Below are 57671 nucleotides of genomic sequence, written 5' to 3'. Positions count from 1 at the left end.
GGTGGAATGCCCAGCGGCCGTTTGTCGGCACGCTGACGATGGAGTCGCCGACGGATGCCGATGAGGAGGTCGCGTCATGGATCGCCGCGGGAACACCGCCGATCTACTTGGGGTTTGGCAGTATGCCGGTCGGATCTCCCGCCGAGATGCTCGCTGTGATCGGCAAGGTCTGCGCACAGTTGGGCGAACGCGCGTTGGTGGGTGCTGGCTGGAGTGACTTCGCCGGCGTCCCCCATTTCGACCACGTCAAGGTGGTGGGCGCGATTAATTTCGCGACGATTTTTCCGGCCTGCCGCGCAGTCGTGCATCACGGTGGCGCGGGCACCACGGCCGCGGGCCTGCGGGCCGGAGTTCCCCAGTTGATCCTCTGGACGTTGCCTGATCAACTAACCCACCGGGGAGCCGCGGTCAAACGGCTGAAAGTGGGTACCGCCCGGCGCTTTTCGGCCACTACCGAGAAATCGCTTCTCGCGGACCTGCGCACGATCCTGGCGCCGCAATACCTCACCCGGGCTCGCGAGATCGCCACGCGGATGAACAAACCCGCTGAAGGCGTCGCTGCCGCTGCCGATTGTGTGGAAGATTTCGCCCGCCTCAACCGGGTTGGCTCAGTCCAGCCCCACCGGACCACAGAATGATCCGCGCCCGCCAACAGTTTCATGGCGGCCGCAGACCGCGTTCTACTCCACCAGGGCCGTCACTGGCCTGTGATCGCTTGGCCCGGAAGCTAATTCGGGCTGCTCGCCGATCCAGTCAAGCAAGGCACCCAGACCGTCCTTGAGCGCCCACTTTGGCCGCCAGTCGAGATCCTTCTTTGCCAGCTCGATGTCGCACCGGGCGGCACGCACGTCACCGTCGCGGAATTTCGCCACGACGACAGGTTCGGGGCCATCGCAGATGGCGGCTATCGTGCGGCCCAGCTCGTGGATGGTCGTCGGGATACCCGAGCCGATGTCGGCGTAGCGTGCTCCGGTCGCAGGTCTCTCGATCGCGGCGAACAGAGCCTCGACGACATCCTCTATATAGACGAAGTCGCGCACGATCCGTCCGTCTTCGTAGATCTCCAGCGCCTGCTGCTGCCGCGCCAATCGTGCGAAAAGAGCGACTATGCCGGTATATGAATTTGTCAGCGACTGGCCCGGTCCGTAGACATTCTGCAGCCGCAGCACGCTGAGCTGGGTGTCATGGGCGGCCGCCCAGGCGGCCAGGATGTGCTCTTGGGCCAGCTTGGTCGCTGCGTAAATGTTGGTCGGCCGGGGCTCCGTTCGGCCCGCACAGCTTGGCAGCGGCACCGCAGGATCGTCTGTGGGCCCCCGCGGATCCCAGATACCGGCCGCCAGCTGAGCGTGGCCGCGAGGCCGCGGGTAGAAGATCTGAGAGCCGCATTGCCAGGCGCCCTCGCCGTAGACGGCTCGTGACGACGCCAGGACGAACTGCTCGGGCGCGTGTGCTGAGCGGCTCAGGGCGTCGAGAAGTTGGGTCGTTCCCACGACGTTCACCGCACCATGGCGAGTTGCCTCGGAAAGCGACTGCGCCGTTCCGGTCTCGGCCGCCAAATGGACGATCTGGGACGGTCGGAACAGCCGCAGCACGGCGTCCCAGTCGGGCGCATGGGTCACATCACCGGTGAACAACCGCACGGGTGGCGGCAGGTCGATCGCTGCATGCCCGCCGTGCACCTGCGGGTGCAGGATGTCCATGACAGCGACTTCATAGCCGGCTTGGACGAGACGGCGCGCGAGCGCAGACCCAATGAATCCGGCTCCGCCACTGATGAGTACGGATCTTGACAAATTCCGAGGCCTTCCGATTCGGAGTGCGGTTCGAGTGGATCATATGGGGGACTGCGACACCAACGCCCGGCAGCTGTCAACTTGGGGCGAGCGTTCGGTCGATTAGCGCCCCCATCGCGGGCGCGAGAGCCCGCGCGTGTTCATTCGTCAGGTGATTCCTGTCGAAGTACACGATGGTGTTTCCGACGATGACCGGGCAGCGGTCAATTGTGCAGAAAAGCTCAGTGAGGTCGGCATATTGTGCGCCGCCGGCTTTGGTGGCGGCGCGCTCCGCTGCAATGCCGGCTTGGTTCACTGCCATCGACCGCGACAGCGAGCAGGCCGTCGCGTCGTCGAGGTGGTCGGACAGGCAGATCGGCACCACCGTGCTCGGCTGCGGTGTTGGTCCGAGTACCAGCACGGCGGCGCCGATGCCGCGCAATTGCTGCACGAGTCGGGTCAGGCCGTCGGACCATGCCTGGTCGTATGACTTGGGCAGGTAGCCCTGGCCGCCGCCGTAGCCGCGGTACATGCTCACCACGACGAGTCGCGGATGCTCGGCGCGCAACCGGGCCATGATCTCACCGCGCCACTGCTCGCAGCGTTGAACGCGTTCCAACAGGTGACCGAGGAAGTTGGTGATAGGTGTGCTCATCGGTGGGCACGCCCCCTTGGCCAGGGTCTCCAGCCGCCAGTGCCGTTGCTCGGCGATCTGCTGGAACGCCGGGGTCCACATCGTGGCATGCGAGTCACCGAGCAGCGCCACCGTCGTCAGCGAGGCGGTATCGCCCGTTGCGCATTCGGGCTGTCCGACTTCCCCGACATTGCGTAGGCAGCCACTGAGGAATACAGACCTGAACTCGGCGGCAGCCTGGGCAAGCGGGGGATCGAGATTCGACGGTACGGCCTTCAGGTTCGCGGACGCCGCGACCGCGGCCTGCGCTTGCGCGAACGCGTCCTGCACGGCCGCGTCGTAGGCGTCGATGGTGGAGCCCGCGGGAGGAGGCGACACCGTGATGCTCAGCGGCTTGGCTGGCGCGCCGCGGCCAACCGGGCTAGGCACCCAGTCCATCAGCGCCAAGCCCACACAGACCGCGACCGCGGTGGCGATACCGCCTAGCGCGAGACTGGCGAGGGCGGAGCGGCGTATCGGGGCGGCGAACCGCAGGGGATTCTCTATGCACCGCAATGTGAGCATTGCGAGGCCGCCTGAGATGAGTGCGGTCGCCAGCCTCTCGACTAGCCCCAGCGGATGTCCCAGCAGTGGCGCTGCGAGCAGCAGCACCGGCCAGTGCCACAGGTACCACGAGTAGGAGATCCGGCCGATCGCGCGCATCGGCGCCGTTCCGAGCAGGCGGCCGCATCCCTGGACGGGTCCGGCGCAGCCGGCCCCGATCACCAGCATCGCGCCCACCACGGGTACCAGAGCGGCGGTACCCGGATAGGGTGTGCCCCCGCTCAAGAGGGTGCAGGCCAACAGGACTATCCCCAGCCCTGCCCACCCGACGATCGCGGCAGCTCGTGGCGGGAATCGGCGCCAGTGGCCAACGGTGAGGGCAACGAGCCCTCCTGCGGCCAGCTGCCAGGCTCTAGTGGGTAATGAGAAGAACGCCACGGCAGGCGCCACGAAGGTGGCGACCAGCGATAGCGCGAAGGACAGTGCTGCGACCAGAGTGAGGACCACCAGATAGGTGGTTTGCTTGGCGGGGGTGTAGGCCTTGGTACGCCAGCGTACCAGCCGGACGAGCCATGTCGTGCCGATGATCAACGCCGGCCATATCAGGTAGAACTGCTCCTCGACGCCCAACGACCAATAGTGCTGGAACGGCGACGGCGGCAGCACCGGGGCGAAGTAGTCGACACCGTCGTGAGCGAACCGGTAATTGCTGACATACAAAGCGCTGTAGATACCGTCGTCGAGGACGCTGTGCGCCTGCAATGGGGGCAAGAGCGCCGCCGAGCCGACCGCGGTGACCACTCCGACCACAGCCGAGGCCGGTAGCAGCCTGCGAGCTCGGGCTCCGTAGAAGCGGCTCAGCTTCACCCTGCCGGCGGAGTTCACCTCGCGCCAAAGCAGCCCGGTGATCAGGAAGCCCGAGATAACGAAGAACACGTCGACGCCGACGTATCCACCAGTCACCCCAGGCAGGCCAGCATGGAAGAGGACAACTGCCGCCACCGCCACGGCACGCAGGCCCTCGATGTCCGGGCGAAACCGCGTCTGTTCCGCGCGTTGGCTCTGCACCGCTTCGAAAGGTCTAACGCTGTCGGCTCGGCGCAAGGTCACCAACTTAGGAAGAAGAGGATGTGTCCTTCGAGTCGGGGAATTATCACACACCTGTTCAATAGATTGGGTATGTTGGCGAATCATTACGTCATCACCGTCGGCTCGGGAGCCGCTGGCTCGTTGGGCTGTCAACGAGCCGACGGAGGGCAGCCTGAAGGTTGTCCTGTTCGAGGTGGGAACCCGGAGATCACCAATGACTGTCCTGGGAACGCGGAGGTCCGCGGAATTGTGGGGCGCATCAAATCGACGTTTCAGCGTCGGCAGGCTCAGGCGCGATGCCGGCCCAGAAGGACCGAGCCTGGGCAAGAACCTGGAGGTCAACCGGTGAGCGTAGTCGATCGTCCGAGAGTGGAAAGACCAGACGTGGATCGGACGAACCTTCATCGAGTATGGAAAGCGATTCTCGTCGGCATCGCGCTTCTGCTGGCTACGGCATGTTATTTCGCGCCGGTACTCCTCGTCGTTTTTGGCGTGCTCCTACTGTTACTCCTCTGTGCGCGTCTCGCTTATCGGGATCGCGACCGCTACATTCCGTGCTTGTATGCTCGGGACACGAAGGTATATGACGACGCATATCGCGCATTTATTAGTCGCACGCTCGCGGACATTCGTGGATGTAAGATTCGACGCCACCCGCTGTTGTGGGAGGCATCGCGACTCGTAAGATCAAGCCACCAGGATTCCGATGAACTACTTCTTGATCTAGGCGTCTGGCTCGGCTGGTCGACTAGGTTGATGTCTGATGCTTCTGGCCGCCAAGTGTACGGCTTCGATACCTTCGAGGGCCTTGTTGAAGACTGGCAAGTCGACGACCAGATCGTCTTCAAGCGTGGAACCTTTGCACTATCAGAACCGCTAGCGCAACGTGCTATGCGTGATACTGGTGTGAGCCTGCACGACGGGATACCTGCGGCGCTCGGCCGCAAGGTCCAGTTCATCAAGGGAAGCACCTACGAGACGCTGGCCCCGTTCCTGGCCGACCGACCAGCCGTCCCGATAAGGCTTTTCCACATGGATTTGGATACCTATGAGAGTTGCCTGCATGCGCTAGAAACCTGTAAGGACCGCTTTATCGAAGGATCCGTCCTTGTCTTCGACGAATACCTCGTCACTAACGCCGAAATGCGGGCGTTCTTTGAGTTCCAGAGTAAGTACGAGCTGGAATGGCGGTACCGGGCGTGGGGCCTCGAAATCATGCAGATGAATCTCGAGATGGTTGTTGCGCGTTGGAAGCGGGTGACGTATTACATGCTTTGGATCGCAGCGTATTGGTCGGCGGGCGACGGTAGCTATGTCTGGCAATTCTTCCGCGCGCGGTTCTGGCGGTTCTGGTTGGGCGCACCGTTAGGCGATATCCTTTTCGTGCTCGGTGCCGTCGGACAACGGAAGTCGGTTAGCCTCGAAATTACCGGTCTAGGTCTGCTGGACCCGACCCTTTCCCTTGATCAGAACAACTGATGAAGCGCAGTTCCTTGGTTATGCGGCGCGAGATCTGTCGAACCCGGGTCAGGTACAAGGACGCTAGCTGCCTTTAGCCGACAACGCCGGGACTCTGACCGGCGCCCGACCCTAGCCAAGCTATGCGAAAAAACCGAGGTTAGCAATCGATCTCTGCGGTCAGATCGAATTCGGCGAAGGTACGCGATATGATCTCCCGCAGCTCATCTTGAGTATTTGACCGACCGAGAACATAGGCGGAGATTCTGATAAAGATCTTCCCGCGGCCGCGCCCCGAACCGACAAACAGTTGCCCACCTATGTGCTCAAGTGTGCTTTTCTTGATATCGGGCTCGAGGCCTCTCATGTTCACATAATCGGCATCGGTGCCGTCGGGCCGGTTCGCCGCCGGCGGCAGGTCACCGAGGTTGGAGACAGTAACCGGAAGGCTGGCACCACCCGCCGCCATCCCTGCCAGCCTCCTGTTCACCCACCTCGGTATCATCACCGCCAGTGGGAATGTCGCCAAAAACTCATCGTCTGGGCTGTTCATCGCTGCGAGGATTGCTTGCGTGATCTTGACATGCGTCTCGCCGAGGTCCGTCGCCGCGTGCGTCGGGTCAACCGTGACGTCGACCACCGTGAGCGCATTGCCGCGGGTATCGCCTTGGGTCCGTAGCGACACGGGAAATCGTAGGGAGACTGTTCCGTCGTCGTGAACGCGCCCCACCCTCACCGCGAGTCTGCACGCGACTCCTGCTACAAGCGAGTTACTGCTTGCGCCGAGGCTTTTCGCGCGAGCATCCCATTCCGCCAGGTCGATGTATGCGGTCAGGGTGGGCACCTGCACTGCCTGATTGCTGCTGGCTGACCTCGGGGGCGGTGGCGCCGCTTTCATCGACGATGCGAATTCTTTGCGGTCGGGCCAGGCTTTTCGAGCCACGGCGACCAACGCGTGCGCTATGTCGGGCAGGTCTTTGACGGTTTGCCGAAGATCCTCACGCAACGCCCGCCCGAGGGCGCGCGATCCCGCAGGCGGATAGCCCAGATTGTGCGTCCTGCCCTCGGCGGCATCGGCGATCGCCTGGCCCAACCCGACCCCGTCGACGACCGTATGCGAAACGACCAGACTTACCGCGGCCCCGCCGTCCTCGAGGGGAAGCACCCCAAGATGCCAGCCGGGACCCAACTCCGGATCAATGGGCAGGCGCGTTCGTTCGTCGGCCCAGGCGCTCACTTCGGCGCGCCGCCGCGGCGTTGCGGTGATATCAATGTCCTCGGACGCCTGTGCCATGACCCAGTGATCACGCGCGAACGCTATCGGGGAGCGTTCGATCCTGCGTCCCAACAACCCGCATCCAAGGTTGCGGTGAAAGCGCCGTAACCCATCAAGATCGACACCACGGTCATATATCCAAGTAACCTGAGTCAGCGTGTCGTTAATCGCGCGCGTCGCGCGAAATACTGCTTGATCTACATGTGTGAGCGTATTGTCTACCGGCACATCGCTGCGCGTACTGACCTCAGCCGCCGGGACCGTGGGTGCAGCTGCGTCGGTTAGTAGGTTAGCTAGGTGGGTAGCCAGCGTTGCGGGGGTGGAGTGGTCGAAGGGCAGGGTTGCGGGCAGGGTTAGGCCGGTGCGTTGGTTGAGGGTGTTGCGTAGTTCTAGTGCGGTCAGTGAGTCGATGCCGAGGTCTTTGAACGGGTGGTCGGGATCGAGGGCGTCCCGGTCCGGGTGGGCTAAGACCGTGGCGGTGGCGCTGGCCACCATCGTAGTCAAGATTTGAAGTTGTTGTTCGGGGGTTTGACCGGCCAGCATTTCCCGAAGTCGGGATGCGCTCGCGATCAATGTGGTGCCGTTCGTCGTCTCGGTGGCATCCGCGCGCGCTGCCAACTCGGCGAGCAGGGGGTGTGAGCGACGAGCGGTGAACGCGGGTAGCAACCGCTCCCACGACACGTCAGCGATTGTGATAAGTGTGTCGTTTACCTCGATGGCCTGTTGCAGCCCGGCCAGCGCCGCATTAGGCGGGATTTGGTTGATTCCGATTCGTCGGAAATAGTCGAGGATCTCGGGTGGCATGTTGCACGTCTCGTTTGCCCAAAGCCCAAAGGCCGCCGCCACCACCGAGCATCCGTTGCTGCGCAATCGAGTTGCTAGCGCATCGATATGGGCGTTGGCGGCCGCATACGCGCCTTGTTGGATGCCGCCCCAGGTCGCTGCTGCGGAGGAGAACAAGATGAAGGTATCCGGCGGTTCGTCGTCGAGCAGTTCTACGAGGTTGTTGGCCCCTGCCGCCTTCGCGGCATAAGTATTGCCGAATTCTTCAGCAGTTGTGTCGGATATGGTGCCCCATCCGATTGCTGCCGCCGCGTGAACGACGGTCCGAATCGGTCCGTGTGTACTGCGGATGTCGGCAAGAACAGCCGCCAAAGCCGACCGATCCGTCACATCGACAGACACCGCTGTCATGGTCGCCCCGCGTGCGCGGAGTTCCTTTTCCAGTTCGACCGACTGAGGATGCTCAGCGGCGTTGCGGGTCAGCAGGACAAGGTGTTTCGCGCCCGCTTCGGCCAGCCAGCCGACCACGTGCTTGCCCAAGCGCCCCGTTGCACCGGTGACTACAGCCGTTCCCGATGGTTTCCAGCTATGTGCCCGTTCCAGACGCTCCGACGGCAACGGCGACTCGACCAAGCGACGCGCGCTCACACCGCTCCGGCGTATTGCGAGCTGGTCTTCCACTTGCGGGCAAGTCAGGATCGCGTGCAGGTGCTCGATACCGGTCGGTGTCGCGCTGAGCGGAAGATCGATCAGACCGCCCCACTGATCGGGGTTCTCAAGACATACGGACTGTCCCAGCCCCCATACAGCGGACTGACTCGGACTCGCGGGACCGTCCTCGGTGGATACAGAAGCGGCGCCCCGGGTGACAACCCACAAAGGTATATCGAGACCGGAATCGCAATGAGCTTGTGCGACAAGAAGAGTCGCAGACAAACCGACCGATTCCCCAGAAGCTTGGCGCACGCGCTCATCGGTCGCCAGGAAGGAAACAATGCCGTCACAATGAGCCCGCGCAGCAGCGCTCGTCAAAGCGTCGGACAACGAGTTTCTTTCGAGTGAACTCGGATCGACAGTCAGCACCTGTAGGGCACCCGCGTAGCGTGCTGTCAACCCGGTGATCCATGGATCATCCGCTTGGTCGGGGGAGGTCAAAGCCAGCCAACGACGACGGGTCGGCGGGAACGTATTCGGGGCAATTGCTCGCCATTCGATTCGGTAGCGCAACTTGTTCGCCGCCGACCGCACGCCGAGATCGCTGCGCCACGCACGCAAGGCGCGCACAACAGCTGCCAGTGATGCCCCGCTCTCCGCATCGGTTAGCCCCAACAGCTCCGCGACCGTGTCTACCGCGTCATCGTCGACTGCTTTCCACAGCGCACCGTCAGGAGGGCCGCTGAGTTCGGCGGCGGGGGCAGGGGCCAGCCAGTAGCGGCGATGCTCGAAGGGATAGGTGGGCAGCGGCACAGTGTGGGCGTCGGGATAAAGGGCTGACCACGCCGGGGTGTGGCCGTGGTTGTGTAGCTGCGCCAGGGCGGTGGCCAGGCTCTCTTGGTTGGGCCGGTTACGGTGCAAGGTGGTGATCACCGTTGACTGGGTCCGCCCGACGGCCTGGGCCACGGTGTCGGTGATCGCTGGGGCGAGTACCGGGTGCGCCGAAAGCTCGACAAAAGCGTGCTCACCCTGTCTGAGCAGCCAAGCAACACAGTCATGGAAGCGGACCGGCTCCCGCAGGTGTTTGGTCCAGTAGCGGCTGGAAGTGAGCTGTTCGGATGTCGCGGGTTGTCCGGTGAGGTTGGAGAGGATCGGCACCGAGGGCGAGGCGAAAGTCAGCCCGGCGGCGATGGCCTCAAACTCGGGTAAGGCTGTGTCCATCAGCGACGAATGGAAGGCGTGGCTGACCGACAAGGAGCGGACTCGCAGCCCACGCGCGGCGCAGTGGTCGCGTAGTGGCTCGAGCTCGTCGGGATCCCCGGAGACGACAACAGCGGTGGGCCCGTTGACGGCAGCGATAGCTATCTTGGGGTGATTCTTGAGCAGGGTCTGCACGTCGCTCTCCGTGGCTTGGATGGCCAGCATCGCGCCGGGCGGACAAGCTTGCATCAGCCGACCACGGGCGGTCACCAACACAGCGGCGTCGGCAAGGGAGAACACACCGGCGATATACGCGGCGGTGAGTTCTCCGATGGAATGTCCTAACAGATAGTCGGGGGTGATGCCGGCTTCGACGAACACGTCATGCATGGCCACGCCCATCGCGAAGACCACCGGCTGTGTATAGGCGGTCTGGTGGACGAGCTCGCCAACAGCACTGTCCGGCTCAGCGAACATAACCTCGCGCAGCGAAACATCCAGGTGGGCGTCGAAAGCCTCACATATCTCGTCGACAGTGCTCGCGAAAGTACGGTGATGGCGGTAAAGGTCAACGCCCATGCCGGGGTATTGGGATCCCTGGCCGGGCAACACGAAAACGGTTCTGCCGAGCGACTTGTGGGCAGGACTGTGGTGGCGGGTCAACCGAGCGTGAGGCAAATCTGCGGCCAACGCATCTAGGGCCTCCAGCAGGTCTTGGCGGGGATTGTGGCTGTGGGATTGTGCGGTAATCACTGCCCGGTAGGGGTGGTGGGTGCGGGTTGTGGCCAGGCTGTAGGCGACATCGGTGAGGTCGAGGTCGGGGTGGCGGGTCAGGTGTTGGTGCAGTCGGTCGGCCTGTGCGCATAACGCGGTGGGGGTGCGCGCGGATATCGGCCACAGTGCCATTCCTGGCAGCGCGAACTCGACATCGTCGCGAGCGTGCCCGGTCGCGGTTTCGGGGGGCGGTGTGGGGGCTTGTTGCAGGATCAGATGTGCGTTGGTGCCACTGATGCCGAAGGAGGAAACCGCGGCAGTGCGGGGGTGGTCGGTGCGCGGCCAGGGCACCGGTTCTGTGAGGAGTTGGACGGTGCCGGCGGACCAGTCGATGTGGGGGTTGGGGGGGTTGGCGTTGAGCGTGCGGGGGATGGTGTCGTGGTTAAGGGCTTCGACCATTTTGATAATGCCAGCGGCGCCGGCTGCGGCTTGGGTGTGGCCGATGTTCGATTTAATCGATCCCAGCCGTACGGGGTGCTCTGCGCTGCGGACGGCGCCGTAGGTTGCGATCAGTGCGCCGGCCTCGATCGGGTCGCCCAGGGTGGTGCCCGTTCCGTGGGCTTCGATGACGTCTACCTGGTCGAGGCGGATGCCGGCGTTGGCGACGGCTTGGGTGATGACGCGTTGTTGTGCGGGCCCGTTGGGGGCGGTCAACCCGTTGGAGGCGCCGTCTTGGTTAATCGCGGAGCCGGCGATGACCGCCAACACCGGGTGGTGGTTGCGCTGCGCGTCGCTGAGCCGTTCCAGCACCAGCACCGCGGCCCCTTCACCGAACCCCGTGCCGTCGGCGTCGGCGGAGAACGCTTTACAGCGTCCATCAACGGCTAATCCGTGTTGGCGGGCGAACTCGGTGAAGATCGATGGCGTGCTCATCACCGTGACGCCACCGGCCAGCGCCAGACTGGATTCGTTGTTGCGCAGGGATTGGCACGCCAAATGCGCAGCAACCAGCGAGGACGAGCAGGCCGTGTCGACGGTGATGGCCGGGCCCTGCAAACCCAATTCATAAGCGACACGTCCGGACGCCACACTGGCGGACAATCCGGTCAGGGCGTAACCCTCTGCGCCGTCGGAACCGCCAACGCCATATTCCTGGGGCCATGTTCCGACGAACACCCCGGTCTCCGAGCCCGCCATCGCGGCCGGGTTGATGCGGGCGTTTTCCAGGGCTTCCCAGCACACTTCGAGTAGCAGCCTCTGTTGAGGATCCATCGCCACGGCCTCGCGCGGCGAGATCCCGAAGAACTCCGCGTCGAATTCGGCCGCCTCTGCCAAAAACCCGCCGGCGCGGGTGTAGGTCTTGCCCACCGCATCGGGGTCGGGGTCGAACAACTCCGCCAGGTTCCAGCCGCGGTCGGCCGGGAACCCGCCGATCGCGTCGGTGCCACTGGCCACCAGATCCCACAACGCCGCCGGCGAATCTACCCCGCCCGGGAACCGGCACGCCATCCCCACCACCGCCACCGGCTCCAACGCACGCGCCCGAAGTTGCCTCAAATCCTCATTCTCGATAAGGGCAGCCCGGAGGGCGTCGGTCAATCTGTCTAGTTGACTTTGCATGGATTTTTTTCTATTCCTGTTTATCTATGCTCCGAGTTTCTCAACGCGACAGCGATCAGATCATCTACGCCCATATTGGCTATGCGGGATTTGTTCTCTTGATGATCAGGGTCGCCAGAGTCGTTCGATGCGAGTTTCCTGAGGAGCTCTAATATGTCAGCTTCTTCCAGTCGGTTTGGCGGAATAGACGTAAGCAATTCTTGAATCTGTCGGACGTAGCTGTTAGTTGTCGATGCCGGGGCGGTCGCGCTGAGTTGGTTGGTGAGGTGGTGGGCTAGCGCGGTGGGGGTGGGATGGTCGAATGCCAGGGTTGCGGGCAGGGTCAATCCAGTGTGTCGGTTAAGGCTGTTTCGTAGTTCCAGGGCGGTTAGCGAGTCGATGCCGAGGTCTTTGAACGGGCGGTCGGGATCGAGGGCGCCCGGGTCGGGGTGGGCCAACACCGCAGCGGTGCTGGCGGTGACCATCGCGGTGAGGGTGTCAAGCCGTTGTTGGGGGGTTTGGGCGGCCAGTGTGGCGGCGAGCGTACGAGGACTGGCGTTGGCGGCTTGCGGCCGGCTGGTAACCAGGCCGGAAAGCATCGGGTTCAAACGGCTGTGGCGGGCCAGGCGGTTCAATACGCCGGCGTTGAACGGGCTTGCCAGCAGATTGGGCTGTTGGCTGATGAGCGTGGCGTCGAAGAGGGCCAGGCCGTGCTCATTGGTAATAGGAATTAGCCCGGTGCTGGCCAGGCGGGTCACATCAGCCGCGCCGAGGTGGGCGGTCATGCCGGACGGGGTTTGCCAGTAGCTCCAGGCCACGCTGGTGGCCTGGCGTTGGGTGTGGTGGCGGTGGCGGGCCAGCGCGTCCAGGAATGCGTTGGCGGCGGCGTAGTTGGCCTGCCCGGTGCTGCCCAATATTCCCGCGGTTGAAGAGAACAAGACGAACGCAGCTAGGTCGTGGTCGGCGGTGAGGCGATGCAGGTGCCAGGCGGCGTCGGCTTTGGCGGCCAAGACCGCATCGAGTTGTTCGGGGCTTAGATCGGTCACCAAGGCGTCATCCAGGATGCCGGCGGCGTGGATCACTGCGGTCAACGGGTGCTCGGCGGCGATGGCGTCAAGCGCGGCCGCCAGGTCGGCGCGGTTGCTGGTGTCGCAGGCGGTGATGGCGACTTGGGCGCCCAGCCGTTCGATACGTTGTCGTATTTGGTCGGCCCCGGGAGCGTTGGGTCCGCTGCGCGATAAAAGGAGCACATTTTTGATGGCGTAGCCGGTAACGAGGTGTTCGGCGACGAGCGCGCCCAGCATCCCGGTGCCACCCGTGATGAGGACCGTGCCCTCGGGATCCAGCCTCGCGGGGGGGAGCAGGACGATCTTTCCGGTGTGGCGGGCCTGGCTCATGTCGCGGAAGGCTTGGGGGGCGTTTAGCAGGCCGTAGCTTGTGGTGGGCAGCGGCTTGAGAGCGCCGGCGCCGAACATCTCGATCAACGCAGTCCACACCGGCTGCAGCGATTCCGCCGGCGCGCTGGACAAGTCAAAGGCCCGGTAGTTAATTCCGGGATGGGCCGCGGTGACGTCGCCGGCCTCGCGAATGTCGGTCTTGCCGATCTCGATGAAACTGCCCCCGCGGGGCAGCAGTTGCAGCGAGGCGTCGACGAACTCTCCGCGAAGGCTGTTGAGCACGACGTCAAAGCCTCGCCCATCGGTAGCTTTCTTGAAGGTGTCAACGAAATCCAGGGTGCGCGACGAGGCGATGTGCCCGGGGTCGAGGCCCAGATCGGTGAGCACGTGGTGTTTGTTCGGGTGGGCGGTGGCGAAAACGTCGGCACCGAGGTGGCGGGCGATCTGGATGGCGGCCTGACCGACACCTCCAGTGCCGGCGTGGATGAGCACCCGCTGCCCGGCTGAGAGCCCGGCAATCTCGACCAAAGCGGTATAAGCGGTCAAAAACGCGACTGGAGCGGATGCGGCCTGGGTAAACGACCAGCCGGCGGGAATGGCTACCACCATGCGCTCATCGGTGACCCCGGTGGGCGCGAACGCGTTGTGCGGGAACAAGCCCATCACTGACTCACCGGGACGCAGCGATGTCCCGGGTGCGGCCTCCAGGACGATCCCCGCGGCTTCGCCACCTAGGCCTTCGTCTGTGATGGCGCCTAACGCCACGACCACATCGTGAAAGTTCAGCCCGGCGGCACGTATCTGGACGCGAATCTGCCCCGGCGCCAGCGTCGCAGGGAGGTTGGTGGGGAGCAACGTCAGGTTGGCCAGGTCACCTTTACCCGCGGTGGCCAACCGCCATTCGGGGGCGTCCGGCGGGGTCAGGGTCGCGGTGCGGGCTAGGCGGGGAATGTGGGTGACACCGTTGCGCAGAGCCAATCGTGGCTCGCCGGCCGGTCCCGCCGAAGCGATGGCCAGCAGGTTGTCCTGGCTGGCGGCGGTGCCATCGGTGTCTACCAGGAGGATGCGATCAGGGTTTTCGTTCTGCGCCGTGTGCACCAGCGCCCAGACGGCGGCATGCGCCAGATCCGGAACGCCGTCATACGCGCCGACGCTGACCGCGTGACGGGTGACGATCAGCAGGTGGGTGTTGGCGGTGTCGGCCCGGGCCAGCCAACCCTGAAGCTGGGCCAAGGCGTGGCGGGTCAGGGTATGGACACCGTGCAGCGGATCCGCGTCGTCGGGTCGCGGTGGGGCCCAGATTACTAGGTCCGGGCATGGGGTCAAGGTCGCCAGGTCATTGTGGATCGTGCCATTGGACAGGCTTGACGGCAGCTGTTCGGGTGCCTCGGTGCACACCGCCCAAGCCGGCGGGTTTGCTGGTGGCAGAGGCGGATTGACGACCGGTGGCCAGGTCAGCTCGAACAAGCTGTCGGTGAGCCCGGCCATCGGGATCGGCCCGGCGATCTGCGCTGACACGGCGCGCAACGTCAACGCACCAATGGTGATCACCGGTGCGCCGGTGGGGTCGGTGGCGTGCAGCGTGAACGTGTCCTCGCCGGTCCGGGTCAGGCGGATTTGCAGCTGGGTGGCCGCGGCGGCATATAAGGTGATGCCGCTGAACTCGTAGGGCAGCCGCAGCGACGCCGAGGTAGCCTCGTTGCCGTCCAGCACCGAGGCCAACGGATGCAGAGCAGCGTCTAGGAGGGCGGGGTGAATGCCGTAGCCGGTGACATCGGTGCCCACGGGCAACGCCACCTCGGCATAGACGACATCGGGTCGGGCGGGGTCGGTGCCGATGCCGCGCACTGACCGGAAAAGGCTTCCGTAGCGGTACCCCTTCTCATCGAGCCGTTGGTAGAAGGCGTCCTGGTCGACGGCCTCTACAGCCGGCGCCGCGATGGGTGGGGGACCAGTGGTGGGCTGGCCGGCGCTCAGGGCGCCGCTGGCGTGCAGCGCCCACGCGACGGGATGCTGGCCAACGGTGCGCGAGTGCACGGTGAAGGGCCGCCGACCCAGTTCGTCGAGCGGATGCACCAGGATCTGCAGATCGGTCGGAGCCTGCTCCGACAGGATCAGCGCGGTGTGCAGGAACAGCTCGGCGATCACCGGGGCGTCGGCCAACTCGCCAGCCCGCAGGAGCACTTCGATGAATCCGGTCGCCGGGAACACGATGGTGTCGTTGACTCGATGGCCGGCCAGCCACTCCTGGGTGCTGGGTGACAGCCGCCCGGTGACCATGATCTGGTTTTCGTCAGCCAGCGTGGCGACCGTGCTAAGCAACGGGTGTTCGGCGCGGTCTAGGCCGGGGCCGGTGGCGTTGTCGGTGGTGGTGGGGGCTAGCCAGTAACGGCGGTGGTCAAACGGATAGGTGGGCAGCGGCACGGTGTGGGCATGTGGGTACAGCGCCGGCCAGGAGGGGCTGTGGCCGTGGGTGTGCAGTTGGGCCAGCGTGGTGGCGAGGCTGTCGTGGTCTGGGCGGTCGCGGTGCAGTGTGATGACGACCGCGGACTGGGTGCGCCCCGGGGTCGTGGCCAAGACGTCGGTCATTGCGGGCGCCAACACCGGGTGCGGGGACAGTTCCAGGAACGTGCATTCACCGGCGGCCAGGCGCGCGGCCACCCGGTCATGGAAGTGCACTGGTTGCCGTAGGTTGCGAAACCAGTAGTCGGCGTCCATGGTGGTGGTGTCGAGCGGGTCGGCCGAAAGGGCTTGTCCCACGGTGGAATACAGCGGGACGCGGGCCGGCATCGGAGTCAGGTCGGCCAACTCGGCGACGAGGCGTTCACGTAGCGGTTCGACTTGCGCGGAGTGCGAGGCGTAATCGACGGCGATCTGGCGGATCTGGATGCCGTCGCGATAGCAGGCCGCGGTGAACTGTTCCAGCGCGGCGGGCTCGCCGCTGATGATGGTGTGGGTGGGCCCGTTGATCGCTGAGATGCTCAACGCGGCTCCCCACGGCCGCAACAGCGGGTCGAGTTGCTCGGCGGCCAGCAGGACCGAGGCCATGGCCCCGGCACCACACAGCTCGCCCAATGCTTGGCTGCGCCGCGCCACAATCTGGGCCGCCTCGGGCAGGGAGAACACCCCGGCCAGGTAAGCCGCGGCGATCTCGCCTTGGGAGTGCCCGATCACCGCATCCGGGGTGATGTCGTAATGGCCGAGTACTTCGGCCAGCGACACCATCATGGTGAACAACACGGGCTGAATCACATCCACGCGCCCCAGCGCCGGGGCCCCCGGGTCCTGCAGTAGGACATCGTGCACCGACCAGCCCGTGAACGGGCGCAACGCCTCGTCGCAATCGTCCACCATGTCGGCGAAGACGCGGTGCTGTTCGTAGAGCTCACGACCCATGCCCGGGTATTGGCCGCCCTGGCCCGGCAAGACGAACACCGTCTTGCCGCGAAGGTGAGCCAGGTAATGGTGCTGGGTGAGCTGGGGATGTGGTTGGCCGGCACCCAGGGCGCGTAGCGCGTCGAGCAAGTCTGCGCGCGGATCGGCGCTATCCATGGATGCCATGATCACCGCCCGATACGGGTGATGGGTGCGGGTGGCGCCCAGGCTGTAGGCCAGATCGGTCAAATCCAAATCAGGATGACTGACCAGGTGGGCGTGCAATCGGTCAGCCTGCCCCCGCAACGCCGCCGGCGTGCGCGCCGAGACCGGCCACATCCGTACCCCAAAGTCCACACCGTCCTCGGTGGACTCAGTCGGTTCGGTCGCAGGGGCTTGTTGGACGATCACGTGCGCGTTGGTGCCGCTGATCCCGAACGACGACACCGCCGCGGTGCGCGGATGATCGGTGACCGGCCATCGCATCGCCTCGGTGAGCAGCCGAACCGTGCCCGCCGACCAATCGACATGCGGGCTGGGGGCATCCACGTTCAGCGTCGCGGGCAAAGTGCCGTGGTTGAGGGCTTCAATCATCTTGATCAGCCCCGCCAACCCGGCCGCGGCCTGAGTGTGCCCGATATTCGACTTGATCGACCCTAACCACAAAGGATGCGCCGCGTCGCGCGCCGCACCATAGGTCGCGATTAGCGCGCCGGCCTCGATCGGATCCCCCAGCATGGTGCCGGTGCCATGCGCCTCGACCACATCCACCTGATCCAGCCCCACCCCGGCGTTGGCGGCGGCCTGGGTGATGACCCGTTGCTGAGAGGGCCCATTGGGGGCGGTCAACCCGTTGGAGGCGCCGTCCTGGTTGATCGCCGATCCCGCGATCACCGCCACCACCGGATGACCATTACGTTGGGCGTCGCTGAGCCGCTCCAACACCAGCACCGCGACGCCTTCGCCCCAGCCGGTGCCATCGGCGTTGGCGGAGAAGGCTTTACAGCGCCCATCGGCGGCCAGCCCGCGCTGCCGGGCGAACTCGGTAAACACCGACGGCGTCGTCATCACCGTCACCCCACCCGCCAGAGCAAGCGTCGACTCGCCGTCACGCAGTGACTTGCACGCCCAATGAGTGGCCACCAGCGACGACGAACACGCGGTGTCGAGGGTGATGGCGGGTCCCTGCAGACCCAACGCGTAAGCCACCCGCCCGGAAGCCACACTGGTGGACGAACCGGTTAAGCCGTAGCCCTCCATACCGTCCGAACCGCCCACGCCGTATTGCTGTGACCACGCTCCGATGAACACCCCGGTCGCCGAGCACACCAAGCCGGCCGGGTCGATTCGGGCGTTTTCCAGGGCTTCCCAGCTCACCTCGAGCAGCAGTCGTTGTTGGGGGTCCATGGTTTGGGCCTCACGCGGCGAGATGCCGAAGAACTCCGCGTCGAATCCGGCCGCGTCCGCCAGAAAACTGCCGGAGCGGGTGTAGGTCTTGCCGAGCGCATCCGGATCCGGGTCGAACAACTCCGCCAGGTTCCAGCCCCGATCGCCCGGAAACCCGCCCACCGTGTCGGTGCCACTGGCCACCAGATCCCACAACGCTGCGGGCGAATCCGCCCCACCCGGGAACCGACACGCCATCCCCACCACCGCGATCGGCTCGTTTGACTCCGCCGGCGCCGCCGCCTCCGGCGCCGCCGCAACCGACCCGCTCAGTAGCCTGCCCAGGTGGGCAGCCAACATGTCCGGGGTAGGGAAGTCGAATGCCAGGGTGAGTGGCAATTCCAGATCGCTGACGGTTTTGAGCCGGTCGAGCAACTCGGTTGCCTTCACCGAGTCAAACCCCAAGTCCTTGAACGTGAGCTCGGGGTCGATGTCGTTGGGGCTGGGATGACCCAACACCGTTGCCGCCTGCGTGCACACCGTCTCCACCAGCAGGTGATGTTGTTGCTCGCGGAGAGTGCGAAGTCGCGGGGCCAATCCCGGGCGGGCCCCGGGGCCCGCACCGGTTTCATCAACTATTTGCTGCTCCGGCGCGCGGACTCGCCTGTCAATGCGGGTGAACTGATCATGCCGGTACAGCTGCACGCAATCCCTTCGCCTGACCTTGCCACTTGTGGTGAGGGGAATCGAACCGGGTTGCACCATAACGAGATCCAGCACATTCAATCCGTGCAACTTCGATACCGCCGAGATGACTTCACGCTTGACGACGTCCATCCTGTGCGCCGCGGCCGCTTCGGATTCGTCCCGCTTCTTTACTTCGACGATGGTGACCAGCTGCTCGACGCCGTCGTCGTCGGGAACCGCTATGGCCGCGCAGCGGTTTCGGGTGATCTCCTGAATCGTCGCTTCGATGTCGTCGGGAGAATGGTTGCGCCCGTAGACGATCAGCAAGTCCTTGATACGGCCGACGATGAACATCTCGCCTTCGGAGAAAAAGCCCAAATCCCCGGTCCGCAGCCACGGCCCTTCGGGCGTGTCGACAGACGGATCGACAAGCGTTGAGCCGAAGACGCGTTCAGTCTCTTCGGGTTTCTGCCAATAGCCAATGGCGACGTTGTCGCCGTGCACCCAGATCTCGCCGACCGTTCCCTCCGGACACTCGGTACTGGTCGCGGGGTCGACAATAAGCACCGTCGGCGACGGCGGCACAGCGTAACCGACGTGCTGTGTACCGTCTGTGCTTCCGCAGCGCTTCGCGTGGCCTGAGGTCAGGTTCTCGGGTTCGAAATACGCGGTGGTTGGTGGCTGACCCCGTTTGCCGGTCGCCACATACAGCACGGCCTCCGCGAGGCCATACGAGGGCAGTAATACCTCGGCGCGCAGGTTGAAACGCGCGAACCGCTCGGCGAAGCGTCGCAGCGTCGCGGGTTGCACGCGTTCGGCACCGTTGACGATGGTGTGCACGCCCCCGAAGTCAAGCCCGGCCAGGTCGTCATCGGATGTTTTGCGTGCCGCCAATTCGAAAGCAACGTTCGGCGCTGCCGTAAAGGCGCGAGTGTTGCTTGCCAGGAATTGCATCCACCGCGCCGGTCGCTGTAGGAAGGAGACTGGGCTTGTGAACACACAGCGATTCCCCCCCAAAATTGGCATGATGATTCCCAGCATCAAACCCATGTCGTGAAACAACGGCAGCCACGACACCATGGTGGTGTCCGGCGGGACAACCCCTCCTTGCTCCACGAAGATGGTGGCCGCGATCTGTTCATAATTGACCTGAATGTTCTTGTGGGAAACCATGACTCCCGCTGGCGTGCGGGTCGATCCTGAGGTGTACTGCAAATGCGCAATGCTCGGCGGGCTATCGACCTCGGCAGCGGACCCTTTCAGGCGATCCAGGTCCAGTAAATCAAGCTCAATCACCGATGGCTCTGATTCACCGGGCCTCAACTGGATGTGCTCGGCGATGTTGCCCGCGACAGAGGACGTGGTGAGAATGGCCGAAGGCGACGCATCACGCAGGACCGCACTAACACGCTCATCGGCGGCGCCACCCAGCGGCTCGGACAGTGGGACCGCGATCATACCGGCCTGTAACGCGCCCAGGAATGCAGCGACGTAGTTGAGTCCTTGCGGCGCCAATATCACAGCGCGGTCACCAGTTGACCCGCAAGATCTGAGCTCCTGTGCGACATTTAGCGTTCGTCGATACAGCTGCGACCACGTCAGGCTTTCGGCGACGCCCGCCCAGTCCTGGGCGTAATCGACATACGTGAACGCTGTCTCATCGGGCTGCGAACCGGCACGCTCCCGCAGCACAGCGGGCATCGAAGACTCAATCACGGCGTGAGGATACCGCTCGCGCAACTTCGGCGGGTATCTCCTCGAAAAACGACCTGACGTGACCGCATCGTTTCCAACAAATGGAGTCGCCGGATATACCGGACGGTTCAGTGAACGGAATTCCCGAGTTGGCAGCCGGTTGAAGAAAGTCCAGGGACGCTGCCGCGAGGGGTGCGGTTTTGTCGCCCGCTTACCTGATACGTCTGGTGGGGGATTGGGTTATGCTGCCGGGCGGCTGAGTCGGGCGTGCGGCCGTCGCTTCAGTCGCAAACCGCACGAGAAGTGAAGGACTAGGGCCTGCGATGAAATTTGTCCTTGCAAGCTGGGGAAGCCGCGGCGATGTCGAACCGAACCTCGCCGTTGGCCGCGAGCTGGTGAACCGGGGGCACGAAGTCTGCATGGCCGTCCCGCCCGACCTGGTTGGCTTCGCAGAGTCGGCCGGGGTCGCGGCAGTCGGCTTCGGCCCAGAAGCGCAGACCATTCTGGATGCGCACCGCGAGTACTGGACGTGCTTCTTTAGCCACCCCTGGAGGATCCGGGATCTGATCCGGTCGCGACTCGCAATTGCCGGACCTCTACTCCTGGGTTGGCAGGAGATGAGCACGACGCTCAGGTCGCTGGCAGACGGGGCCGACTTGATTTTCACCGGCATCAATTTCGAGGACGCTGCTGCCAACGTAGCGGAGTATTACGACATTCCGCTGGCTACTTTGCATTACTTCCCGCTGCGGCCCAACGGGCAGACCCTCCGATTCCTGCCTGCGCCGTTGGGCCGCTCGGCCGTGACGGCGTTCTGGTGGGTCTCTTGGCTTGCGACGAAGAAGGTCGAGGACGCTCAGCGCCGCGAACTGGGCTTAGCGAAGGCAACAGGATCCGCGCCGCGACGGATCACTGACCGCGGATCGCTCGAAATCCAGGCGTACGACGAGGCGTGTTTTCCCGGCCTTGCAGCCGAATGGGCGAAGTGGGGTGGTCAGCGGCCCTTCGTCGGCACGCTGACACTGGAATTGCAGACGGATGCCGATGAGGAGGTCGCGTCCTGGATCGCCGCAGGAACACCGCCGATCTTCTTCGGGTTCGGCAGCATTCCGGTCAAATCTCCGGCCGAAACAATCGCCATGATCTCTGCTGCCTGCGCCCGGCTGGGCGCGCGAGCATTGGTGGGCGCCGCCGGAACTGACTACCGGAATGTCCCGCACTTCGACCATGTCAAGGTGGTGGGCACGATGAATTATTCGACCGTCTTTCCCGCCTGTCGGGCCGTCGTCCACCACGGTGGCTCGAGCACGACGCCGATTGCCATGCGTGCGGGAGTTCCTCAGCTGATTTTCTTCTGGGACATGGTTCATGCGGTCTATGGAACTGCGGTGAAAAGGCTCAAGGTCGGCACCGCCCGACGTTTTTCGACCGCTAGCGAGGACTCGCTGGTCGCGGACCTGCGCACCATCCTCGCGCCGGAATACATCGCGCGCGCACGCGACCTCGCCACCAGGATCACAGAACCGGCCAAAAGCGCCTCGGTCGCCGCCGACCTTATAGAGAATTTCGCCCGCTTTCGGCGCGTTGGCTGACGGCTGATCGGACGTCGACGGCGCGGCCTACCGCGAGCCCAAACGCCGCAATCACACACCAATCGCTGCACGTTCAGCCGGCCGAACGCGATAAACGACGTCGCGCCTCTTCAGCGCACCAATTAGCAACGCGGGTGACCGCGGTCTCACTTACCTATTCGCGTGACAGGCGTCTCACCCAGCAAGTATGGTCTAGAACTTGTTATACCCATGTCGAGTAGATGGTCTGGAGACACGGTTGAGCATCAATCCCTTCGAAGACGGCGGGGGCTGCTTTTTCGTCTTGGTTAACGACGAGGAGCAACAGCAGATGATCGGCGGTCGAAAATGACAGATCTACGTGGATCACAGGGGACGGGTGACAGCTTCGCGATCGTCGGCTACGCGGTGCGCCTCCCCGGTGCGCCCGATGCCGACGCGTTCTGGGATGTGCTGAGCGAAGGCCGGGACGCGCTTTCGGAGGTGCCCGAGGACCGCTGGGACGTCGACGAGTTCTACGATCCGGATCCCGACGCGCCCGGAAAGATCGTCAGCCGCCGGGCCGGGTTCATCGAGGACGTGACCGGGTTCGACGCGCCGTTCTTCGGGCTGTCCAACCGGGAGACCATGCTGATCGACCCGCAGCACCGGATTCTGCTGGAGACGGCGTGGCAGGCGGTGGAGCATTCGGGAACCGCCCCGTCGGCCCTGGCGAACACCAAGACCGGTGTGTTCATGGGTCTGGGCACCCACGACTACCTGGGATTGATCTCCGAACAGCTGAGCTACGAGGAGATCGAGGCATACGTCGCGATCGGCACGTCATCCGCCGCGGGCGCGGGCCGGATCAGCTACGGGCTGGGCTTGCAGGGCCCGGCCGTGTCCGTCGACACCGCGTGCAGCTCGTCGCTGGTGGCCGTCCATCAGGCGTGCCAGGCGCTGCGCTTCGGGGAATGTGACCTCGCGCTGGCGGGTGGGGTGAACGTGCTGCTCAGCGCGAAGACCGCCATGACCTTCTCGCACGCGCACATGCTGGCGCCGGACGGGAAGTGCAAGACCTTCGACGCGGCCGCCGACGGCTATGTGCGCGGCGAGGGCTGCGGTGTCGTCGTCGTCAAACGCCTCGAGGACGCCATCCGGGACGGCGACCGGATCCGGGCCGTCATCCGCGGCAGCGCGGTCAACCAGGACGGCGCGTCGGGCGGATTGACGGTGCCCAACGGGGTCGCCCAGCAGCGGGTGATCGCCGAGGCGCTGCAGTGCGCGGGCGTCGCGCCCGGCGACGTGGGATATCTCGAGGCGCACGGGACCGGCACCTCGCTGGGCGACCCGATCGAGGTCCAGGCCGCCGGCGCGGCGCTGGGCAAGGAACGCGACGCCGACCGGCCGTTGCTGATCGGGTCGGTGAAGACGAACATCGGGCACCTGGAGGCGGCCGCGGGAATCGCGGGTCTGATCAAGGTGATCCTGTCGCTCGAGCACGAGGTGCTGCCGAAGCACCTGAACTTCAGCAAGCCCTCGCCGCACATTCCCTGGGACCGGCTGCCGGTGCGGGTGGTGGACGAGGCCCTGCCGTGGCCACGCGACGGGCGGCCCCGCATCGCGGGGGTGAGCTCGTTCGGGTTCTCCGGGACGAACTCGCACATCATCATCGAGGAAGCGCCCGAGGTGGCGCCGGTTGCAACCGCGGCGCCGTCGGACGACCGGCGGTTCAGCCTGTTGCCGCTCTCGGCGCGCAGCCCGGCCGCGTTGGCGGAGCTCGCCAAGGCATACGCCGATTGGCTGGCCGCCCACCCGGACGCCTCGTTGGCCGACGTCTGCCTGACGGCCGGGGCAGGGCGATCACACTTCGAGCACCGGGCCGCCCTGGTGGTGAATTCGACGGACTCCGCGCGCGAGCAGCTGACCGCGCTGGCCGACGATCGCCCGGCGCCGGGCCTGCTGCGCGGTGACTGCACCGACCGGCCGAAGACGGCGTGGTTGTTCACCGGGCAGGGCAGCCAGTACGCCGGCATGGCGCGGGAGCTCTTCGAGACCGAGCCGGTGTTCGCCGAGACGATGACCCGGTGCGCGGCGGCGGTCGCCGACGTCCTCGAAAGACCTTTGCTGGACGTGATTTTCGACCCGGACGGTGACGACGCCCTGCGGCAGACCAGTTACGCCCAGCCCGCGTTGTTCGCGGTGGAGATGGGCCTGGCCCGGCTGTGGCAGTCCTGGGGCTTCGAACCGGACGTGGTGATCGGCCACAGCGTCGGCCAATACACCGCGGCCTGCGTGGCCGGCGTGTTCGGGCTCGAGGACGGAATGCTGCTGATGGCCGAGCGCGGCCGCCTGTTCGGCAGCCTGCCCGACGGCGGCCGGATGGTCGCCGTCTTCGCCGCCCCCGAGCGGGTGGAAAGCATGACCGACGAGTTCCCGAGCCTGTCGGTGGCCGCCTACAACGGCGCGAACACCGTGCTGTCGGGACCCGTGCAGGATCTCGACCAGGCGGTGGCCGGACTGGAAGCCGACGGGGTGCGCTGCGACTGGCTGGACACCAGCCACGCCTTCCACTCGGCGCTGCTCGATCCGGTCCTCGACGAATTCGAGGCGTACGCGAACCGATTCGAGTTCGGCGCGCCCCAAAAGACGTTGGTGTGCAACCGCACCGGCGCGGCCTTAGGCCGAAGCGCGAAACTGGACGGCGCGTACTGGCGTCGCCACGCGCGGCAGCCGGTGGAGTTCGCCAAGAGTGTGCGCACGCTTTCCGAACTGCACTGCACGATGCTGCTGGAGATCGGCCCGCAACCGATCCTCACCGCGGCGGCGATGCGGGCGTGGCCGGACCCGGCCACCGCGCCGCGGGCGATCGCGTCGATGCGGAAGAACATCGCCGATCACCGCCAGATCACCGAAGCGCTCGCCAACGCCTACATCGTCGGGCACTGGCCGGACTTCGCCGCCTTGGCGCCGGTGACGGCGCGCAAGCTCGACCTGCCCACCTATCCGTTCCAGCACCGCGAGTACTGGTTCCGCGAGCAACGGGCCGCGGCCACCCCGACCTCCAGCCAGCCGTCGGCGATGCGGACCCAGGCCGTCGGCCTCCTGGAGGACGGCCGGATCGAGGAGCTCGCGGCGCTGCTGGGCGGCGGGAACACCGATCCGCAGACCGTCGATGTGCTGAGACAGCTTGCGGCAGAACACAACCAGCAGCGCAACGCCCAGTCCATCACGGACTCCCGCTACGAGATCCGCTGGGAGAAGTCTGCCGCCAAGGCTTCGGGCGCCGGTGAGGGCTCCGCCTGGCTGCTCGTCGTCGACGACGCCGCGGCGGTCCAGCCGTTGGTCGACGCGCTGACCGCGCGCGGGCACCGGACCCGAATCGTGGGGCTGCCGGTCTCCGACGCCGACGCCGAGCGGCTGCAGGGCGTGTTGCGCGACGCGGTCGCGGACGAACCGTCGCTGCGGATCCTGCACCTCGCCGGCCTCGGATCGGACACGACGCCGTCGACGCAGTCGCTGCTGCGGATGCAACACCAGATCCTGAGCGGAACGCGGCGACTCTTCTGTGCCGCGGCCGCCGCCGACCTGCGCGCGCCGATTTGGCTGATAACCCGTGGCGCGCAACGGGTCACCGAGGCGGACAAGGTGTCACCGGCGCAGTCGTGCCTGTGGGGCTTCGGTCGCGCCGCCGCGCTGGAACATCCCCGACTGTGGGGCGGGCTGGCGGACCTAGCCGGCGGTGCCGACCAGTGGTCCGCGCTGATCGACCAACTGGTGTCGGCGCCGGCGGGCGAAGACCAAATCGCGCTTCGGGACAACGCGGTCTACGTTCCCCGGCTGACTCGCCGCACGGGGCAGCCGGCCGCTACGCCGCTGGCGTTGCGTGAGGACGCAACGTATCTGGTGACCGGCGGGCTCGGCGCGATCGGGCTCGAGGTCGCCGAATACCTTGCGGCGCACGGGGCCCGGCATCTGGTGCTGACCAGCCGGCGCGCACCCAGCGAGGCCGCGCAACAACGCATCGACGCGATCCGCGAACAGAGCGGCGCCGAAGTCCGGGTCATCACGGCCGACGTGTCCAACCCGCACGACGTCGCCCACGTCTTGGCCACGTTGCGGGCCGACCTCCCGCCGCTGGCCGGGATCGTCCACGCCGCGGGCGAGATCAGCACCACCCCGCTGCAAGCCCTGGACGACGCCGAAGTGGATCGGGTGTTCGCCGGGAAGGTGTGGGGCGCTTGGAATCTGAGCGAAGCCACCGCCGACCTGAAGCTGGACTTCTTCCTGAGCACCTCCTCGATCGCCGGGGTGTGGGGCGCCGGCGGCCAGACCGCTTACAGTGCGGCCAACGCCTTCCTCGACGGGCTGGCCTGGCGGCTGCGTGAGCAGGGTGTCCCCGGGGTCAGCGTCAACTTCGGCCCGTGGTCGAACGCCGGCATGGCCGACGAGGCCGCCCGCGCGGAACTGGACAAGCGCGGGGTCCGGCCATTGTCGCCCGCCGACGCCTTGGCGGGCATGGCCGAGCTGATGGCCTCTTCGGACAAGGGCGCATCGCACGGCGTCGTGGCCCGCATCGACTGGGCCAAGTTCCTGCCGCTCTACCAGATGGCGGGCAAGCGAGCGTTCTTCACCCAGTTGCAGCGCGAGGTGCCCGAGTCCGAAGAGGCGCCGTCGTCGGCGTCGGGGTCCACCCAATTGGTGGAACGGCTGACCGCCGCCCCGGTGGGGCAGCGCAAGAAGCTCGTCGTGGACTATCTGCGCGACGCCGTCGCGGAGGTGACCCGCATCGACCCCGCGGAAATCCGCGAAGAGGCCGGGCTTTTCGACCTCGGCATGGATTCGCTGATGGCCGTCGAACTGCGACGCCGGCTCGAGCGGGCGGTGGGCGCGGAACTGCCGTCGACCCTGGCGATGGACTACCCGCGCATCACCGACGTCGCGAATTTCTTGGTCAACGACGTGCTCAGCCTGGACGCCCCGGCGCCGGCGGCCGCCGCCGCGGCGCAGCCTTCGCCGGCCGCGGCCGCGGTGACGGCGCGCACCGACGAGCCGATCGCGATCGTCGCGGTGGCCTGCCGCTTCCCGGGCGCGCCGGATCCCGAGGCGTACTGGGACTTGCTGTCCGGCGGTGTCGACGCGATCCGGGAGATCCCGGACGACCGCTTCGACGTCGACGAGTACTACGACCCGGATCCCGAGGCGCCGGGCAAGATCTACACCCGCTACGGCGGATACCTGGAAAGCATCGACGGATTCGATCCGGAGTTCTTCGGCATCTCCCCGCGCGAGGCCGTGTGGATGGATCCCCAGCAGCGGTTGATGCTCGAGATCGCGTGGGAGGGCCTGGAGCGCGCCGGGTACGCGCCTGCGGGATTGCGCGGCAGTCGGACCGGCGTGTTCGTGGGCGTGGCCGCCAACGAGTATTCGCAACTGCTCAACGCCAACTCGGTCGATACCATCGAGGCCCACTTCATCACCGGCAACGCGCTCAATGTCATCGCGGGGCGGGTCGCGTTCGCGCTCGGGCTGGAAGGGCCGGCCATGGCGGTGGACACCGCGTGCAGCGCCTCGCTGGTGGCGGTCCACCAGGCCTGCCAGGCCCTGCATTCCGGTGACTGCGACATGGCGCTGGCCGGCGGGGTGAATGTGTTGGTGAGCCCGGCGTCCATCGTCGCCACCTCGCGCGCCAGGATGCTTGCCGCCGACGGCCGTTGCAAGACGTTCGACGCGGCCGCGAACGGCTACGCGCGCAGCGAAGGCTGCGGGATCCTGGTGCTCAAGCGGCTGAGCGACGCCGAGCGCGACGGCGACCAGATTTGCGCCGTCATCCGCGGCAGCGCGGTCAACCAGGACGGCGCGTCCAGCGGTCTGACGGTGCCCAACGGTGGTGCGCAGCAACGGCTTATCGCCGCGACGCTGGCTCGCGCCGGTGTCGAGGGTCGCGAGGTCGACTACCTCGAGGCGCATGGCACGGGCACCTCGCTCGGCGACCCGATCGAGGTCCAGGCGGCCGCGGCCGTCTACGGCGCCGGCCGTGACCCGAGCCAGCCGCTGCTGATCGGATCGGCGAAGACCAACATCGGCCACCTCGAATCCGCGGCCGGGATCGCCGGCCTGATCAAGGTCGTGCTGTCGCTGCAGCACGAGGTCCTGCCGCAGAACCTGCACTTCGAGAACCCGTCGCCGAACATTCCGTGGGACTCGCTGCCGGTGCAGGTGGTGGACAAGCCGCTGCCGTGGCACGCCAACGGCCGCCCGCGCCGCGCCGGGACGAGTTCCTTCGGGTTCTCCGGCACGAACGCGCACGTCCTCATCGAGGAGGCGCCGCCGAAATCCGAAGCTCCCCAGGAATCTTCGGCCACCGACGTCACCGCGGCGGCCGAGCAGGCCGCCGGACACGAACCGGTCGGCGTGCTGCCCCTGTCGGCGCGGTCACCGCAGGCGCTGGTGTCGTTGGCGCAGCGGTACGGGGCCTGGCTGGACGAGCACCCCGAGGCCGATATCGCCGACGTGTGCTACACGGCCGCGGTGGGGCGTTCGCACTTCGAACACCGGGCCGCGCTGGTGGTGGACTCGGTTCAGGCAGCCCGCGATCTGCTGGCCGGGCTGGCCGAGAACCGGCTGGGACCGGGTGCGGTGCGCGGCGAGTGCGGTGACCCGCCGAAGACGGCGTGGCTGTTCACCGGGCAGGGCAGCCAGTACTCGGGTATGGCGCGCGAGTTGTTCGACACCGAGCCGGTTTTCGCCGACACCGTGAAGCAATGCGCGGCGGCGATCGACGGGATGTTGCCGCGCCCGTTGCTCGAGGTGATGTTCGACGATGACGCGGGAGACACCCTGCGGCACACCTCGTTCGCCCAGCCGGCGCTGTTCGCCGTCGAAATGGGCCTGGCCCGGCTGTGGCAGTCCTGGGGCATCGAGCCCGACGTGGTGCTGGGCCACAGCGTGGGCCAGTACGCGGCGGCCTGCGTGGCCGGCGTGTTCAGCCTGGAGGACGGGGCCCGGCTGATGGCCGAGCGCGGCCGGCTGTTCGGGAACCTGCCCGAGGGCGGCCGGATGGTGGCGGTCTTCGCCGACCCCCAGCAGGTGGAGCGCATCGCCGACGAATTCCCGCACATCTCGGTCGCCGCTTACAACGGCCCCAACACCGTGCTGTCGGGCCCGGCGGGCGATCTGGAACAGATCGTCGCCAGGCTCAGCGGCGACGGCACCCGCTGCACCTGGCTGGAAACCAGCCATGCCTTCCATTCGGAGTTGCTGGAGCCGGCGCTCGACGAATTCGAGTCGTTCGCAAACGGTTTCGAGTTCGCCGTTCCGACGCTGCCCCTGGTGTGCAACCGCACCGGCGCGGTGATCACCGCGGAGACCCCGCTGGACGCCCAGTATTGGCGGCGGCACTCCCGCCAGCCGGTGCAGTTCGCCGAAAGCGTGCAAACCGTGGCGGCGCTGGGCTGCTCGGTGCTGATGGAGATCGGACCGCAACCGGTCTTGACCGGGGCCGCGGTGCAGGCCTGGCCGGAATCCTCGGCCACCCCGCGTTCCATCGTGTCGCTGCGCAAAGGCGTCGACGCCTGGCAGCAGATGGCGGAAGCGCTGGCCGCGGTCTACGTCGCAGGCCACCGGCCCGATTTCGCGGCGCTGTACCACCGGCCGCATCACACGGTCGAGTTGCCCACCTATCCATTCCAGCGCCGTCGCTTCTGGCCCAAGACCGCCGACGTCGCGATCGACGGCGCCGTCGCATCCGGAATCCTCGGTAGCGCAAAGGATCTCGCGTCCGGCGACTCGGTCTACACCAGCAGGTGGTCGGTCAAGTCGCAGCCGTGGCTTTCCGATCACGTCATCTACGGCACCGTCGTCGTTCCGGGCGCGACGTACGCCGCGATGGCCATCGCCGCGGTCGGGGCGCCGGCCCAGGTGCGCGACGTCTTCTTCTACGAGCCGATCATCCTGCCGGACAAGAACTCCCGGGAGGTGCAGCTGACCGTGCATCCCCTCGAGGACGGCAGCGGCTGGACCTTCCAGGTGCACAGCCGGCCCTACGGTGATCGCGACGCCGAGTGGGCGTTGAACGCCGACGGTCGGATCGTCGGCGGCGACGGTGACGCTGCGGACGAGCCCGCGCTGGAGCCGACGGAATCCATCGACGCGGCGTGCGAGCGGCTGGGGCGCACGCGCCCGCAGCAGCTGTTCGACACCTTCGCCGACATGGAGCTGACCTGGGGTCCGACCTGGTCCACGTCGCTCAAATCGCTGTGGGCCGGTGATGGCGAGGCGGTGGGCGACATTGCGATCGGCGAGGAGCTTGCCGAGCAGCTCGGTAGCGAGCCGATCCACCCGGTGCTGCTCGACCTGTGCACGGGAATCGCCTTCCCGGCCTTGGAGGCCGCGCTCTCGGCGACCGAGGAAGGCCAGGGCCTGAGCGACCTGTTCCTCCCGCTGCGGTACGGGCGGGTGGTGCTGAACGACAAGATGCCACGGCGGTTCTACTGCCGCGCGCGGTGGCAGAGTGGCGGCCTGGACAGCGAAACGCAGGCCTTCGACCTCGACTTCGTGGATCGCGACGGTCGCCAGCTCGGCGAGATTCGCGACTTCACGGTCAAACGCGCGCCCCGGGAGGCGCTGCTGCGCGGGCTCGGCGGCGATGCCACCCGCAACCTCTACACCCTCGGCTGGGAGGAAGTGCCCGCGCCGGCGTCGGGCAGCGCCGACAAGAGCGGCGACGGCACCTGGCTGATCGCCGGGTTCGACGGGCTGGCGGCCGAGGTGCCGGGCGCAGTCTCGGTGGACCGCGCGGTCGATCCCGAGCACTGGAGGCGGCTGCTCAATGAGGCGCAGGAGCGCGGTGCCCCCGTCTCCGGCGTCGTCTGGCGCAGCCCCGGGCGGCCCGACGCGGAAGAAACCGGCCCCGAGTTCGCCACGCGGCTCGAGACCGAGATCGACGAGCTGCTCACGGTGGTGCGCACGCTGCTGGCGCAGCAGGACCTGAAGCTCACCGGCGGGCTGTGGATCGTCACCGAACGTGCGGTGGCGACCGAGTCCGGCGAGCCGGTCGACTCGGCGCAGGCGGCGCTGTGGGGCTTCGGGCGCACCGTGATCACCGAGCAGCCGAGCCTGCGCTGCAGGCTGGTCGACAGCGACGGCGCCGACGACGCCGTGCGTTCGCTGGCCGGCCTGCTCGGCACACCCAATGACGAGCCCGAACTCGCACTGCGCCATGGAAAGTACTTCGTGCCGCGGCTGCTGCCGTGGGCGCGCGACGGCCACCTCGAGGTACCGCGCTCGAGCGATTACCTCCTGGATGTGACCGAACGCGGCGCGATCGACAACCTTCGGCTGACCGAGATTCATGTCCCGCCGCCGGGCGCGGGTGAGGTGCAGATCCGGGTGGAGGCCGCGGGCCTCAACTTCCGGGATGTGCTCAACGTCCTCGGCCTGTACCCGGGCGATCCGGGACGGATCGGCGGCGGTGACCTCTCGGGCGTCGTCACCGAAGTGGGTTCCGGCGTGACCGGTTTCGAGGTCGGCCAGCGCGTCTTCGGCTTCATGCCGGGGTCGTTCACCACCCGGGTCAACGTGCCGGCCCAGTTCCTGGCGGCGGTGCCGAACGGGGTGAGCGCCGTGGGAGCGGCGACCATCCCCGCCGGGGCGCTGACGACCCGGCTGGCGTTCGACTGGGCGCAGGTCGGGCCCGGTGATCGGGTGCTGATCCACGCCGCCAGCGGTGGCGTCGGTCTGGCCGCGATCCAGATAGCCCAGCAGCGCGGTGCGACCGTGTTCGCCACCGCCAGCGCGTACAAGCGCGCGACGCTGCGCAAGATGGGCGTGCAGCACATCTACGACTCGCGCAGCACGGATTTCGCGGACCAGATCCTGGCCGACACCGGCGGTGCCGGGGTCGACGTGGTGCTCAACAGCCTCACGAACGAGGGCTTCATCGAAGCGACCGTGCGGGCGACCGCACAGGGCGGCCGGTTCGCCGAGATCGCCAAGCGCGACATCTGGACGCGCGAGCAGATGGCGGCGGCCCGTCCCGACATCGCCTACGAGATCATCGCGCTGGACTGGTGCATCGAAAACGAACCCGAGCGGACCGGGAACTTGCTGGCCGAGCTGGCGGACAGCATGGCCGCCGGCGAACTGACGCCGCTCGCGGCCGAGGTCTACCCGGTGACGGAGGCCAAGACCGCGTTCCGGCGCATGCAGCAGGCCCGGCACATCGGCAAGATCGTGCTGCAGATGCCGCAACCGCTGCAGCCGCGCGGGGACCGCAGCTACCTGATCACCGGTGGCGTCGGTGCGCTCGGCCTGCACACGGCGGCCCATCTGGCCCAGCTCGGTGCCGGTGACATCGTGCTGACCAGCCGTCGCGCACCCGATACGGATGCGCAGCTGGCCATCGACGACATCACCGAGCGCTACCGAAGCCGCATCCACGTCTTCACGGCCGACGTCGGCGACGAGCCGGAGGTCGAACAGCTGCTGGAGCGGATCCGGGCGGAGTTGCCGCCGCTGGCGGGGGTGGCGCACCTGGCGGGCGTCCTCGAGGACGCGCTGCTGCCGCAGCAGAGCCTCGAAGGGTTCCGCAAGGCGCTGGCGCCCAAGGCCTTCGGCGGCTGCCACCTGCACCGGCTCACGAAGAACGACGACCTTGATTTCTTCATCGTCTACTCGTCGGCCTCCAGCGTGATCGGTTCGCCCGGTCAGGCCAACTACGCGACCGCCAACGCGCTGCTCGACGGGCTCGTTGCCGAGCGCAGGGCCCAAGGCCTGCCGGCGACGGCGATCAACTGGGGTCCGTGGGCCAAGGGCGGCATGGCCACCTCGCACGCCGCGCGCGCCAACCTCAGCGCGCAGGGCCTGATCCCGCTGGAACCCTCGGCCGCGCTCACCGCGCTCGACGAGATCCTCGCCCACGGAACCGGGCAGGCGACCGTGATCAAGGCCAATTGGCAGCGCGCCGCGAAGGGGCTGGGCGCCTCCCGCCCGGCGATGCTCGACCACGTGCTGCCGAGCGCGGTCACGGCGACCCGCGGCGACAGCGAGTTGTTGCGGCAACTGCACGAGGTGCCCGAGGCGGAGCGCGGCAGCTTCCTGACCGAATACCTGCGCTACGAGGTCCAGAATTTCCTGAGGCTGGCGCAGCCGCCGGCGGCAACCAGCCGGTTCCTGGAGCTGGGCACCGACTCACTGATGGCGGTCGAGTTCAGCAACCGGTTGCTTCCGCAATTCGGCGGCGCGTTCACGATCAGCGCCACGGCGGTATTCGACTATCCGACCATCGGGTCGCTGGCCGAGTACCTGGCCGGTCAGGTGCCGGAATCGGACAAGGCGGATTCGGTGGGATTGGCCGAGCCCACGTAATCATCTCCGGGAAGTCAACGACCAGGTCGCTAATCAGGAGGCCGATAACGTTCCGTTGCGCCTCGCCAGAAGGTCAAAAAACTAGACGGGAGCATGCGGGACGTGGCCATTGCAGGGGAGTGCGCCGACCCACCCGAGGTCAGAAAGCGGATTCTCGTCACCGGCGCACCCCGATCGGGCACGACCTGGACCGGCCGAATGATCGCCCACGCCCCGGGAATGGGTTATATCCACGAGCCCTTTACTCCGGAAAACGGCGATTTGTGCGGCTTCGCCAATCCCATCAGGGCGAAATTCCAGTACATAACGGACGAGAATTCTCACCGCTTCTCGGGATATCTTGATGACCTGGTTGATTTCAAATACCCGCTGCGAACAAATCTCCTGCACTCCAGGAGCGTGCGCGAGGCGGGACGAAGCCTCTTGGCCTTCGCCAATCTTTCCACGCACCGGATAAGAAAAGACACGGCGGTCATGAAAGACCCGCACGCCGTGTTCTCCGCGCCCTGGTTGGCCCGCCAGTTCGACATGAACGTGGTGGTCATGATCCGGCATCCTGCGGCGCTGTGCTCCAGCCTGAAGATTCTGAATTGGAAATTCGACTTCAACCACTTCCTGCGTCAGCCGCAACTGATGCGCGAGACCCGGTTGGCGGACTTCGAATCGGAGATTCGTTATTTCGCCGAGCATGAGCAGGAAATCATCCCGGTAGGCGCCCTGCTATGGAACTGCATATACGCGGTGATCAACGAGTATCGCACGTGCCATCCGGGGTGGTTGTTCCTCAAGCACGAAGAATTGTCACTGGACCCCGTGGGCAGTTTTCGGAAAGTCTATGCGACGCTCGGCCTGGAATTCACGGCCGGCGTCCACGCCGCCATCGAGTCAAGCTCGGGGGAACAGAACCCTTCCGAACCGCAGCGGGGCGACGAATTCAGCATCAGACGCAACAGCAAGGTGAATGTCTCGAACTGGAAGAGCCGGCTCAGCGATCGCGAAATTCTCACCATCAAAGAGTGGACCAGCGGGGTATCGACGCTGTTCTACTCGGACCTCGAGTGGTGATGTCTTCCCGCGGCTAGGCGGCTTCGGTGCGCAGTTGAGACCTCAGGATCCGGTACTCCAACAGGCCGGCCCGCATCTGCTCGTAGATGGCGGAGCCCGGCAGCGCGAGGAAGTTCGCGACGCGGGCATTTCCGTCGCCGTAGACCTGGGCCCAGGTGTCACTGGCCTGGTCGCGCGAGGCCAGCACGTTCGCCGTAATGTCCCGGTCGTTTTCGGTGACGAAGCCCGAGCGCTTCAACCGCATCCGCACCTGGTCCCAGTCCTCGGGGCTCAAGAAGTCGGTGTGTAGGAACCACCCGCCGGGTCGGCAAATCCTGCGCACCTCACCCAGGAACTTCGGCAGGTTGCCGTAAGAGTGCGAGGACTCGATGTTGACGATGGCATCGCACGACGCGTCGGGGAGGGGGACATTCAATGCGTCGCCGACCATGAAGTTGATCGGGCGCTTGACGTGCGTCTTGCTGCAGAACGCGATGGCTTCGGAGGACATGTCTATGCCGATCACCTCGGCGTTGAACTTCTCCGCCACCAGTGCGGCGTTGCCGCCGCGGCCACATCCGATTTCGACGACGGTGCGGTCGTTGAGGTCGACCGACCCGATGACCTCGAACACCAGCCGGACCGAGTTGGCGTTGAAGGTTCCCGGGCGAATGGTGAACGCGGATTCGTCGGTGGATCCCATCGGGGCGTAGCCGTAATTGAGGAAGAACGATGAATCGGCGACCCCGGCGTCCTCGAGGCGCCGGCTGAGCAAATTGTAAAAGCTTTTCCACCCGACGGCGGTCGTGGACAGCAGGTCGTCAGCGAGGTGCTCCGACATTGCAACCGATGAATTATCCTTCGATTCAACCTGCGCCGAAGATTCGCTATGGCTGTCCATTTATTTCGCCCCAACCAGCTCTAATTTGTGGATATTTGATTCCGAGTACACGCTGTTCGCGCCGCCCAATCACGTCGCATGCTACACGACCGGCTCGCGTCCGGTGAGGCCTCAACCCGGACCCGTTAACGTCATAAATTCATGTGGTCCGGACGCGTCCAATTCGCGCCGGCCGGCGCCGCCGGCTCATCGGGCAGGCCGCCCCGGCATGGCTGCTTTCGCCTGCCGAAGGGCGCCCCGAGTGAGCGGGGGCGGTGCCCGGTAGCCGGCACGGGCTCGCCGATGCGGCGCGCCGCGGTTTCCGACACCTAATACATATTGTGTGCGGGGGCCGCCGAGCGCGGGTCCCGTCGCCTCGCGCGGGCAGGGCGGTGCGGCCCGATGGCCAAACCGGTTCCCGGTCACTTTGACCCCGTGGCGGATCTCTTCGGTGTCGCTCCGGGCCGGGGTTATGCCGACGACGGGAGGCCAGGCCACCGCGTCGGCGTCGTCGCGCTCGTGACGACTGTCGTCGCAGGTCGCGGCAGGGGCGCGTGGACCCATGCCGCGCCGCAGACCACCGATAGGGAATCGACCGGTAAAACCATACCATTAGTTTGTCTAGGCAGGATTCCGGATGTGATGGCGTTAGTAGATCCCGGCCGCCGCAAATTCCACGAAGGCTTAGACAACCTCTGTGGGGCTCCAGTATGGTTTAGAACTTGTTATACCCATGTCCAGTTAGACGGTCTGGAGACGCGGTGAGCACTAATCCGTTCGACGACGACGACGGCAGTTTTTTCGTCTTGGTCAACGACGAGGAACAACACAGCCTGTGGCCGGCGTTCGCCGACGTTCCGGCCGGCTGGCGGGTGGTGTACGGCGAAGCGGACCGCGCAGCGTGCCTGGACTACATCGAACAGAACTGGACCGATATACGGCCGAAAACTCTGCGCGAAAGGTTAGCGGCGGGACAGGGGTTTGATAGGTAATCCGGATGGAACTTGATGACCGGGCTCTCCCGCTGACGCGGGGACAGCTGGACATTTGGCTCGCGCAAGAAACGGGTCACTCCGGCACGGAGTGGCAGCTTGGCGTGCTTGTCCGATTCGACGGCACCGTAGACCGCGAATTGCTTCAGCGGGCGATCCGCCGCGTGATGCGGGAGGCCGAACCGGCGCGGGCCGCCGTATTCGAGGTGGACGGCCAGGTCTTTCAAAGGGCGATCGATTACCCGGACCTCGAAGTGGCCTTCCACGACCTGAGCGACACCCGCCATCCGGTGCAGGAAGCCCGTCGAATGGCATTATCGATCCAACAGACACCGATGCCCCCGGGCGGACCGCTTTTTAATTTCACGTTATTCCAAACATGGTCCGATGAATTCTATTTGTTCGGGTGCTTCCATCACATAATCGTCGACGGCACCGGAATCACGCTTATCGCGAATCGAATTGCGACCGTGTACGCCGCGATTGTTGCGAACGCAACCATTCCGCCCGCGTTCTTCGGCTCGTTGCCGGACCTGGTTCGTTGCGAGTCGGAGTACGAAGCGTCCACCGATTACCGGGACGATCAGGACTACTGGACGGCGAACCTGCCCCCGGAAAGCGGACCGCACAACGGGTTCCTCCCGGCCGCGGATGAGGGAGAGCGGTCCGCGCCTTCCGCGCCGGTTCGCCTGGACCCGGCCGTCCTCCGACGAGTTCAGGAGTTGTCCGACGAGTGGAAGGTGCCGCGCTCGTCGGTCATCACCGCGGCATGTGCGCTGTTGGTGCGCGGGTGGTGCGCCGAGGGCTCGGAGGTGGTCCTCGAGTTTCCGGTCAGCAGGCGCGTGCGCCCGGAGTCCAAGACGCTGCCGGGGATGGTCTCCGGGGTGGTGCCGCTGGTGTTGAGCGTTTCGCCGAAATCCACCGTCGCCGGCTTCTGTGAGTATGTCGACGCGCGAATCCGGGAGGCGCTGGAGCATCAGCGGTTCCCGGTGCACGCCCTGGAGCGCAAGGCCGGTCAGGGCCGGTCGGCCAATCGGGTGAGCGTCAATTTCATGCCGTCGAAGATGACCATGGACTTCGCCGGCGTCGCGGCGTCGGCGTCGTTCACCAACCCCGTTCAGGTGGGCGCCTTCGCGTTGATGTTCTCCGGCGGCGGGGACCAGATTTTCCTCAGCACGGCGGGCACCGGCAGCCCGTTGGCGAATTTCGACGTCGCCGAGTTGGCGAAGCGGCTGGGCCGGGTGCTCGTCGCGATGACCGCCGACCCGGGGCGGCGGATCTCGTCGATGGATTTGTTCGATGCCGCGGAGCTGGACGGGCTGGACGGGTGGGGCAACCGGGCGGTGTTGAGCCAACCGGCGCCCGCTTCGCAGTCGATTCCGGCGATGTTCGCCGCGCAGGCCGCGCGCGCCCCGGAGGCGGTGGCGATCACGTTCGGGGACTCGTCGTGGACCTACCGCGAGGTCGAGGACGCCGCTGACCGGTTGGCGCACGCGCTGGCCGGCCACGGGGTGGGCCCGGGGCGGCGGGTCGCGCTGCTGCTGGAGCGCTCGGCCGAGGCGATCGTGGCGATCCTGGCGGTGCTCAAGACCGGGGCGGCGTACGTGCCGATCGACCCGGCGGTGCCGGCGGCCCGAATCGAGTTCATGCTCGATGACGCCGCGCCGACCGCGGCGATCACCGCCGCCGGGCTGGTCGACCGGCTCGGCGGGCGCGATCTGCTGATCATCGACGTCGCCCAGCTCGCCGACCCCGCCGCCGGCCCCCAACCCGGCACGGCGCTGCCGGTGCCCGAGCCGGACAACGTCGCCTACCTCATCTACACGTCGGGGACGACCGGCGTCCCCAAGGGCGTGGCCATCACCCACCACAACGTCACCCGGCTGCTGGAGTCCCTGGACGTCGAGCTGGCCCCCGGGCAGGTGTGGTCGCAGTGGCACTCGCTGGCATTCGACGTCTCGGTGTGCGAGATCTGGGGTGCGCTGCTGTCCGGCGGGCGCCTCGTGGTCGTTCCCGAGTCGGTGGCGCGGTCGCCCGAGGATTTCCATGCCCTGCTCGTCAAAGAACGGGTCGAAGTCCTGAGCCAGACCCCGTCGGCGTTCTATGCGCTGCAAACCGCGGACGCGCTCGCACGCGAGCTCGGACGTCAGCTGCAACTGCGGGCGGTGATCTTCGCCGGTGAGGCACTGGAACCGCAGCGGTTGCGGACCTGGCTGGACAACCATCCGGAATCGCCGCGGCTGCTCAACTTGTACGGCACCACCGAGACGACCGTGCACGCCTCGTTCCGGGAGATCTTCCCCGACGACGTCGACAGCCCCCTGAGTCCCATCGGCGTGCCGTTGGGCCGGTACGCCTTCTTCGTCCTCGACGCGTGGATGCGGCAGGTGCCGGCCGGGGTGGTCGGTGAGTTGTACGTGGCGGGCGGCGCCGCGGGGTGTGGGTACTGGCGGCGGCCGGGGTTGACGTCGACGCGGTTCGTCGCGTGCCCGTTCGGGCCGCCCGGTACCCGCATGTATCGCACCGGGGACCTGGCGTGGTGGGGCGCCGACGGGCAGCTGCGCTATGTGGGTCGGGCCGACGAGCAGGTCAAGATCCGCGGCTTCCGCATCGAGCTGGGCGAGGTTCAAGCCGCGCTCGCCGGCCTGGACGGGGTCGAGCAGGCCGTCGTGATCGCGCGCGAGGACCGCCCCGGCGACAAGCGCCTGGTGGGGTATGTGACCGGGACCGTCGATCCGGCCACGTTTGCAGCTTCAGCGCGCGCCGCGCTGGCCGAGCGGCTGCCGGCCTACATGGTCCCGGCCGCGGTGGTGGTCATCGACGCGGTTCCCCTGACCGTCAACGGCAAGCTGGACAAGCGGGCACTGCCCGCACCCGAATACCAGGACGTCGATCGCTACCGGGCCCCCGGCAACGCGGTCGAGGAGATCCTGGCCGACATCTATGCGCAGGTGCTCGGGCTGGAGCGCGTCGGGGTGGACGAGTCGTTCTTCGAGCTCGGCGGCGACAGCATCTTGTCGATGCAGGTGGTCGCCCGTGCGCGGGCCGCCGGGGTGGTGTGCCGACCGCGGGACATTTTCGTCGAGCAAACCGTGGCTCAGCTGGCCCGGGTGGCCGAAGTCGCCACCGGTGACGCCGACGCGGGCGACGAGGGCCTCGGTCCGGTGGTCGCGACACCGATCATGCGCTGGTTGCGCGGTGTCGCGGGACCGGTCGACGAGTTCAACCAGACCGTGTTGGTTCAGGCGCCCGCCGGGGCGACAGAGGCCGACGTGGTGGCGGTGCTGCAGGCCGTGGTCGATCGCCACGCCACGCTGCGGCTGCGGGTCGACGGCGACGGCACGGACGGCTGGTCGCTGATGGTGCCCGAGGCCGGCGCGGTGGACGCCCGGGGGTGCCTGCGCGCGGTCCCGGCCTTGTCCGACGAGGCGGTGATCGAGGCGCAGTCGCGGTTGGACCCGGCCGCCGGGGTGATGCTGAGCGCGCTGTGGGTGCCCGACACCGGGCAGTTGGTGTTGATCGTCCATCACCTGGCGGTGGACGGGGTGTCGTGGCGGATCCTGCTGGAGGACCTCAACATCGCCTGGGCCCAGCATCGCGGCGGGCAGCAGTTGGTGTTGCCGGCGCCCGGAACGTCGTTTGCGCACTGGTCGTCGCTGCTGGCCGAGCATGCGCGCAGCCCCGAGGTGGTGGCGCAGGCCGACGCCTGGCGGCGGATCGCGGCGGTGCCCGCGGCGCTGCCGGCGGTGCGCCCCGAGGTGGACACCTACCAGACCGCGGGCAGCCTGTCGGCGCAGTTGGATGCCGAGACCACCCGCGCGCTGCTCGACGAGGTGCCGGCGGCGTTTCACGCCGGGGTGCACGAGATCCTGTTGATTGCGTTCGCCTTGGCGGTGGCCGAATTCGTGGGCAGCGGCGGCACGCCGATCGTCATCGACGTGGAGGGTCACGGGCGCCAGGAGGACCTGGCCCCCCATCTTGACCTGTCCCGCACGGTCGGCTGGTTCACCACCAAATACCCGGTGTCGGTCTCGGTCGGACGGCTGGACTGGGCGGGGGTGGTGGCCGGTGACGCGGGGCTGGGGACGGTCGTCAAAGACGCCAAAGAGCAGCTTCGCGCTCTGCCGGACGGCCTGACCTACGGTCTGTTGCGCTACCTGAACGGCGACGTCGAGCTGCCGCCGTCCGACCCGCCGATCGGGTTCAACTACCTGGGGCGGCTCGGCGGGGCGGCCGAGGCGGCCGACGACGTGTGGCGGCTCGGTCAGGACGGCTGGTCGGTCACCGACGTCGCCGCGGCCATCCCCATGCCGCTGATGCACACCGTGGAGCTCAACGCCAGCACGGTCGACGCCGACACCGGCCCGCAGCTGCACGCCCGCTGGACGTGGGCGCCCTCGACCCTGAATCACGCGCAGGTCAGCCGGCTGAGCCGGTTGTGGTTCGACGCGTTGGCCGGCATCTGCGCGCACGTGCGCGGCGGCGGGGGCGGGTTGACGCCGTCCGACATCGCGGCCGGCCTGAGCCAGCAGCAAATCGACGACCTTCAGCGGCAATATGCGGATAGCTGACGTATTGCCACTGACCCCCCTACAGCAGGGGCTGTGGTTCCATGCCATCACCGCCCAGGGCGGCGACGACATCTATTCGGTGCAGCTGGAGATCGCGCTGAGTGGTCCGCTCGATCAGGACCGCCTGCGCGACGCCGTGCTCGCGGTGGTCACCCGCCATCCCAACCTCGCGGCCCGATTCTCCGACAAGTTCGACCAGCCGGTGCAGATCATCCCGGCCGATCCCGTGGTGCCGTGGCGCTACGTCGACCTGCGCGGGGGCCGCCCGGATACCGACGAGCAGATCCGCGAGGTGTGCGCCGCCGAACGCGCCGCGGTCTGCAATCTCACCAACCAGCCGGCCTTCCGCGCCGCGCTCATCGGCATCGGCGAAGATCAGCACCGGCTGGTGCTGACCAACCACCACATCGTGATGGACGGCTGGTCGCTGCCGATCCTGCTGGGTGAGCTGTTCGCCAGCTATCACGGGCAGTGGCTGCCGGCGGCGGCGAAATATCGCAGCTTCGTGACCTGGCTGACGAGCCGTGACCTCGATGCCGCCCGCGAAGCCTGGCGCGAGGCGCTGGCCGGATTCGATACCCCCACGCTGATAGGCCCGCCGGGCCGGTTGGGCATGGGGCCGCGCGGCGTGGCGTCGTTCCACGTGCCCGAGCAGACCACGCTGGCGCTGGGCGAGTTGGCGCGCTCCAGCCACACCACCGTCAGCACCGTGGTGCAGGCCGCGTGGGCCCAGCTGCTGATGTGGCTGACCGGCCGCCACGACGTCACTTTTGGCACCACGGTCTCGGGGAGGCCGCCCGAGGTGCCGGGCGCCGACACGATGGTGGGCTTGTTCATCAACACCGTGCCGGTGCGGGCGAGCATCACCGCGAACACCACCACCGCCGACCTGCTCGATCAGCTGCAAAACGCCTACCAACACACGCTCGACCACCAGCACCTGGCGCTCAGCGAGCTGCACCGGATCACCGGCCAGGACCAGCTGTTCGACACCATGTTCGTCTACGAGAACTACCCGCTCGACGCGGCCGCGTTGTCGGGCGGCCAAGGTGACCAAGGCTTGGCCATCACCGATTTCACCCACCGCGAGTACAACCACTACCCGCTCGCCGTCCAGGCCATGCCCGGCACGGAAATGGGTCTGCGCGTCGAATTCGACACCGACGTGTTCGACGCGGCCGACATCGAAACGCTGATCGAGCGGTTCAAGCGGGTGCTGGCAGCGATGACGGCCGATCCGGGGCGGCGGTTGTCGTCGATGGATGTGCTGGACCCCGCCGAGCATGCCCAGCTGGAACGGTGGGGCAACCGCGCGGGGTTGACCCAGCCGGTGGGTGTGCCGGTGTCGATTCCGGTGCTGTTCGGCGCGCAGGTGGCGCGCACGCCGGAGGCGGTGGCGATCAGCGCGGGGGACCGCTCGTGGACCTATCGCGAGGTCAAGCAGGCGGCAAACCGGTTGGCGCACCTGCTGGCCGGCCAGGGCGTGGGTCCGGGGCAGCGCGTGGCGCTGTTGTTGCCGCGGTCGGCCGACGCGGTCGTCGCGATGCTGGCGGTCCTGAAGACCGGGGCGGCGTACGTGCCGATCGATCCGACGGTGCCGGTCGCCCGGATGGGCTTTGTGCTCGACGATGCCGCGCCGATCGCCGTGATCACGAACGTCGGCCTGGCGGACCGGCTGGACGGGCGCGATGTGGCGGTCATCGACATCAACGACCCCGCCATCGATCGCGAACCCAGCACCCCGATGCCGGCACCGGCCCCCGACGACGTCGCCTACCTCATCTACACGTCGGGCACCACCGGAACCCCCAAGGGCGTGGCGATCCCGCACCGCAACGTGACCCGGCTGCTCGAAACGCTGGACGTCGACCTGGAGTTGGCGGGCCAGGTGTGGTCGCAGTGTCACTCGCTGGCGTTCGATTTCTCGGTGTGGGAGATCTGGGGTGCGCTGCTCTACGGTGGCCGGCTGGTGATCGTGCCCGACTCGGTGGTGCGCTCGCCGCAGGAGCTGCACGCCCTGTTGGTGGCCGAAGAGGTCACCGTGCTGAGCCAGACCCCGTCGGCGTTTTACGCGTTGCAGACCGCCGACGCGGCGCAGCCCGAGCCGGAACCCCGGCTAAAGCTCGAGGCCGTGGTGTTCGGCGGCGAGGCGCTGGAACCGCAGCGGCTGCGGGGCTGGCTGGACAACCACCCCGGTTTGCCACGGCTGATCAACATGTACGGCATCACCGAGACGACCGTGCACGCGTCGTTCCGCGAGATCGTCGCCGGCGACGTCGACAGCATCGCCAGCCCCATCGGGGTGCCGCTGGCCCATCTCGGGTTTTTCGTGCTCGACGGGTGGCTGCGGCCGGTGCCGGCCGGCGTGGTCGGGGAGTTGTACGTGGCCGGCGCCGGGGTGGCGGACGGTTATGTCGGCCGCCCGGCGCTGAGCTCGACGCGGTTCGTGGCCTGCCCGTTCGGGGAGCCGGGACAGCGGATGTATCGCACCGGCGACCTGGTGTGGTGGGGCGCCGACGGCCAGCTGCGCTACGTCGGACGCGCCGACAAGCAGGTCAAGATTCGCGGCTATCGCATCGAACTCGGTGAGATCCAGGCGGCGCTGATGGCGCTGGACGGCGTCAAGCAGGCGGCCGTGATCGCCCGCGAAGACCCCCCCGTGGACAAGCGCCTGGTGGGCTACGTCACCGGCAGCGTCGATCCGGCCTCGTTCGGGGCGTCGGCGCGGGCGGCGCTGGCCGAGCGGCTCCCGGCGTACATGGTGCCGGCCGCGGTGATGGTCATCGAGGCGCTGCCGTTGACGGTCAACGGCAAACTCGACACCCGGGCCCTGCCGGCACCCGAATACTCCGACGGCGACCACTACCGCGCCCCGACCACCGCGGTCGAGGAGCTGCTGGCCGGCATCTACGCGCAGGTGCTGGGCGTCGAGCCGCCGCGGCTGGTCGGCGTGGAGGACTCGTTCTTCGACCTCGGCGGAGATTCGCTCTCGGCCGTGCGCCTGGTCGCCGCGGTCAACACCGGCCTGGATGCCGGTCTTTCGGTGCGCACGTTGTTCGAGGCGCCCACGGTCGCCCAGTTGGCGGCCCGGATCGGCGGGGACGAAGCCCGGTTGGAGCCGCTGCTGCCGTTCGCGGCCGTGGAGCGGCCCGCGGTGATCCCGCTGTCGTTCGCGCAGAGCCGGCTGTGGTTCATCGACCAGTTCCAGGGCCCGTCGACGATCTACAACATGGCGGTCGCCCTGCGATTGCGCGGGCGGATGGATGCCTTGGACGAAGAAGCGCTGGGCGCCGCGCTGTCCGACGTGGTGGTCCGACAGGAAAGCCTGCGCACGCTGTTCGCCGCGCAGGACGGCGTGCCGCGCCAGCTGATCTTGCCCCCCGAGCGGGCCGACTTCGGTTGGGCCGTCGTCGACGCCGCCGGGTGGTCGGAAAGCCAGCTGGCCGAGGCATTCGACGCCGTGGCCCACCACCACTTCGACCTGGCATCCGAGATCCCCATGCGGGCAAGGCTTTTCCGGGTCGCCGACGACGAGCACGTGCTGGTGGCCGTGGTGCATCACATCGCCGCCGACGGCGCGTCGATCACCCCGCTGGTGCGGGATCTCGGGGTGGCCTACGCCAGCCGCAGGGTCGGGCAGGCCCCCGACTGGGCCGATCTGCCGGTCCAGTACGCCGACTACACGCTGTGGCAGCGCGCGCAGCTCGGCGACCTCAGCGACAGCGGCAGCCGGATCGCGGCGCAGTTGGCCTACTGGCAAGAGGCCCTGTCCGGGATGCCGGAGCACCTGCAACTGCCCACCGATCGGCCCTACCCGCCGGTGGCGGACTACCGTGGCGCGACCGTGCCGGTGGACTGGCCCGCCGAGCTGCAGCAGCAGGTGGCCCGGGTGGCCCGGGAACACAACGCCACCAGCTTCATGGTGATGCAGGCCGCCATGGCCGTGCTGCTGGCCAAGCTCAGCGCGAGTTCCGATGTGTCCGTAGGGTTTCCGATCGCCGGGCGCGGGGACCCCGCGCTGGACGAGCTGGTGGGCTTCTTCGTCAACACCCTGGTGTTGCGGGTCGATCTGGCCGGCGATCCCAGCGTCGCCGAACTGCTCGCTCAGGTGCGCGCGCGCAGCCTGGCCGCCTACGAGCACCAAGACGTGCCCTTCGAAGTCCTGGTGGAAAGGCTCAACCCCACCCGGAGCCTGACCCACCACCCGCTGGTCCAGGTGATGCTGGCCTGGCAGAGCGGGCAGGGGCAGGGCCCCGCCGCCGGGCTCACCCTGGGCGGGCTGCAGGTCACGCCGCTGCCGCTCGACACCCGGACCGCCCGCACCGACCTGGCGTTCTCGCTGGGGGAGACGTGGACCGGGGACGGCGAGCCCGCCGGAATCGCCGGTTCGGTGGAATTCCGGACCGACGTGTTCGACGCCGCCAGCATCGAAACGCTGATCGGGCGGCTGAAGCGGGTGTTGGCCGCCATGACGGCGGATCCGGGGCGGCGGCTGTCGTCGGTGGATCTGCTCGACGTGGCCGAGCACGCCCGCCTCGACGAGGCGGGCAACCGCGCGGTCTTGAGCCTGCCCGCGCCGGCCGCGGTGTCGGTACCGGAGCTGTTCGCCGCGCAGGTGGCCCGCGCCCCGGAGGCGCCGGCGGTGACCTTCGCGGGCCAAACGATGACCTACCGGGAACTCGACGAGGCCGCTAATCGGTTCGCGCACTTGCTGTCTGGCCGCGGGGTGGGTCCCGGTGGTTGTGTGGCGTTGCTGCTGGAGCGTTCCGCCCAGGCCGTCGTGGCCATGCTGGCGGTGCTCAAGACCGGGGCGGCCTACCTGGCCATCGACCCGGCGCTGCCCGCGGCCCGGATCGACTTCATGCTGGGCGACGCCGCGCCCGTCGCCGCGGTCACCACCGCCGGGCTGGCCGACCGGCTGGCCGGGCGGGAGCTGACGGTCATCGACATCGACGACGCCGCCGTCGAGGACCAACCGGCCACCGCGCTGCCGGCGCCGTCGGCCGACGACATCGCGTACCTGATCTACACCTCGGGGACCACCGGGACGCCCAAGGGTGTCGCGATCGCCCACCGCAACCTGGCGCACCTGGCGCAGTCGGCGCACCCGGCGCTGCCGGCGACGCAGGTGTGGACGCAATGCCACTCGTACGCGTTTGACTTCTCGGTCTGGGAGATCTGGGCCGCGCTGCTCGGCGGCGGGCGGCTGGTGGTGGTGCCCCCGTCCGTCGTCGCCTCACCGGACGACTTCCACGACCTGCTGGCCCGGGAACGGGTCAGCGTGCTCACCCAAACCCCGTCGGCGGTGGCCGCCCTGTCCCCGCAACGGTTGGAGGCCGAGGCCGTGCTGCTCGGCGGCGAGGCCTGCTCGGCCGAGGTGGTGGACCAATGGGCGCCCGGGCGGGTGGTGGTCAACGCCTACGGACCCACCGAGGCCACGGTGTACGCCTCGATGAGCGCGCCGCTGCAGGCGGGGTCCGGCGCGGCTCCGATCGGTGCGCCCGTTTCCACGGCGGCGCTGTTCGTCCTGGACGAGTCGCTGCGGCGGGTGCCGGCCGGTGTGGTCGGGGAACTGTACGTGGCCGGCCGGGGCGTCGGCGTCGGATACGTCGGCCGAACCGGGCTGACCGCCTCGCGCTTCGTGGCCTGCCCGTTCGCCGGCGCGGACGCGCCAGGGACCCGCATGTACCGCACCGGCGACCTGGTGCGGTGGCGCGCCGACGGACAGCTGCAATACCTGGGCCGCGCCGACGAGCAGGTCAAGATCCGCGGATACCGCATCGAACCGGGCGAAGTCCGGGCCGCGCTGGCCGCCTTCGACGGCGTCGAGCAGGCGGTGGTGGTCGCCCGCGAGGACCGCCCCGGCGACAAGCGCCTGGTCGGATACATCACCGGGACCGCGGACCCGGCCGCGCTGCGATCCGCGCTGGCCGAACGGCTGCCGGCCTACATGGTGCCCGCCGCGGTGGTGGCGCTGGACGCGTTGCCGCTGACGGTCAACGGCAAGCTCGATGCCAGGGCCCTGCCGGCACCGGAATACGAGGCCACCGATCGTTACCGCGCCCCGAGCAACCCGACCGAGGAAATCCTGGCCGGCATCTACGCCCAGGTGCTGGGCGTGGACCGGGTCGGGGTGGACGACTCGTTCTTCGACCTGGGCGGGGATTCGCTGTCGGCGATGCGCCTGGTCGCCGCGATCAACACCGGCCTGGGCACCGGCGTCGCGGTGCGCGCCGTGTTCGAGGCGCCCACGGTGGCCCAGCTGGCGACGCGCCTGCACGGTGGCGAGGGTGGCTTGGACCCGTTGGTGGCCGTCGAGCGGCCCGCGGTCATTCCGTTGTCGTTCGCCCAGCACCGGCTGTGGTTCATCGACCAGCTGCAGGGCCCGTCGCCGGTCTACAACCTGGCGGTGGCGCTGCGGCTGCGCGGGCGGCTGGATGCCGACGCATTCTGCGCGGCGCTCGCCGACGTGGTGGGCCGCCACGAAAGCCTGCGCACGCTGTTCGCCGCCCCCGACGGGATACCGCAACAGCTGGTGCTGTCCGCCGAGCAGGCCGACTTCGGTTGGGACGTGGTGGACGCGACTGCTTGGTCGCCACGCCGGCTGCAGGCGGGCATCGAGGAGACGGCGCGGCACAGCTTCGATCTGGGGGCCGAAATTCCCTTGCGGGCAAGGCTTTTCCGCGTCGCCGACGACGAACACGTGCTGGTCGCCGTGGTGCACCACATCGCCGCCGACGGCCTGTCGATCCCCCCGCTGGTGCGTGACATATCCGTCGCCTACGCCAGTCGGTGTCTCGGGCAGGCGCCCGGTTGGACGCCGTTGCCGGTCCAGTACGTCGACTACACGCTGTGGCAGCGCGCGCAATTCGGCGACCTCAACGATCAGGACAGCCCCATCGCCGCGCAGCTGGCGTACTGGGAGGAAGCCCTGGCGGGGATGCCCGAGCGGCTCGGGCTGCCCACGGACCGGCCCTACCCCCCGGTGGCCGACCAGCGGGGCGCCAGCGTGGTGCTGCAGTGGCCCGTCGAGCTGCAGCGGCAGGTCGTGCGGGTGGCCCGCGAACACAACGCGACCAACTTCATGGTGATGCAGGCCGCGCTGGCCGTGCTGCTGGCCAAGCTCAGCGCGAGTTCCGATGTGGCGGTGGGCTTTCCGATCGGGGGACGCCGCGACCCCGCGCTCGACGAGTTGGTCGGCTTCTTCGTCAACACGTTGGTGTTGCGCGTGGACGTGGCGGGCGACCCGAGCGTCGCCGACCTGCTGGCCCAGGTGCGGGCGCGCAGCCTGGCCGCCTACGAACACCAGGACGTGCCCTTCGAAGTGGTCGTCGAGCGGCTGAACCCGACCCGATCGCTGACCCACCACCCGCTCGTCCAGGTGATGCTGGCCTGGCGGACCCTGCACGACACAGTCGGCGACCCCACCGCCCGGTTCGCGGCGGGAGAGCTGGAGCTCACCCAGATGCCGGTGGACACCGGCACCGCCCGCATGGACCTGGCGCTTTCCCTGGAAGAGCACTTGGACGCGGACGGTGAGCCGGCCGGCATCGGCGGGGTGGTGGAATTCCGCACCGACGTGTTCGACGCGGCCACCATCGAAACCCTGATCGAGCGGTTGCAGCGCGTGCTGGTGGCTATGACCAGCGACCCGACCCGGCGGCTGTCGTCGATCGGCGTGCTCGATGACGCCGAGCGAATCCGGTTGGAGGACTGGGGCAACCGGGTCGCGTTGAGCGAGCCGGCCAGGCCGCCGGTGTCGATTCCGGAGCTGTTCGCCGCGCAGGTGGCGCGGGTGCCCGACGCCGCCGCGGTGACCTTCGAAGACCGGTCGATGACCTACCGCGAACTCGACGACGCGGCAAACCGGTTGGCTCGCCGGTTGGCCGGCGGGGGCGTGGGGCCGGGCGGGCGCGTGGCGCTGCTGCTGCCCCGCTCGGCCGAGGCCATCGTGGCGATCCTGGCGGTGGTGAAGACCGGGGCGGCGTACGTGCCGATCGATCCGGCGGTGCCGGAGGCCCGGATGCAGTTCGTGCTCGGCGACGCCGCGCCCGTCGCCGCGATCACCACCGCCCAGTACCGCCCGCGGCTGGACGGACACGATCTGCTGATCATCGATGTCCAAGACGCCACCGACGACACCGCCGACGCCCGCCTCGGCACCTTGTTGTCTCCGGCCTGCCCGGACGACGTCGCCTACATCATCTACACCTCGGGCACGACCGGCACCCCCAAGGGCGTCGCGGTCCCGCATCGCAACGTCACCCGGCTGCTGGACACCCTGGCCGGCGACATGGACCTGGTGGGGCGGGTGTGGTCGCAGTGTCACTCGCTGGCGTTCGACTTCTCGGTGTGGGAGATCTGGGGCGCGCTGCTCTACGGCGGGCGCGTGGTGGTGGTGCCCGATTCGGTGGTGCGCTCGCCCGAAGACCTGCACGCCCTGCTGGTGACCGAACGGGTCAGCGTCCTGAGCCAGACGCCGTCGGCGTTCTACGCCCTGCAGGCCGCCGACGCGTTGCAGCCCGAGCTGGCGTCCCAGTTGCAGCTGGAGGCCGTGGTGTTCGGCGGCGAGGCGCTCGAACCGCAGCGCCTGCGCGCGTGGCTGGACAGTCACCCGGGCCGGCCCCGGCTGATCAACATGTACGGCATCACCGAGACGACGGTGCACGCCTCGTTCCGGGAGATCGTCGCCGACGACGTCGACACCGCCGTGAGCCCCATCGGGGTGCCGCTGGGCCACCTGGGTTTCTTCGTGCTCGACGGGTCGTTGCAGCCCGTGCCCCCCGGTGTGGTCGGCGAGCTGTACGTCGCCGGCGGCGGCTTGGCGCACGGGTACGTCGGGCGCGCGGGCCTGACCGGGACGCGGTTCGTCGCGTGTCCGTTCGCGGGAGCGCCGGGACAACGGATGTATCGCACCGGCGACCTGATGAGCTGGGGCGCCGACGGGCAGCTGCGCTACATGGGCCGCGCCGACGAGCAGGTCAAGATCCGCGGCTATCGCATCGAGCTCGGCGAGGTCCAGGCGACACTGAACGGCCTCGACGGCGTCGAGCAGGCGGTGGTGATCGCCCGCGAGGATCGCCCCGGCGACAAGCGCCTGGTGGGTTACGTGACCGGGACCGCGGACCCGGCCGAGGTGCGCGCCGCGCTGGCCGACCGGCTGCCGGCCTACATGGTGCCGGCCGCGGTGGTGGCGCTGGACGCGCTACCGCTGACGGTCAACGGCAAACTCGACACCCGCGCCCTGCCTGCGCCGGAGTATCAGGACGTCGACCACTACCGCGCCCCGGCCGATGCGGTCGAGGAGATCCTGGCCGGCATCTACGCGCAGGTGCTGGGGCTGGAGCGGGTCGGGGTCGAGGAGTCGTTCTTCGAACTCGGCGGGGACAGCATCCTGTCGATGCAGGTGGTGGCGCGGGCTCGCGCCGCCGGCGTGGTGGTTCGGCCGCGCGACATCTTCGTCGAGCAGACGGTGGCCAAGCTCGCCCGGGCGGCCGGGGTGGTCGCCGACGACGCCGACGTGATCGACGAGGGCGTCGGCGCGGTGCTGGCCACGCCCATCATGCGCTGGCTGCAGAGCGTGGATGGACCGGTCGACGAGTTCAACCAGACCGTGCTGGTGCAGGCCCCGGTGGGGGTGACGTCGTCCGACGTGGTGGCGGTGTTGCAGGCCTTGCTGGATCGGCACCCGATGTTGCGGCTGCGCGTCGACGACTACAACACCGACGGCACCGACGGGTGGTCGGTGACGGTGCCCGAACCCGGTGCGGTGGACGCGCGCGGGTGCCTGCAGACGGTGGACGTGCTGTCCGACGACGCGGTCACCGCGGCGCGGTCGCGGTTGAACCCGGCCGCCGGGGTGATGCTGAGCGCGCTGTGGGCGGCTCCCACCGGGCAGCTGCTGTTGATCGTTCACCATCTCGCGGTCGATGGGGTGTCGTGGCGGATCCTGCTCGAGGACCTCAACCTGGCCTGGGCGCAGCATCGCGGCGGCCAGCAGGTGGTGTTGCCGGCGCCGCGGACGTCGTTCGCCCGGTGGGCGGCGCTGCTGGCCGAGCACGCCCACCGTCCCGAGGTCGTGGAGCAGGCGCGCGCGTGGCGGCAGATCGCCGCGCTGCCCGCGGAGTTGCCGGCGGTGCAACCCGCGGTGGATACCTATGCGACCGCCGGGAACCTGTCGGTCGAGCTCGACGCCGAGACGACCCGGATGCTGCTCGGCGAGGTGCCGGCGGCGTTCCACGCCGGCATCCACGAGATCTTGTTGATCGCGTTCGCCTTGGCGTGTGCCGAGTTCTTGGGCACTGGCTCCGCCCCCATCGTGATCGACGCGGAAGGTCACGGGCGCCAGGAGGAGCTGGACGCAAGCGTCGACCTGTCGCGCACGGTGGGGTGGTTCACCACCAAGTATCCGGTGGCGCTCGCGGTGGGCGGGCTGGACTGGGCGCAGGTCCTGGCCGGTGACGCGGGGCTGGGCGCGGTGATCAAAGACGCGAAGGAGCAGCTTCGCGCCCTGCCGGACGGTCTGACCTACGGGATGCTGCGCTACCTGAACAGCGACGTCGACCTGGAGGGGCCCGACCCGACGATCGGGTTCAACTACCTCGGGCGGCTGGGCGCCGCGGCGACCGAGGTGTCCGGGGACATCTGGGAGATCCGCCAGGACGGCTGGTCGGTGACCGGCGTTGCCGCGGCGACGCCCATGCCGCTGATGCACACGGTCGAGCTCAACGCGGGCACCCTGGACGCCGAGACCGGTCCTCGCCTGCGCGCGGGGTGGACGTGGGCCCCGTCGGCCCTGGATCAGGCGCGGGTCACCCGGCTGAGCCGGTTGTGGTTCGACGCGCTGGCCGGCATCTGCGCGCACGTGCGCAGCGGTGGGGGCGGCTTGACGCCGTCGGATATCGCGCCCGCCCGGCTGACCCAACTGCAGATCGACGAGCTGGCGCGGCAATACCGCATCGCCGACGTGCTGCCGCTGACCCCGCTGCAGCAGGGCCTGCTATTCCACGCCAGCACCGCCCAGGGCGGCGACGACGTGTACGCGGTGCAGCTCGACGTCGCGCTGAGCGGTCGGCTCGACCAGCACCGCCTGCGGGACGCCGTGCACACCGTGGTCGCCCGCCACCCCAACCTGGCGGCCCGCTTCACCGCCCGGTTCGACCAGCCCGTGCAGATCATCCCCGCCGACCCCGTGGTGCCGTGGCGCTACCTCGACCTCAGCGGGGGCGATGCGGACGTCGACGAGCAGATCAAGGAGGTCTGCGCCGCCGAACGCGCCGCGGTCTACGACTTGGCCGACCATCCCGCCCTGCGGGTCGCGCTGATCCGCACCGGGCAGGACCGGCACCGGTTCGTGCTGACCAATCACCACATCGTGCTGGACGGGTGGTCGCTGCCGATCCTGCTGGGCGAACTGTTCGCCAGCTATTACGGCCAGCGACTGCCCGCGGCCGGGTCGTATCGCCGGTTTGTGTCGTGGCTGGCCGGCCGTGACGTCGATGGCGCCCGGGCGGTGTGGCGCGAGATATTCGACGGCTTCGCCGCGCCCACCCTCGTCGGGCCGCCGGATTGGTTCGGGCTGGGCCGGCGCGGCGTCGCGTCGTTCCGGGTGCCCGAAGACACCACCCGGGCGCTCGGCGAGTTGGCGCGCACGCGGCACACCACCGTGAGCACCGTGCTGCAGGCCGCCTGGGCGCAGCTGCTGACGTGGCTGACCGGCCAGCGCGACGTCGCCTTCGGCGCCGTCGTCTCCGGGCGTCCGGCCGAGGTGCCCGGCGCGGACTCGATGGTCGGCCTGTTCATCAACACGGTGCCGGTGCGGGCGACCATCACGGGGGAGACCACTACCACCGACCTGCTGGATCAACTGCAAGGCGAACACAACCGCACGCTGGACCACCAGCACCTGGCGCTGAGCGAGGTCCACCGCGTCACCGGCCACGCCAGGCTCTTCGACACCGTGTTCGTCTACGAGAACTACCCCGCCGATCCCGCCGCCTTGGCGGGGACCGACGGGCTGGCCATCACCGACATCGCCAACCGCGACTACTACCACTACCCGCTCACCGTCCAAGCGCTGCCGGGCCGGGAGGTGGAGCTGCACGTCCAATTCCGCGCGGACGTTTTCTCACCGGCCGACATCGAGGCGCTGATCGAGCGATTCCAGCAGACGCTGGTCGCCATGACCACCGGCCCGACGCGACCGTTGTCGTCGATCGAGGTGCGAGACGACGGGAAGCACGCGCGCCCCGACCGGTCTAGCTACTACGCAGCGCCGGCGCCGTCAGCGCCCGACCACAACGGCAACGGCAACGGCCACCATGCCCCCGCCAGCCTGGTCGAACAGATCTTGACGGGCATCTACGCAAAGGTGCTCGGGGTGGACCACGTCGGAATCGACGAGTCGTTCTTCGACCTCGGCGGGGACTCCCTTGCCGCGATGCGAGCCACCGCCACGATCAACACGGCCCTCGACGCGAACCTCGAGGTGACCGCGCTGTTCGAGGCCCCGTCGGTCAGGCGGTTGAGCCAGCGCTTGGCCGGACATGCCTGCGCGGTGGACGTTCCCGCCGCCAGCCCGGCCGGCGATTAGCCACACCCGGGGCCGGTGCGGTCGCTACCACATGGATGGCACCAGCCGGTAGCGAACCTTCTGCGTGTACTCGCGGTATCCGTCCAGCTCCTTTTGGAGCAGCTTCTCCTCGTCGCGGATGCGCGAGGCCAGCACGAGCAGGCCGGGAACCACGAAAACCAGTCCCCAGTAAGAACCGAGCGCAAGGGGGATACCGACCATCATGATCACGTTGCCCGTATACATCGGATGCCGCACCAGCCCGTACAGACCGCTGGAGACGACCTCTTGGCCCGACTGCACCTGGACGGTCGCCGACGCGTAGCTGTTCTGGATGATCACCAGCGCCACCACGCCCAGGCCGATGGCCACCAGGACGTCTCCGACCACGCAGACCGCCGTCGGCACCGGCGACCAGCCGAAGCGGTGATCGAGGGCGCTGACCACGACCATGGCGGCCAGCGATACGTACAAGCCGGCGATGATGACGCGCTGCGCCAGCCGGGCCTCGGCCGCCGGGCCCCCTCGCATCCGGGCCTCCAGCGCGGCGGGATTCCTACGGAGTAAGTAGACGGCGGGGATCCAGGCCGTGATTCCGACGACCACCAGAAAAACCCATGCCTGCCAGTAATTGAATGTGCCGGCGGGAAAAAACAGCATCGCGCCGAACACGACGAACTCAATAACACCGAAGACCAGCATTTTGGGAATGGTTTTCACCCATCCTCCTTCGTCCGTCCGTACGCGACGCCAAGAGCGCAGCATTCATTGCCGCTGCCCTACCGGCGGCACAGCACTGAAACTACCGTCGCCCACCCGAAGGATGTGTGCGATTCGTGATAGCCAAACGCCGGACCCCGGGGTGGGGTCCGGCGCGGGCGTCGAGTCGGCGAAGGGTTACGGAAGGAGGCGCTTACCCGGCATCTGCGCTACCGGAAGCAACGCGAAATCCTCTACGGGGACGCATTCCCTGGGGGTGTCGAGGCAGGAACCGCCGCGCCGCAGTTTCTCGATCGCGGTGAGCACTTGGCGGCCCACCGCCATCTGGTACTCGCGCAGGTATTGCGCGCGGCGTGGGTCGTCCTCTGCCAAGTGGTGGGTGAGCGGGTGCTGCGTCTTCCAGACCGCGTCCTGCGCCGCTTCCCCCACGGCGACCAGAAAGTCGTCCTCGTCCATGCTCCCCCAATCGCGCGCCACCGATCCAGTATCGGTAATTTTCCATCTGGAAGGCGGTTTTAGCAATTTTTACCCACGGCATTTCGCTATTAAACATCTGCTAAGTGAGAATGGATCCAGTAAACATTTTCATGCCGGCAACTATCGCCCGGAAATGGACCTCCTGTGCGGACATTACGAACTGATTGCCCTGCTTGACATGGCATCTGGTACCGGCCTGGGTTCGTGGAGGGCTCGATGGTACGGGTCGTTGGGCTCGGAGAGGGCAAATTCCTTTTGGGAGCCGGCGAAGTTTCCCTGACGCAAATTTAGGTTTTCACTTGGTTTGCCGACCCGGACGCCGGCTGCCGAACGTAATTGGAGTTCACCAGCCCGAACGGCGGCGACGAGACGGGCGCCGACGAGCCCGGGAAATTGCCGGCAACGGAAACTTCACCGGCTCGGCGGAGCCGGCCCACAAGGGCGGACGGCCCTCGGTGCGTCGACGCGCCGCGCCGAGGGCACCTGGCGTCCTCGCGGCGCCGCAACCCGGCGCCTTTTCGGGGACTTTTGCGCCGAACCACCGAAAGATACGCAAAGTTGAGAATGCCGCGCCGGATCGTGATTTAGGATCGATTACGGCGGGATGAGATGAATGATGTTATGTGTGCCGATCATGACCGGGGTTGGCAACGGTGACCGCGCTGCAGTGGCAAGCGCGAACGCCGGGACGCCGCCTGGTCGCCTTTTCCGGCCTGCCCGCCGCGGGTGCGGAACACGACGGACGAAATCTCGTGAAACGTTGTAAGGCACGTGTGCAACGGGATACGTTTTCACTTTCGTCAGTGGATCGTGATCGTCGTGTGAAGGCCTGCGCGCCGGAGGCGGTCTTCGGAGGTCAGCCGTGTCCTATGTGATCGCAGCGCCGGACGTGCTTGCGGCCGCGGCGGCGAAGGTGGCGAGCATCGGCTCGTCGCTCAGCGCCGCGAATTCGGCGGCGGCGGCCTCGACCACCGGTGTCGTCGCGGCGGCCGGTGACGAGGTTTCGGCGGCGGTCGCGTCCGTGTTCTCCGACGTCGCAAAGCAGTTTCAGGCCTTAAGCGCTCAGGCGGCGACGTTTCAATCCCAGTTCGTGCAGGCCCTGACCGGGTCGGGCGGGGCATATGCGGCGGCCGAGGCGACCAACGCCGCGAGCATTTCGCCTTATTCGATTTTCGCGCCGATCTGGAACGCGGTAGCCGACGCCTCCGGGGCGACCCCGCCGCCCAGGACCGACGTCCTGGGGACCGTGATGTACGAGTTGAACCAGACCAGCCAGCAGCTCGTCGGTGCCCCGCTGTTCTTCGACGGCGCCGACGGGACCCAGGCCAGCCCCAACGGCCAGAACGGTGGCTTGCTGCTCGGCAATGGCGGTAAAGGCTGGGACTCCACCGTCGCCGGCGTGGCGGGCGGCAACGGCGGGCAGGCCGGGATCTTCGGCAACGGCGGCGCCGGCGGCCTGGGCGGCGCCGGTGCGGCCGGCGGGAACGGCGGGGCCGCCATCTGGGGCGGCAACGGCGGGGCCGGTGGTGCCGGCGGGGCCTCCCTCACCTCCGGGGTGAACGGCGGTAACGGCGGCATCGGCGGGCCCGGTGGGTTCCTGTCGGGTGTCGGTGGTGCCGGTGGGGCCGGCGGGAGCGCAACGGATGCGACCGGCGGCACCGGCGGAGCCGGCGGCAACACGGGCTTCCTCGGGGGCGCCGAATTGGGCGTGGGCGTTCCGCAAGGCGGTACCGGCGGGGCGGGCGGCATGAGCCTCACCGGCCAGGGCGGCACCGGCGGGGCCGGCGGCGCCGGCTTTACGTTGGGCGGGACCGGCGGTGCCGGTGGCCAGGGCGCCACCGGCGGTGACGGCGGCGCGGGCGGTGTCGCGTTCAACCTGGGCTGGGGAACCGCCACCGGCGGGACCGGCGGCGACGGCGGCATCGGCACGGTCGGCGCCGGGGGCAACGGCGGCCACGGGGGCGGCGCGATCATGGGTCCCTACAACTTCACCATCGACACTTTCAACGGCCTGGCGCTCTACCCGCCCGGGTGGGGCACGGCCACCGGCGGGCTCGGCGGCACCGGTGGATTCGGCGTCACGGTCGGCGGTACCGGCGGGACCGGCGGCACCGCGCAGAACTACTTGGCGACGGGACATTCCATCGGCGGCACCGGCGGCACCGGCGGCGGCGGCGTCACCGGCGGCAACGGGGGCAACGGGGGCAACGTCTTCGCGATCACCCCGGGCAACACCACCGTCGGAACCGGCGGCGCGGCCGGCGGCACCGGCGGGACCCCCGGCAACCCCGGGCAGGTCATCACACCGTAGCGACGGCCGATGTCGCCCGCCCCGTAGGCTGAACGCCCATGAATGCCTTACCGCGGGCACCGATCGAGGTATCACCGCTGGCGTGGCTGGACGCGGTGGAGAAGCAGCGCCGCGAGGCCGGGCTGCGTCGCTCGCTCCGGCCCCGTCCCGCGGTCACGACCGAGCTGGACCTGGCTTCCAACGACTACCTCGGGCTGTCCCAGCACCCCGACGTGATCGAGGGGGGCGTTGCGGCGCTGCGCATGTGGGGCGCCGGGGCCACCGGCTCGCGCCTGGTGACCGGCGACACCGAGCTGCACCAGGAATTCGAGTCCGAGCTCGCCGAGTTCGTCGGCGCCGCCACGGGCTTGCTGTTCTCCTCCGGCTACACCGCCAACCTGGGAGCCGTCGTCGGCCTGTCCGGCCCCGGCTCGCTGCTGGTGTCCGACGCCCTTTCGCACGCCTCGCTGGTGGACGCATGCCGGCTGTCGCGTGCCCGGGTGCGGGTGACGCCCCACCGCGACGTGACCGCCGTCGACGCGGTCCTGTCCTCCCGCGACGAGGAGCGCGCCGTCGTCATCACCGACTCCGTCTTCAGCGCCGACGGCTCGCTGGCCCCGGTGCGCGAACTGCACGAGGTGTGCCGCCGCCACCGCGCGCTGCTCATCGTCGATGAGGCGCACGGCCTCGGGGTGCGCGGCGGCGGGCGCGGGCTGCTGCACGAGCTCGGCCTCGCGGGCGCGCCCGACATCGTGATGACCACGACGCTGTCCAAGGCGCTCGGGAGCCAGGGCGGGGTGGTGCTCGGCCCGGCGGCGGTGCGCGCGCACCTGATCGACGCGGCCCGGCCGTTCATCTTCGACACCGGCCTGGCGCCCGCGGCGGTGGGCGCCGCGCGGGCTGCGCTGCAGGTGCTGCGGGCCGAGGCGTGGCGGCCGGACGCGGTG

General features: G+C 67.7%; 17 protein-coding genes (1 of these 17 running past the window's edge). 10 read left to right on the top strand and 7 right to left on the bottom strand.

The features are described 5' to 3' along the window. A protein-coding gene (locus A5712_RS01560; protein ID WP_068100490.1) for a glycosyltransferase crosses the window boundary here: on the top strand, window positions 1-638 show its final stretch. Its footprint begins 661 nt before the window's first position; only the last 638 of its 1299 coding nucleotides appear in the window; its start codon lies beyond the left edge, outside the window; it ends in the stop codon at window positions 636-638. 42 nt (window positions 639-680) lie between these two features. Here A5712_RS01560 and A5712_RS01555 read toward each other — a convergent pair whose 3' ends face one another. Both A5712_RS01555 and A5712_RS01550 read right to left on the bottom strand, forming a co-directional pair. Beyond that, a complete protein-coding gene (locus A5712_RS01555) occupies window positions 681-1793 on the bottom strand; it encodes an NAD(P)-dependent oxidoreductase (RefSeq protein ID WP_068100486.1) in 1113 nt (370 codons plus the stop codon). 76 nt (window positions 1794-1869) lie between these two features. Beyond that, window positions 1870-4059: an acyltransferase family protein gene (locus A5712_RS01550; RefSeq protein ID WP_068100481.1), complete on the bottom strand. Its 2190-nt coding sequence runs from the start codon at window positions 4057-4059 to the stop codon at window positions 1870-1872. A gap of 324 nt (window positions 4060-4383) precedes the next feature. On the opposite strand from A5712_RS01550, the gene A5712_RS01545 reads away from it, so the two are divergent. Then, window positions 4384-5517, top strand: coding sequence for a class I SAM-dependent methyltransferase (locus A5712_RS01545; protein WP_068100479.1), 1134 nt, complete (start codon window positions 4384-4386; stop codon window positions 5515-5517). A 139-nt stretch (window positions 5518-5656) separates the two neighbouring features. Here A5712_RS01545 and A5712_RS32385 read toward each other — a convergent pair whose 3' ends face one another. Next, window positions 5657-11722 (bottom strand): type I polyketide synthase, encoded by a 6066-nt coding sequence (locus tag A5712_RS32385; protein ID WP_304528656.1) that lies wholly within the window; start codon window positions 11720-11722, stop codon window positions 5657-5659. A 41-nt stretch (window positions 11723-11763) separates the two neighbouring features. Next, window positions 11764-20283 carry a type I polyketide synthase gene (locus A5712_RS31635; protein ID WP_082973216.1) on the bottom strand — a complete coding sequence of 2840 codons (8520 nt, stop codon included), beginning with the start codon at window positions 20281-20283 and terminating at the stop codon, window positions 11764-11766. Window positions 20284-20585: 302 nt separating this feature from the next. On the opposite strand from A5712_RS31635, the gene A5712_RS01530 reads away from it, so the two are divergent. The 3 genes from A5712_RS01530 (at window position 20586) to A5712_RS01520 (ending at window position 34244) form a co-directional block, all read left to right on the top strand. Next, the gene (locus A5712_RS01530; RefSeq protein WP_068100475.1) at window positions 20586-21854 is read left to right on the top strand and encodes a glycosyltransferase; all 1269 of its coding nucleotides are present in this window, start codon (window positions 20586-20588) and stop codon (window positions 21852-21854) included. 327 nt (window positions 21855-22181) lie between these two features. After that, window positions 22182-33179 carry a type I polyketide synthase gene (locus tag A5712_RS01525; RefSeq protein WP_068100473.1) on the top strand — a complete coding sequence of 3666 codons (10998 nt, stop codon included), beginning with the start codon at window positions 22182-22184 and terminating at the stop codon, window positions 33177-33179. A gap of 93 nt (window positions 33180-33272) precedes the next feature. Then, complete coding sequence (locus A5712_RS01520; protein WP_082973211.1) at window positions 33273-34244, top strand: sulfotransferase; 972 nt, start codon at window positions 33273-33275, stop codon at window positions 34242-34244. A 13-nt stretch (window positions 34245-34257) separates the two neighbouring features. Here A5712_RS01520 and A5712_RS01515 read toward each other — a convergent pair whose 3' ends face one another. Further along, window positions 34258-35064, bottom strand: a complete 807-nt coding sequence (locus A5712_RS01515; protein ID WP_068100469.1) for a class I SAM-dependent methyltransferase — start codon at window positions 35062-35064, stop codon at window positions 34258-34260. An 800-nt stretch (window positions 35065-35864) separates the two neighbouring features. On the opposite strand from A5712_RS01515, the gene A5712_RS01510 reads away from it, so the two are divergent. Genes A5712_RS01510 through A5712_RS30605 form a run of 3 tightly spaced genes read left to right on the top strand, consistent with a single transcriptional unit; the run spans window position 35865 to window position 53258 of the window. Then, window positions 35865-36095 (top strand): MbtH family protein, encoded by a 231-nt coding sequence (locus tag A5712_RS01510; protein WP_067160589.1) that lies wholly within the window; start codon window positions 35865-35867, stop codon window positions 36093-36095. A gap of 5 nt (window positions 36096-36100) precedes the next feature. Beyond that, entirely contained in the window at window positions 36101-40666 is a 4566-nt protein-coding gene (locus tag A5712_RS01505; RefSeq protein WP_068100466.1) for a non-ribosomal peptide synthetase, read from the top strand. Window positions 40667-40670: 4 nt separating this feature from the next. Continuing rightward, the gene (locus A5712_RS30605) at window positions 40671-53258 is read left to right on the top strand and encodes a non-ribosomal peptide synthetase (RefSeq protein WP_068100465.1); all 12588 of its coding nucleotides are present in this window, start codon (window positions 40671-40673) and stop codon (window positions 53256-53258) included. Between the two features lie 24 nt (window positions 53259-53282). On the opposite strand, the gene A5712_RS01495 is transcribed toward A5712_RS30605, so the two are convergent. Beyond that, window positions 53283-53939 carry an isoprenylcysteine carboxylmethyltransferase family protein gene (locus tag A5712_RS01495; RefSeq protein WP_156766358.1) on the bottom strand — a complete coding sequence of 219 codons (657 nt, stop codon included), beginning with the start codon at window positions 53937-53939 and terminating at the stop codon, window positions 53283-53285. Window positions 53940-54134: 195 nt separating this feature from the next. Next, entirely contained in the window at window positions 54135-54413 is a 279-nt protein-coding gene (locus A5712_RS01490; protein ID WP_068100462.1) for a hypothetical protein, read from the bottom strand. A gap of 883 nt (window positions 54414-55296) precedes the next feature. Here A5712_RS01490 and A5712_RS32380 point away from each other — a divergent pair. Further along, window positions 55297-56745: a PE family protein gene (locus A5712_RS32380; protein ID WP_156766355.1), complete on the top strand. Its 1449-nt coding sequence runs from the start codon at window positions 55297-55299 to the stop codon at window positions 56743-56745. Between the two features lie 38 nt (window positions 56746-56783). Beyond that, window positions 56784-57671, top strand: an 888-nt coding sequence (locus A5712_RS01480; protein ID WP_068100460.1) for an 8-amino-7-oxononanoate synthase, incomplete at its 3' end; no start/stop codon positions are given.

The organism is Mycobacterium sp. E2327 (genome assembly GCF_001672675.1).
Classification (GTDB): domain Bacteria; phylum Actinomycetota; class Actinomycetes; order Mycobacteriales; family Mycobacteriaceae; genus Mycobacterium.
The sequence above is the reverse complement of the archived record's forward strand: the minus strand, read 5'-3'. Positions and strand labels throughout refer to the sequence as shown.

Bases quoted from the DNA above. Each gene is read 5' to 3' on its own strand.
- A5712_RS01495 (WP_156766358.1), bottom strand. From the start codon at position 53,939: ATGCTGGTCTTCGGTGTTATTGAGTTCGTCGTGTTCGGCGCGATGCTG.
- A5712_RS01515 (WP_068100469.1), bottom strand. From the start codon at position 35,064: ATGTCGGAGCACCTCGCTGACGACCTGCTGTCCACGACCGCCGTCGGG.
- A5712_RS01530 (WP_068100475.1), top strand. From the start codon at position 20,586: ATGAAATTTGTCCTTGCAAGCTGGGGAAGCCGCGGCGATGTCGAACCG.
- A5712_RS01490 (WP_068100462.1), bottom strand. From the start codon at position 54,413: ATGGACGAGGACGACTTTCTGGTCGCCGTGGGGGAAGCGGCGCAGGAC.
- A5712_RS01525 (WP_068100473.1), top strand. From the start codon at position 22,182: ATGACAGATCTACGTGGATCACAGGGGACGGGTGACAGCTTCGCGATC.
- A5712_RS01505 (WP_068100466.1), top strand. From the start codon at position 36,101: ATGGAACTTGATGACCGGGCTCTCCCGCTGACGCGGGGACAGCTGGAC.
- A5712_RS01520 (WP_082973211.1), top strand. From the start codon at position 33,273: ATGCGGGACGTGGCCATTGCAGGGGAGTGCGCCGACCCACCCGAGGTC.